The following is a 57,671-nucleotide window of genomic DNA, read 5'->3' on the forward strand; positions in this document are numbered from 1 at the left end:
CTGAGGCTTCTGGGCCTGATGAGGATGCTCCGAACCTTCATATACAAACAATTTTTTGAAAGTGGCACGACCCAATTTGTTCTTGGGCAACATACCTTTGATCGCATTCTCTAGCACACGGCGAGGACGCTTGGCCAACAACTCTGCAGCTGTAGCCGACTTCTGACCACCAGGGTAACCAGAGTAAGTCAAATATACTTTCTTTTGCAATTTGCGACCAGTCAAGTTGATTTTCTCAGCATTGATGATGATCACATAGTCTCCTGTATCTACATGAGGAGTAAAGCATGCTTTGTGCTTGCCTCTTAGTACTTTGGCAATTTCAGAAGCAAGACGACCTAGGGTTTTACCCTCTGCATCCACAACCCACCAGTTGCGCTCTACGGTCTCTTTTTTTGCAGACTGTGTTCTGTAACTCAGCGTATCCACAATTCCTATAATTTTATATTAGTAATCAATTTATTAGCGGCTTTTGAGCACAAAAACAATCTACTTTAGCCCAAAGCGCTTGCAAATGTACAATTCCTATTCTGTATTCGGAAGCTTTTTTATGGGTTTTTTCAACTACCCTTTTCTAAACCACTGAAAATCAACCCAAAAATCGCACAAAAATTTTAAAACCGCTCTTTTTCAAGGGGTTTTGGGGCCCGCGGCCGGCTAGGCCTTTCGGCCTAGGTCGGCCGCCGCTATGCTGCGGGGCTCGCAAGGCTGCTCGGCCCTGCGGCGGCTCCGCCGCCTGGGTCTGGCGCTGCGCGCCACCCGCTCCGCAGCGCTGGGCCAATATAGGCCTGGCCGCATTCCTCTTCTCTTGAGCAATTAATAGCCCCCTCTTGAGTAGATTCGTTAATGCTTTGTTAAATCAGGGACTAAACGAACTTTGTTGATGAGCCTAATAACGATAGCTTAATGGTCATTGATGATGCTCTAGGCATCATTGACCATAGCCCAGCTGTCATTGATGATGCTTCAGACATCATTGACCATAGCCCTACTGTCATTGATGATACTCCAGACATCATTGACCATAGCCCTACTATCATTGATAATGCTCCAGACATCATTGACCATAGCCCCACTGTCATTGATGACGCTCCAGACATCATTGACCATAGCCCAGCTGTCATTGATGATGCTCCAGACATCATTAGTCTGTCATTCATCATTATTTTTTTTAAAAAAAGGGGGCCGACTGGGTAACAATAGCAGCAATATTGGCATAAATAGCATATACATAAAGTTCTAACTAGAAAAAATCACAAAAAACAGATCGACATGGCCAATTTGAATTTCAATCGGATTTCCAAAGTATTGACAGATCAAGAGATGCAAGATGTAGAGCAGCAACTTGACAACTGTTTACAGACCTTATCTTTTTTAACGGAATTAGATAAAAAGGAAAAGCAATCCTTAAGACTTATAAATGTCAAGCTGCATCATTTTATCCAAGAGACCTTGAGCGTCATGAATTATGTAGAGCTTCCTTTGCCGCCTCATGTTGGGGCCGATGAAATTGCAAAAGACTTGGCCCTATACGAGCAGTTACAGCAGCTCATTATTAAGGTAGAGCAGTTGTTGAAGCGCTTAAAAGATAGTGCGGCCTTGGCAGGCAGTGAGGCCTATAGCCAAAGTAGTTTGGTCTATCATTTACTGGGCGCCTTGGCCGATAGTAGTCTGCCTGGCTATGCTAGCGCCCATGAGCGGCTAAAAGCTTGTTTTAAAACCTATGGCCGCAGTAGCCATGGAGCAGAAGAATAGAAAAAGGGTCAATCATCGCCTAGGGACAAGCCCCTAGGCTAAGCCAATGGAGTCAGCCCTGACAAGGGCCTCAACTGTTGATATACAAGGCCTTGCTCAGTTGTTATGGCAAAGAAAAAACTCATCCAAAGGCCCTCTTTAGAGGGCTGTCTGAAAAAGCTAGCCTAGGGGCTTGTCCCTAGGCAGCATAAAGGAGAAACACAAAATTTTAAACAGACTCTGAGCCCAAAAACAGCCCAGTCTAGCAAAGGCATTAACTTTAAATTGTTTTTTTTTCAAAAAGGATTACATTTGCCATTATCTTAAACTTCTAAATACAATTCTAATGAGGTATTTATTACTTTTCATTTCTCTTTTCATGTTTTTCAATGTCACAAAAGCCCAGCAAGCAGATACGGCTGCTTGGTGCCCTCCTGGGGCGACTTGGGTCTATTCGGTCTCGGCTTGGGGGCCAGATAGCTATCTAAAATATACTTATGAGAAAGATACTGTGCTTCTAAACCAAGCGGTTAAGAAAATAGCCCTTAGCCGTGTCAATTATATAGGGCCAACTGTCGGTCAGGGCAGATCGGAGAGCCAGATAGGCTATGAGTATGAATATATGTCTAATGACAGTCTTTATTTTTATGATCCTACTAGCAATAGCTTTATCCTCAAGTTTGATTTTAATGCCGTGCAGGGCGATTCTTTGGTTGTTCGCAATCCGCGTTCAACTTGTGATAGCCTCCCTAACTTTCCGGACCAAGATACGCTCTATATAGACAGCCTCTCTCAGGATACTTTTAACCAGCTTATCTTTGATCGTTACCACCTAAGTTCTGGCAGCTTTGAGTCTTTCCGATTCGATCCAGTCATCAAATACATAGGTAGTTTTGAGAGTTTTCATCCCGAGGTCTCTGAAACGACCTGTCCTCTGCCCATTGACGGCTATGTCCATAAACAGCTATTTTTCTATCAAGACAGTCTTCGTGGCCGACTAGTTTTTAGCGAAACCTATAATGATACCCTTGTTGATAACATCATCAGCAATATTTTCAGAACGGAGTCGGGTATTTCAGCAGCAAAAGAAGTGCGGGTATTTCCGAATCCTGCGCAGGATGAGCTTTGGCTAGATATAGCGCTAAATGGCGCATTGAATCTTAGCATTTATAATTTGGCGGGGCAGGAAGTTCGTCATTTTCAGCTGCATCAAAACCACTTTTCTGTTCGAGACTTGCCCAAGGGCATGTACATCTTATATTTGCGAACAGATGATCAACAGTTTTATCAAACTAAATTTGTGAAGCAATAGCTTGGCTGCAGATTGTCAAAAGCCCAGCAGATTAGTTATCTGCTGGGCTTTTTTATGCGGTCCTAGAGGCGGCGAAGCCGCCGCAGGCCGAAGGCCAAAAGGCCTAGCGATGTGCAGGGGTGGCCGAAGGCCAGACCAAAGCCGCCGAAGGCGGCTGCAGGGCCGAGCGAACAGCGAGCCCCGAAACGTAGCGCCGCAAGGCGAAGCCGCAGCGGAGGCCCCAAAATAACAGCGAGCCCCGCAACGACAACAAGGACTTTAGTCCGCAGTTCGACGACCGAAGGGAGTAACCGCCGCAAGGCGAAGCCGCAGCGGAGGCCCCAAAACCTCATTATCGTCCGGCACGCATAGCTTCTACGGCTTCCATTTTAGAGGCAGAATAGGCGGGAATAATGCCTGCGATCACGCCAGAAAAGGCGGCAATACTGAGGCCGAGAATAGCATTATAGCTAGATAAAAAGATGGGGAAATCGGCAAAATGGGTAACGGCTAGGGCTGCCAGGTAGACAAAGAGGAGGCCGATAGCCCCACCAAAGAGGCAGAGTAAAATAGACTCGATCAGGAACTCCATGAGGATCATATAGCGCTTGGCGCCTAGGGCTTTTTTCACGCCGATCAGGTTGGTGCGTTCTTTTACGGAAACGAACATGATATTGGCCACCGAAAAGACGCCCACGATAATGGCAAAGCCGCCAATAAAGAGGCCTGCTAGATTAATGACGCCAAAAATGCTGCTGAGAAAATTGGAGAGAATAGAGAGCGTATTGAGGGCAAAATTGTCCTCTTCTTTTGGGGGCAGACGGCGGCTAGCGCGGAGCACCCCCACCAATTCAGTTTTGAGGGCTTCTACATCTACCTCTGTTTCGGCTTTTACGGAAATAGAGCTACGGCCGCGGTTCATGGCCGAGCGGCCTAGGTTAATATACTTGCGGGCCGTATTGTAGGGGATGATGGCAACATTATCGAAATTAATGGGATTAATGAGGTCCTTTCCTTCTTTTTTGAGCACCCCCACCACCTTAAGTTTTTGTCCTTTAGACTTAATCCAGCGGCCCAGAGCGGACTCCCCTTCACGGAAAAGCGCCTTATAGACCTCATAGCCGATCACCACCTCATTTTGGCCTCTAAAAAAGCTATTTGGGGTAAAGTATCGGCCTTGTTCGAACTCTAGGCCAAAGATATCTTTATAATCGGGGGTCACGCCCATATAGAACACCCCAGCGGCCTGTCCCAGCTTAGACTCCGTATTGCTGCCGCCAATAAAGACACTAAAAGAAGTTTTTCCAGCGGTTTGACAATTGGCTTGAATGGCTTCAAAATCTCGGTAAGAGGGTTCGGGGCGGCGCATATACTTCCAGTAATTCTCTCTGGGGTCTTCGCCCCAGGGCATCGTATTGACGTAGACCACATCATCGCCTAGCTGCTCAAAGCTTTTGCGGATACTATACTCTAGGGAATCGACTGCGGAGAAGACCATAATCACGCACCAGATACCGATCGTAATGCCGAGCAGGGAAAGCAGGGTACGGAGTTTATTGCCAAAAAGCTGTTGGAGAGCTAGAAAGCAGGCCTCGAAAAAGAGGCGAAAAAAGAGGAGGACGGCAGCCATAGAAAAATCGGGTTGAAGCCAAAAAATGGGGAGACTCATCTAAGATAAGTCTCCCGATCAAGAGTTTACTAACTTTTAGAGTAAAATAAGGTTTAGCTAGACCAACTAGGCGGCTTTCTCTTTGCTTCGGTTCTTTCTTTTTTGGCGGAGCAAAAAAGCGCCTCCGGCGGAGAGCATAATTCCGCCAATGGCAAAGGGCAAAAAGGGGTTGGAGGGGGGCAGATTTAGTTTTTTATCATTGCCCATAAGGATAAAGGGCGACCAAAAAGCGGGATGAGCCATAGGGCCTTTATTGGCGGCCAGATAATTGAGTTTTGCTTGTCGGAGCGCCTCGCTTTTGCTCAGGCCAGCATCCAATTGCTGATAAAAGTCCTGCATAATCATGGAAGTTGCGGCATCATCTACCTGCCAGAGGCTGACCAGAAGAGCGGGCACCCCTGCATTGATAAAAGCCGTAGCCAAAGAGGCGGTTCCATTGCCTGCTTGAAACTCGCCGTAGGCGGTTTCGCAGGCTGAAAGGACCACTAAATCGGCTTTGAGGTCTAGATTTAAAATTTCTATCGCCTGCAAAAAGCCATCTTCTAGGCTATCGCTATCGGGGGTAAAAGCTAGGCCCGAAAGGCTGGGTTGTTCTCTATTCATCAGGCCGTGCATAGCGAGATGAATAAAGCGGTACTTTTTGGCCTCCTTAATAAATCGTTCTTCTTGGGCATCTTGGCCAAAGAGGAAGCGGCCCTCAAAGAGCGTAGCCAGTTTTTTGACCTCTTCTTCGGCTAGTTTTAGGGGCGTTAATTGGCTGCGTTTATTATTCAGGCTAATGGTATCGCCTTCTTGGTAGTTAGCGGCCATGGCTAGCATTTGGCCATTATTCTCTTGGAAAGAGGTATTTTGGTTATGTTGCCAAAGCTCTAGCGAGAAAGAGTAGCTAATCGCATATCGTTTAATCAGATAGGCCAAGCTATTATAATTATCTGTTTCCTTAGCGGGCAGCATCAGCAAGCTTTCAAAGGGGATATAGGCCAATTCTTTATCGGGAATAATCAGTAATTGTTTAACTGTTCTCTTTGGGTTTTGGAGAACGGGCGCTAGCAGCAATTGGTAGAGCTGATGGGCTTTTTGGCTATAATTCAGAAAAACCTCCTCATTGCCAGAAAGGACCTGTTTGTAGGAAAGCAGCATTCTTTGCAAATCCATGAGCTGCTGGGCCAATTCCTTAGCATTGATTTTTTGCTCTACATATCGGAGCTCTTGATGATCGAGGTAAAAAACAAAGCAGCTGCTATCTGTTAGGAAATACTCGATAGCGGCTCGTTTGGGACCTAAATCTTTTTGGAGCTGCTTTAGCTGCAAGCGTTTATGCCCAAACTTATAATCGACATAATCGGGATATTGCTTAAACAGATGCCGTTTGTGTTCCTCCATTTCCCAGATTTGGTCATTGAGCAAAACGAGTAGGCTATCTTTCTTTGCTTTTTCTTCGGTAGACCGATAAGCCTTTAGGATTTGACGATATTGTTTTTTGATGCCCTTTTGCTTTTCCTGTTCATTTTTGGGCAGTAATTTTTTACTATAAGCGATGCGTTCATTTTGGCTTTCGAGGAGGAGCGTAGATTTATCTTTTTCTGAAATAGCGAGCAGCTGCTCTGCGGCCTGTTGGTCCAGATGCGCCCATTTCATTAGCCGTTGGTAAGTGGCCGAGCTCACCTTTAGCGAGCGTAGGCGATCTTGCTCTAATTGGGCCATTTCTCTTTCTTTGGCTAGGGTTTCGGCATGAAGGCTATCTATGATTAGCAGGCGCTTGAGGCTAGCGGGCGCTTTGCTTTCTTGGTAGCGTTTGATTTCTAAATCTTTAGCGATAAAGAGAATTCTAGACAGTTCGCCTAGGTCGAGAAAATAATTTATATCTAGGCCGGCCAGTTGGTCTAAATCAAAGTGTTTTTCTTGGGTACTGTTTAATTCCAAATGTTGAAGGATAGCCGCTTCTGCAGCATCAAAATCTCCTTTGGCAACTCCTAGGCGGGCTACATATTTTAGGCTTTGGATGTATTTGACTGTTTTTGGGGCAAAAACGGCAGCAACTTCGGCTCTATATTGTTCTAGATAATTCTCGGCCTGTTGATAATCTTCTTGTACAATATATAGCTTAAGCAAGCTAGATAAAACAGTCTGCCTCATCATTCCCTTGGGCTGTCCCAAAGCCGCTTTATAATAAGTTTCAGCAGCCAGATAATCCTGCTCGGCCATACAAGCCTTACCTAAATTGAAAGTGATAGAAGGGATAAGCTGATCATATTGTTTACGCTTGGCTAGGGCCAAAGCGGTTAAATAAACTTCTTTTGCTTTAGCAAAGGCTTCTTTTCTTTCTAACACCCCTCCCTTTGCTATCATGATTTTTAGATAAAATTCATTTTCTCGCCCTACTTCCTCCATAATTTTCAAGATGAGGTTGGCCGTTTGTTCAGCTTTTGTATACTGCCCAGCCTTTTCCTCTATAGCCATTACATTATACAAAGACCGAGCATAAGGTTCTCCTTTAGCATCATTGTGTTTACGTTCTAGGGCAATACTTTGTCTAAAAAAATCAGCAGCCAAATCATACTTTGCTTGTTTTAGGTAAACCACGGCTATATTGTTAATCAGCGTAATATATTGAGGAGTAGCTTCCAGCTTCAGCTGCTCAAAAATAGCTTTGGCTTCGAGTTGTTTAGCCGTTGCCTGTTCAAAGTTGTCTTCGGCCAAATAGAGCTTGGCCCTCAGTCCTAGCCATTCGGCCAAATGCACCCCCTTTTTACCCTGATCTAAGCGCTCTACCTGGCTTTTAGCCGTCATTAATGTCTTCTGAACTGCCTTGTATTGGCCTAAGTTATATTGCAACACCATCTTACTGCCCGTAAAACTCCAACTCAAACTATCTTTCCAGCCTTGCCGTCCCGGCTCTGTCTCCAAAGCAAGCAAAGCCGAATCTATAATGGCTATAGATTGGGCATACTGGCTTTGTCTATAGGCCTCCATATAACGGGCCTCAAAAGCTTTATATTTGGCTGCATCTTGCCCCAATACTAAAATGGGTGTCAATAAAAAGAGGTAGATGTAGTGTATGGGTCTCATTCTTTGCGATTCTAAATAAAGTAGATAAACTCAATTAATGCTCCTGCAAATTTAACATTTTAGAAAGAGTCAACCTATTTTTTTTTCTTTTCCTATTTTTTGGGGCTGCCCCAGCCTTCGGCTGGGTCGGGCTATGTCGCAGCTCGCAGGTCTGCTCGGCCCTGCGTTTTTTTCGCTGCGCTCAAAAAACTAGGTCTGGCCTACGGCCACTGCTTTCTATCCCTCAGCCGTTTTGGCCTAAAGGCCAAAGGCGGCCCAAGGGCCGCCTCTCTCCTACTTCTTATGCACAATTTCTAGCTGTACAAAATAGTCATCTCTTCTTTTGTAGTGGTATAAATTCACCTCTACATCTTCTAGACTACAAGCCTCATAATGTAGCTCATAGTATTCCTTGAGCAAAGAGTAAGGGGCCTTAGTCGTTTCCGTTCCTCCTCTCAAGCAGTTTGTTCCTAACGCTCTTTTTACCTGCTTGGCCGCCTGATCTCTGGCCTGAGCGGCTAGGTCTTGTTTTTCGCCCTCATATAAATTGCAACGATAGACGTAGCCCTTGGGCGTAATCTCCATAGTCCCCTCTTTGCCCTGAAACAAATAGGTCGTTTCATATCGGCTGCCCTTAATATCCTTATCAATAAAATCTCCCTGAATGGGAATAAATAAGGTTTCTGAAATAGCCAATAAAAACTCTAGTTGCTCGCCAAAGTCCTGGGCATCTCGATATTTGGCCCAGTCCTTTTTGGCCAAAATGAGCAGTAGCTCAGGGGTCACCAAATAGTCCTTTTTGTCTAGGGCCGTAAAGCGCCAAAAATAATCTCCCGCTTCTTTAATCGTATAAGTCGACTTAAAGCGAAATTTATCGCCCTTCTGTTCGGGCTGTATTTTCATAATTTCTTCACTTTCAGAAGAAAAACTCCCCTCAAAAGGCATCGTCTGGTCTTGCATCAAAAAGGTAATATGATCGCCCCGATCCAAAAAAATGGCCTCTTCTACATATTCACAGCCCTTTTTAACGCCCACCTCGGTCCAAAAATCCCCCTTGCCATTACTCAACACTTGTATGTTCTCCCGTATGGCTTTTACCCGATCACTTTCGGTATGCTTAATATAACTCTGCCCCCACAAACCTATGGGCATAATAATACTGAGTACTAAACTGTAGTAATATGATTTCATCTCTTTTATATTGTAGTGCAAAAAAACAAAAGTAAGCAAAAGCTACTGCTCTAGTAGTCATACCCAACTGCTATACCAATTAAGGGACTCGCCCCCAATTTTGGATGATACTGCAGCCCTAAGTAGGCATGAAAAAAAACCGCCTTCGGAATTTGATAGCGATACCCCAAAGAAGGTAAGGCCACTGGCACAAGGTTTCCCCCATCGGCTAAGGAGTAGCCCAGATTTAAGTTGGCTCCCAAACCCGCCTCTATAAAGTGCCCCTGCCGGCCATAAGCATATAATAGGCGCAAGGGAACAGACATCGCTACCATTTTTCCATAGTTGTTACGCATAAAACCCAACCCCATCCCCGTTTGTAAGTTGAGTTGCTGTAAAGGTCGCTGCCAAAGGCTATATTGAGTATTAAAGTACATAAAGCTGCTCTGAGAAGGCCCCACATTAAAGGTACTCACCAACTCTACACTAAACACCCGCCGCGGATGATAATTCAGCCGCGAATGTTCGGGCGGCTCATACTGTGCCTGAAGCGAACAAGCCCAAAAAATTAAGAGTAAACTGTATAAAATTCGCATCTCCTGAGTATTTTAAATTCCTTGCAGCCATCTTCTTAGCCGCTCTATTAAAAAATAGCACTTTCTTTGTAGATCTCTAGCAAAGCCCAAGGACTTCATTCTGCCAAAACAAAACTTTATAAGAACATGCGCACTATTTTCATCCTCTTTAGCTTCTTTCTTGGCCTAAATGGCCTCTATGCCCAAAATGATAGTTGGGCCATTTCTATGAGTCCGAGCAGATCGCTGCAAGCCTACGAAAAGAGCAGCGAATTCCCTACCGACTTTGTCAAAAAGCATTGGAACCAAGGAAAATTTATGAGCAATATCGCCTTTGATGGCGAGGCTTGGTGGGTCGTTATGACGCAGAAAAATTATAAACAACAAACTTTCTACCGAAGTACCGACTTCCCCAATGACTGGATCGACCGTAAATGGAGCGAAGGCTTCGATATTACCGATATCGAGTTTGCCGATGAACAATGGATCGTAGTCATGAGCCGTGGCGCTGGCTTTGAACAAGAAGGCTGGGCCAAAAAAAATAGCTTCGACGAAATTAAAACCTATATCGAACAACAATGGAAGGCCGGTAAGTATATCATTGATCTAGCCTACGGCCAAGGCCAATGGGTGGGCGTTCTCTCTAAAGGCGCTCAGTTCCGCCAACAAACTTTCCGCTGGTCAGCCAGCTACCCCGCCGAATGGATTCAAGAAAATTATGGCAAGGGCTTCAATATTACAGGCATCACCTATGGCGATGGCCAATGGCTGGTCGTCATGTCTAAACTCAAAAAGGCCCAGAATGAAGTTAGTATGGCCCAAACCACCTTTCCCGCCAATTATATCAAAACGAACTGGGATAAAAATTACCGCATTAGCCAACTGCACTTTAATTATGAACCCCAAAATCGTAAGGATTATTTCCAAGACCATTATACTGCCGGAAATAAAGCCCTCAATGCAAAAAATTACGATCTAGCTATCCGCCACTATACCGAGGCCCTCAAGCTCCACCCCAATAACGCGAATTGCTATAATAACCGCGCCTGGGCCAAATATCTCCTCGGCCAATGCCAAACCGCCCTCAATGATGTCAATTCAGCCATCCAACTAGAAGCCGATGAACATAGCTACCACAGCCGAGCCGCAATCTACCTCTGCCTCGGCCGATGCAATAAAGCCCTAGACGATTTTAATACGGCCGAACGTATGGCCAAAACTAAGGACGCTTTCTATTATGGCGACCGCGCTATGGCCCAAGAATGCCTAGGCAATTTTGAAGCCGCCGCCAAGGATTACCAAAAAGCACTAAACATTAACCCCCAAGAACCCGTCTACAAAAAAGGCCTGGCCCAAGCTAAAGCCCAAATGAAGGAAACTTCGCCCCCCTCGGTTAGCTGGGATTACCCCTATAAAGCCTATACCGCTAGTACAGACCCCGTCTATGAGGTGAAGGCTTGTATCAACTCCGAATTGAAGATCACTTCGGTAAAACTTCTGCTCAACGGAAAAAGCTTTAGCGCTAGAGGATTTGGCCTAGAAGATGACTGCGACCGCAGCCTCTCCGAAACGGTCCGCCTCCAAGAAGGACGCAACGAACTCGTTATTCAGGTCCAAACCAATAAACACGAAATGCGCTCCGAAAAACGCATTATCGAATATAAAGCCTCTAGTAGCGGAAATTATCACGCCCTCATTATCGCCGTAGAAAATTATGACGATTTTGCCATCTCTGATCTCGAAAAACCCATCGATGACGCTACCGAACTCCAAAAGGTCCTTACGCAAACCTATACTTTTGAACCCGGCGATGTCCATTTTCTCAAAAATCCCACAAAGGAGGAAATTCTCAATAAATTGGTCTACCTACAAGACCGCCTAACCGATGACGACAACCTTTTGGTCTACTATTCTGGCCACGGTATCGTGAAAAATGAGGTGGGCTACTGGCTCCCCAAAGATTCTAAAAAGAATAGCCGCAGCAATTGGCTCTCTAATGCCGAACTCCGCGATTATATGAATGCCATGAAGGCCAAACACACCCTGGTGGTCGCCGATGCCTGCTTTAGTGGATCCATTTTTACCGGCGGCTTCCGCAATATGGAGGAGTTCGCCTGCGAGGAAATGGCCAAGCTCAAAAGCCGCCGCGCCATCACTAGCGGAGCCAATACGGTAGTGCCCGATAACAGCATTTTCTTCAAGTATTTTATCAAAATGCTGGGCCAAAATGATGCTAGCTGCTTCACCGCCGAAAATCTCTACTCCAAAATTAAACCCGCCGTTATCTACAATAGCCCCAATAATCACGTCCCGCAGTTTGGCGTGCTCCCCCAAACTGGCGATGAAGGCGGAAATTTCGTCTTCAGAAAACGCTAGTTACTGCTGTTTTTTTGGGGCTGCCCCTCGCCTATCGGCTCGGGTCGGGCTATGTCGCAGCTCGCTGCTCGCTCGGCCCTGCGCCGCCTTCGGCGGCTGGGTCTGGCCCTCCGGGCCACTGCTGTCTATCCCTCAGCCGTTCGGCCTTCGGCCGCTAAGGAGGCCCTATTTTCCACTTCTAACCAAATCCTATGTATAAGTTATTCTTTGCCTGCCTCAGTTTTTTGGCCCTGTCCTGCAGCCTTTTGGCCCAACCCTATACCACGGGCATCCCCCTAGAACCCGATCCCGATTATGACGATATTCCCGTCAAAGCCGAACAAACAAAATCACTCTACCGCTCGGTAGGCTCTAGCGCTTCTTTGGCCAAATGGGCCCCCACTCCCGGTAGCCAAGGAAATTATGGAACCTGCGCAGCCTGGGCCACGGCCTATACCGCCCGCTCTATCCTAGAAGCAAAGGCCAATGGCTGGACCGATACCAAAACTATCGACGATAATATCTTTTCTTATGGCTTTCTCTATCGCCTAAGCTCTTCTAGCAAAAATTGCTGGGGCGCTTACCTTTCTCGCTGTGCCGAAAATATGAAGGTTTATGGCGTACCCAAATATAAAGACTTTAAGGCCCATTGCTATAATGGCAATAAACTCCCCCAACAAGCCTATGATGCCGCCAAAAATTTTAAGATTAAGGATTATGTCCGCCTTTGGGACAAAAATGACGGCACCACAGACAAACAAAAGGTGGCCAAGGCCAAAAAAAGCCTGTCCGAAGGCTACCCTATTGCCGTTTCTATGATTTGCCCCAATTCTTTTATGTATGCCAAATCAGATCTATGGAAACCCACCGAATCTGCTGAAGAGTCGCCAAGCAACCCGCATGGCCGCCATGCCGTTTGCCTCATTGGCTATGATGATGATAAATATGGGGGAGCCTTTTTGGTCCAAAATTCTTGGGGTACTTCCTGGGGCGGCAATGGCCGAATTTGGGTAAAGTATAAAGATTTTCCCGCCTTCTTTTATCAGGCTATCGAAATTGTAGGCGAGCCTGCCAAAGCTCCCGCAAAAAGAGAGCTAGCCGGCAGCCTCCGCCTAGAAGGCTATGAGGGCCAAGCGATGCAGGCTCGCATCCAAGCCGATAAAAGTAGCTTTCGCCTAAAGTCTTCTTATCGCTCAGGGACCCGCTTCAGAATGTATATTGGCAACCAAGCCCCAGCCTATGTCTATGCCATTGGCGATGATTTGCGGCATAAGCCTTTTGTGGTTTTCCCCCATAAGCCCAATGTAAGTCCCTTACTCAATTACCAAAAGAATGAGGTGCCCCTACCCAATGAAGAAAAACACCTTCGCCTAAATGGGCAGGTGGGTACTGATTTTTTGTGCATCATTTATTCGCAAGAGCCCTTGGATATTGATCAAGTTTGCCGACAGCTCAAGCAGCAAAGCAGCAAACTGAGTTTCAAGAGCCGCCTCAAGGCGGTCCTTGGTCCAAAACTAGCCGATGATTCGGCCCTAAAGTATAGTTTGGGCAGCAATGGCCAAATGAAATTTAGCGGCAAAGGCAGTTGCGCCGCCCTACTGGTCGAAATTCCACATATTGATTAAAATAGAGCCCCGCCGCAAAATTGCGGCGGGGCTTTTTTCTGCGCCCTACAGGCCCAAAGGGCCGCAGGCAATAGCCAAATTTAACCGCACTCACTTTTATAGTTTGCAGCAATTTAGCGCTAGTCGGCCCTATTTTTCTCGACCATAGCGAAGGCTATGCCCTCAAAAAATAGCTGGACTAGCACAAAATTCATAACAAACTATGGCCAAAGCAGCGCGATTAAATCTGGCTGAGGGATGGATAGTGGTGGCCGAAGGCCAGCCCCAGCTTTTGAGCGCAGCGAAAAAGCGCAGGGCCGAGCAGACCTGCGAGCCACGACACAGCCCGACCCGACCGATCATTCATGAGGGTTTCAACCCTCATTTTGTATCGCTTCGCAAAGCGATGCCGCTTTGCGCTGGGTTTTAACCTAGCGGAAGGGGCAGCCCCAAAAAAATAATCCTCAAAACACCAAAATTTAAAAACTAAACATCTAGATAGATAGCCCCTAACCCATTGAGCAAATGGGTATTTACCTCAAAATCGTTGTCTTATGAAAAAGCCAATCTTATTATTTGCAGCCAGTTTGTTTTCGCTGGCCAGCTGGGCGCAGCTTCCCCGCTTAGAAGCGCCTGATTTTATTGAATATGAAAGCCAGCAAGAGGCTGATTTTTTGCTGCCCATAGCAGAGGAAAACAGTGATTTTAGCTATGCTGGTTTGCAGGCCGCCCGCAACCTCAAGGAGGTCAATATGGAGGGCAGCACCGATGCTTACCCTTGGTTATCTCGGGATGGTTTGCGTTTATTTTGGACCCAAACTTTTGAGGGGCAGGATAAAATTGTGCAAGCCGAGCGGCCCAATTTAGAAACGCCTTTTGGTCCAGCCAAAGTCATGGGCCTAAATATGGAAGGGCTAGATAATATGTCTATTTGGCTATCTGAAGATGAGTTGACTGCGGTGCATACAGTAAGAGAAGAAGGTAAAATTGACCTTTATTTCTCTCAGCGGAAAAATAAAAAAGAAGAATTTTCGACGGCTGCGGCTATCCTTAGCTTGGAAGGTGTTGCCGATCTAGAATTCATTTCGGCTCCTAGCTTAACTCAAGATTTAGGAGAACTTTATGTTTATCACTCTGGAAGCAACGGCCAACAAATTTTGCGCTTCAAGTTGGGGGCTTTTCCAGGCCACTACCAATTTGAGGATGTGCTGATAGAAGGGGCTGATATAGAGCCCGGGCATCTATCGCATGATGGATTGCGTTTTGTTTGCAATAATGCGCAGCGCGAATTGCTCATTTTTGAGCGCAGCAGTTTATCGGAAGAATGGGTAGCGCAAGAATCTATTCCCTTGCCCAGCGATTTTAGTCAAATTGCCTTTTCGGAGCAAGAAATGGTCATGGTCTATTCTCATGACCGCTTTTGGGAGTCTAACCAATTGCATTTGGCCAAAAGTCTATTTGCCTCTAAAAGCCAGCGCCTAGCGGCAGAAAGTCCCGAAAAGCTGCAGCTACAACTCTATCCGCATCCTGTACAGCAGCGTTTTACGGTAGCGCCAATTTTGCCCAAGGGGGCCAGTTTGGAGCGGGCAGAGCTCTATGGTTTGGCCGGACAGAAGCTGAGAGAATTTCCTTTAGAGGGGCAAGCAGCCCAATATGAATTTGACCTAGGCAATTTGCCTTCTGGCAGTTATATTTTGCGTTTATCGGGCCAAGGATTTTTGCCTGTTTCGCAGTTGGTAGTCAAGCAATAAAACAAAAAAAGAGACGGGCTGAGGCTCGTCTCTTTTTATAATAGGGAAACTGTTGCAGAGGATGCGACCAGATCTCGGGCGAGATGCTGCCTCTATACAGTAAAAGATAGGATCAATAGGAGGAAGTACTGGGGTCGCTAATTTTGGTTTTAATACTTTGCACCAAGGCCGAGGAGACGTTTCTCCGGCCCACTTTTTTGCGTAAAAATTCTCTAAAGGATTTCTCCTGTTCCAATTTGGCGAGTTGTTCGGGAGATTCCATAATGGCATCTAAAAAATTGCGGCTTTCTTCTGGAGCGAGGGCCCCATCTAGGTACATGACCAGACGGCGGTTGAACTCCTTCTCAGTTAGTCCATTCATAACTGTACTGTTTTAGTAAATTGAGAATAGTTTGCATCTATTTCAAATAGCGCCCCTTCTTTTAAGAGGCGCCTGATAATTTGAAGTTTCTTGCTAACGGCTTAAAGCGCCTAAATAGTTCGTTTTCGGTTTGTTAAAAGCGAATTATTTATTTTTTTGGCCTCTATAATCCTTATACCCTAACTTTTCGGCATAGCTACGCAGCTGCTCTTTGAGCATATTACGAGCGCGGTGCAGACGCGAGCGCACCGTACCGATAGGAACATCAATAATTTTGGCAATTTCCTCATAGGTAAAGCCTTCAATATCGCAGAGCAAAATGACGGTGCGAAAATCTACAGCTAGAGAATTGATTGCGGTGGTTACCTCATCGCCAATCATGCCTTGAAAGATTTCTTGGCGGAGGTCCATGAAATCTACATAACTAGCATCTTCGGTGTCATGATAGCTCACAATGTCCTCATAATCCACCTTTTGCGGACGTTTACTCTTTTTGCGATACTGATTAATGAAGGCATTTTTCAGAATCTTAAAGAGCCAAGCTTTGGCATTGGTTCCGGGCTGATATCGATGTATAAACCGATAGGCCTTGAGATAAGTTTCTTGTACCAGGTCATTTGCATCATCTTCATTGTAAGTCAGGTGATAGGCAAAGTTGTACAAGGCATTAATTTGAGGCATAAGTTCCTCATTAAAGACCTGCAGTTCTTCTGCAGTGACTTCTCGTTCTTCTTTTTGAGGTTCCTGTTCTTGGTTTTCCTCATCGGGTAGAGAGTGCTCTTCCATGGGTATTGAGATACTGGAGTTGTTGGAATATTCTGCTATTTTTTTTGGGGCTGCCCCGGCCTTTGGCCGGGTCGGGCTGTGTCGTGGCTCGCAAGTCTGCTCGGCCCTGCAGTTTTTTTCGCTTCGCTTCAAAAAACTTGGGTCTGGCCCTTCGGGCCACCACTATCCATCCCTCAGCCAGATTTAATCGCGCTGCTTTGGCCATCTTTGTTATGAATTTTGTGCTAGTCCAGCTATTTTTTGAGGGCATAGCCTTCGCTATGGTCGAGAAAAATAGGGCCGACTAGCGCTAAATTGCTGCAAACTATAAAAGTGAGTGCGGTTAAATTTGGCTATTGCCTGCGGGCCTTCGGCCCTGTCTCCGCTAAAAAGGCCAGCCTTCAACTTTTGAGGGGTTGAAGGCCAACAAATTTAGTATCTTTTTGGGAAGAATCCAGTAAATGGTCCAAAAAGGAGAATTTGCAGTTTAGCGTCTGCCAGCTTGGCGGTACAAGCGCTGCAAAATATCGGCAAATTTAGCGTCAGTTTTGAGGCGACTGTGGTCAGCTTCGGGCATGTAATAGCTCAATTTTTTTAGAAAGAGCCCCTTAAAAGCCTCATAATTTTCATGGTTGCGAGTAGGAATATATTGAGCAGAACGGTTGGCTACATCGACCAATTCTGCAGTAGCCTGATAATCCTTGCGAAGAAGGTCTAGCAAATCGCTAATGGGGTTGGCGACTACAGTTGTGTTGGCAGCAGGTGCAGCAGCTGCTCTATCTTGGGCGCTAGCTTCTTGGCCAATAAATAAAAAGGCAAGAAGAGCAAAACTAAGTATCCACTTATACATGATGATTATTATTTTTCTGTGAAATTAACTTGAGACTTACGAATATACAAAGAACTCATTTAAAAACAACGGTCCTTGCTGAGGAATGCTAATTTTGCGCTCTTCTGCCTTATTTTTTTCTGCCATAGCCCTGCTATGCCATCTAAAAATGCGTTGAATAGCACCAAATTATTCATTATCAGCTATAAGGACGTCGCTCTTAAATGAGTTCAAGAACTCATTTAAAAACAGATCCGAAACTTAGGAGTGGATAATCTTAGCGCTTTGCTAAATTATTTTTTCCTATGCTGAGAAAATCCCATCTAAAAATGTGTTGAATACCACCAAATTATTCATGATCAGCTATAAGGACGTCGCTCTTTAAAACAACTCCAAAACTTAGGAGTGGATAATCTTAGCGCTTTGCTAAATTATTTTTTCCTATGCTGAGAAAATCCCATCTAAAAATGTGTTGAATACCACCAAATTATTCATGATCAGCTATAAGGACGTCGCTCTTTAAAACAACTCCAAAACTTAGGAGTAGATCATCTTAGCGCTTTGCTAAATTACTTTTTCCAAAGCCGATAGAACCTCGTCTAAAATTGCCTTGAATAGCACCAAATTATTCATGATCAGCTGTAAGGACGTCGCTCTTAAAAACAGATCCGAAACTTAGGAGTAGATAATCTTAGCACTTTGCTAAATTATTTTTTTCCAAAGCCGATAAAACCTCATCTAAAATTGCCTTAAATAGCAGCTAAGTATTCATTTTGCGGCAAGCAGGCGGCGCAGCCGCCGCAAAGGAGCGCAGCGACTTGGCCTACCGATGTGCAGCAGTGCGGCGAAGCCGCAGACCGAGGCCGTCAGGCCGAAGGGCCGAGCGAACAGCGAGCTGCGAAACGTAGGGCCGCAGCGCAGCTGCGGAGGCCCCTATAAAAAACTGTAATAAAATCGCCATACTTATATATAGAAGTTGTAAATTGCTTTTTTATGACCTAAAAAAATCAAGATTCATGGCGACTCGTCAAGAGAAAGATTCTATCGGATATGTAGAAGTGCCCGCCGACAAATATTGGGCCGCACAAACGCAACGTTCTAAGGAAAACTTCCAGATTGGAGGGCAGCGCATGCCTTTGGAGATTACGCATGCTTTTGCCATTTTGAAGAAAGCGGCAGCTTTGACCAACAACAAATTGGGGGTTTTGGCTGATGATAAGGCTGAAATCATTGCTAAAGTTTGCGATGAGGTGCTTACGGGCGCTTTAGATGATCAGTTTCCTTTGGTGGTTTGGCAGACAGGTTCTGGTACGCAATCGAATATGAACATGAACGAAGTGGTGGCCAATCGTGCGCATGTACTTTTGGGCGGTAGTTTGGAGGATAAGGTGAAAAAAATCCACCCCAACGATGACGTCAATAAATCGCAGTCTTCCAATGATACTTTTCCAACGGCCATGCATATTGCGGCCTATAAAATGTTGGTAGAGAACACGATTCCCGGTTTGGAGCAATTGCGCAATCGTTTGGATGAGAAAGCCAAAGCCTATGCGGAGGTAGTAAAAATTGGTCGCACACACTTTATGGATGCCACTCCTGTGACGGTGGGCCAAGAGCTTTCTGGTTTTGTGGCGCAATTGGATCATGGCATTCGCGCCATTAAGAATAGTCTCCCCCATTTGGCCGAACTGGCCTTGGGAGGAACCGCAGTAGGGACTGGATTGAACACCCCTGCGGGTTATGCCGAAGAGGTAGCGGCTCAGATTGCGGGCCTAACGGGCTTGCCTTTTGTGACTGCCCCCAATAAATTTGAAGCTTTGGCTGCACATGATGCCATTGTAGAATCTCATGGCGCGTTGAAAACTGTGGCCGTTTCTTTGATGAAAATTGGCAATGACATTCGGATGTTGGCTTCTGGTCCACGTTGTGGAATTGGAGAATACACCATTCCCGCCAATGAGCCCGGTTCTTCGATCATGCCTGGCAAGGTAAATCCCACACAGGCCGAGGCCCTTACTATGGCCATGGCACAGGTTGTTGGAAATGATGTAGCCATTAACGTAGGCGGCATGACGGGGCAATTTCAGCTCAACGTCTTCAAGCCCATGATGATTTTCAACTTTCTCATGTCGGCTCGTTTGATTGGAGATGCTTGTCGCTCTTTTGAGAGCAACTGCATTGCTGGGTTGGAGCCTCAATTGAACAATATTGCCAAAAACTTGGAGAACTCCTTGATGTTGGTGACGGCCCTCAACACGCATATTGGTTATGACAAAGCCTCTGAAATTGCGAAAAAGGCTTATAAAGAAAACAGCACCCTCAAAGAAGCTGGTTTGGCCCTAGGGTATTTGACCGCAGAAGAGTTTGATGCTTGGGTTCGCCCCGAAAACATGATTGGCAGTCTTTAGAGAATTGCCCTCTTCCTAGCAGAAAAAGCAGCTTGCGCAATGCGCAAGCTGCTTTTTTTTGGCCCAAAAAAAGCGCCAAGCCCGAAGGCAGAGCGCTCTAGATGGCTTTTCAATTGTCAGGATAAAAAAGCCTAATTCTTATTTTGTACGGCCCAAAGTATCGCCATAGCGATTATGGATCAGGGCTTTTAACTCTTTGCGGGCAAAGAAAATGCGGCTCTTAACGGTACCCAAAGGCAACTGCAACTGATCGGCAATTTCTTGGTACTTATAGCCATAGTAATGCATCATAAAGGGGATACGGATACTATCATCTAGAGAGGCAATCATTTTTTGGAGCTCCTGCATCAGGATACCCGACTCGGCCCCATTAGAAACCGTTTGCCCTCCAGTATTGAGATAATACTGATTATCGGTAGCATCGAAGATAGTATTGGCCTTCATCTTCTTGCGATAATTATTGATGAAAATATTGCGCATGATAGTAAACAACCAAGCCTTGAGGTTGGTCCCCGGGCGGAACTTATCTTTATTGGTGAGCGCTCTAAAGGCCGTTTCTTGATAAAGATCTTTAGAGTCTTCTGAGCTTTTAGTCAGTTTGTAGGCAAAGGCCTGAAGGATGCCCGCCATTTCATGGATTTGAACGCTAAATTCAGAGCTAGACATAAGGCATGCATTTTTTGTGATTCTTAAAAACTGTTGAACTTTCAACACTTCAAATATAAGGCAATCTTAAACAAAAAACAAAACTTTGTTCTAATTAAATGTAGCTACATCAATTAATTTAGCTTACTCTTAAGAGCCGCACAAAACATAATGCACTGATTTACAAACAATTAGAATAAATGGCCTTAAAATTATCTTAATGTAAGTTTTCAAAAAAAATTGAAAGTTGTATAGTCTTCAGGGCCGTTTTTCTGTTTGTTTAGCCCCTATTAGGGCAAATAAAAAGCGGGATAACTGGCAAAAACCAGCAGTTATCCCACTAATAAACAATGACTTAACCCAATAGACAAAATCTATTAGCTATTTATTAAACAGCTACTAATTGCCTGCTCCAATTTGTTTAATGGGCCCGAAAGAGAGAAATAGGCATTGGCGCCAGCTGCTGCACAAAGCGCAATTAGGCTTGGGCTCTCATGCTGATCAACCACAAAAATAGGCGCATCTGGATAAGCATCTCTTAAGGTTTTGAGGCATTCTACTCCTTTCTGGTAGGCGTCATCGGTATTGATAATAAAAATATTGGTTTGGCTCAACTGCTCTTTTTGCTCATTGAGAAAACAAGCGGCACAAGCCGGCAAAGCTAGATAAGCTAGCGCAAGACTACTCTGCTCGGCCAAGAGCTCGGCCAAGGTTTCAGATACCAACTTATTTTGTCCTAAAATCAATAATTGCATGCCAGCCATTTCGAATGGGTTCATTAAACATTCAATTATATAAAGTCGGACGCTTTTCTACATCAAAGAAGTTCTTAATCCTATAATTTAGGCGTTTTACCTAATCTACAGGCATTTATGGACCAATTTTTGATAATTCAAAATAGAACATTTACTCACCCCTCATTTCTAAAAAATATATGCTACTAGTTATTACCCTTTATATTCTCATTTTCTCACAACTCCTCCGCTCTATCTGGGAAGAAGGCAGCCTGGTCTACAAAGACCCCAAGTTTTGGCTACAGCTCTTCTCTATTTTTATAGTAGCCTACGTCTATATTGGGATCTAGTAAAAGAGCCGCTGAAGGAGTATTCCTTCAGCGGCTTTTCTGTTGAATCTAGCTTTTTTTCAAGCTGAGGTCCAAACTCTGAAAAGAGTGGGTTAATGCCCCTACCGAAATAAAATCGACGCCCGTTTCGGCATAAGCCCTAAGGTTTTCTAAGGTGATGCCTCCCGAGGCCTCGGTCTCAAATTCTCCTTTAATTTTGGCCAAGGCGGTTTTGATTTCTGCCGGACTAAAATTGTCCAACATAATCCGATCCACCTGCCCCATTTCCAAAACGGCTTCTAGCTCGGCCATATCCCGTACCTCTACCGTAATGGCCAAATCCTTATTTTCGGCCACCAAATAAAATAACACTTGCTGAATGGCCGTCTGCACATCCCCACAAAAATCAATATGATTATCCTTAATCATAATTCGGTCATATAAACCCGTTCTGTAGTTGTTGCCGCCGCCAATGCGTACTGCCCATTTTTCTAAAAAACGTAGCGTAGGCGTTGTTTTTCGCGTATCTAATAACTGCACCTTCAAACCCGCTACTTCTTCTACATAACGAGCCGTCAAACTGGCAATTCCACTCATCCGCTGCATGCAGTTCAAAATTAAGCGCTCTACCTTCAAAATGCTTTGACTAGGCCCCGATAAACGAAAGGCAATATCGCCTACCGCCACCTTGGCCCCATCTTCCAAAAATACCTCTATGCTCAATTCGGGCGTGAGCTGGGCCAAAATAGCCTTGGCCAACTCTACTCCAGCCAAAACTCCCGCATCTTTAACCAATAAATTGGCCGTCCCTTGGGCCGCCTCATCTATGCAGGCCAAAGAAGTATGATCCCCATCTCCTAGGTCTTCTTTGATCGCTCTATTGATAAAATCTTCTAATTCAACAGCATCAATTCCCTCAATTCTCATGTTTATACATTTATTTTATTGATAATCAAATTTTTAATTATTCTTTTCTTGCTAAAACGAACAATAACTGTGATAACAGTCACCTTGCCAAGCTGCCAAAAATACTTATATTTGTCATACACAAGCAAAGCGCTTGAGCTCTTTTTTTTATCCATCATCCTGACGAGCTCAAGCCCAATACATCATCATCTGTGCCCTCTCATCAAGGACACTACAAATTGCAAATAATTATGGCTAAAAGAGGAAAAATCGCTGCCATTTTGCTCAACAAATGTCCCCGCTGCCATGAAGGCGATATGTTCAAAACTGGCATTACTGGCGGAATTTATAATATGCACGAAACTTGCCCCTACTGCGACCAACGCTTCGAAACAGAGCCCGGTTTTTTCTGGGGCGCTATGTATATCGGCTACGGCCTTAGCGGTGGCTACATGCTCAGCTCTGTAACCCTACTTATGTTTGTTGCCGGACTTAGCGTGAATATGGCCTTTCTAGTCGCTATTCTAGGCGCTATCGTGATCCTGCCTATCAATGCTCGCCTGGCCCGCTCTATCTGGATCCATATTTATGTGGGCTACGATAAAGAACTGGTCGATGAGATCGAAGAACAAAAACAACATGCCGTAGATGCCTAATTAAGGCCCCTACTCAAGATACTCTTGCGCACTTCCCTTTTTAGTTTCGGCTATGGGGGAAGTTTTTTATTTTATGGCCCTAATACTAGATAATATGATGAAGTATTTTTCTTTTGGGGCCTCCGCTGCGGCCTTTGGCCTTGCGGCGCTACGTTTCGGGGCTCGCAAGTCTGCTCGGCCCTTCGCCGCCAAGGCGGCTCGGTCTGGCCCAATGGGCCACCCCTCCACATCGCTAGGCCGCTCCACAAAAGGGCTCCGCTTTTGGCTGCTCGGCTTCGGCCTGCTTTTTTTATGCGCCCATAGCTCGGCCCAATTATCGCCCAAAGATAGCCTAGAACAAAAATATTGGCGCTACCGCTTTCGCTTTCTCAAAGAGTATATCCGCCTGGGCCAAGGCCCCGGCCAATCTATCCCAATGGGGGCCAAAATGCCAACGGCCAACTGCCAAACCAACTGGCATATGCTCCGAGACAAATGTAGCACCCAAAAGGGCCAAGGACTAGTAGAATGGGGCGATGCCACCATCCACTTAGGCCTCTATATGGCTACCCTCGCCCTAGAAGCCAAACTGCTCGAGCAAAAAGGCCAAGACCGCTCGGCCTGCCTCAAAGAACTTTGGCTGGCCCTAGAAGCCTATGACCGCCTAGACAAACAAGCCGAAACCTTTTTGGGCCTCCCTCCTAGCCTCAATGGCTTTTTCATCCGAGATGATGTCCCCCCCGATTTTTATCTAGAATTTGATAGCGCCAATTGCTGCCGCGCCTCGGCTGCCTGCCAAGCCCCTAGCGCCAAAGATGGCTACTTCATTAGCCAAGACCAAGTCTTTTACCTCTATGTCGGTTGGCTGCTTACGGCCCAATTGCTAGAAGGCCAAAAGTACCAAGATAGCCTGCCTAGCTTTGATGAAAAAGTAGCGGGCCAAGTGCATCGGCTCTCAAGCTACTTTTTGCAAGAAAACTGGACCCTCAAAGCCCCAAATGGCGAAAAAATCCCCAACCAATGGGGAGGCGATCTGCGCATGCTCAATTATGCCCTAGCTGAAGGCGGCAACCGCCTAGCCGGCCCCTATACGGGCCAAAACTACCAAGGCGAAGGCAGCCAAGGCTGGGGCCTAGCCGCCTTTACCTTTTTGGGCTGGCGGCTGCCCATGCCCAAACACAATAGAGGCATGATTGTACAATCCGCCATCTTGGTCAATGCTTGGTCGGCCAAAAAGATGGCCCGCTACTGCCAACGCCACGACTTTATTGCCTGGGCCTTTGTAGACGCCATTGTCAACCGCAGAAAATTACATCGGTCCATAAAAATGAAAGAGATAGAACAACTCTTGCAAAGCGCCCCCTGGGATGGCCCCTGCTTTGGCACCCCAGGCTGCCAAGAAGTGCCCGGCTGGATGGGCTTTGACCGCTGGGTGCACCCCGAACTAAAAAATGGCAACCCCTGGGGCCGACATTTTGAATACAATGGTCTGGATTATATGCTGATGTATAACCTTTACCAATATTACCAAAGTCTAGATTAGGCGGCAGACAGGCGGCGAAGCCGCCGCAAAGGCGCGCAGCGCCTCGGCTGAGGGGCTGGAGCAGGGCCGCCGAAGGCGGCAGACCCAAGGCTTTTGAAGCAAAGCGAAAAAGCCTGCAGGGCCGAGCAGACCTGCGAGCTGCGCAATGGCCCGACCCGCCCGCAGGGCGGGGCAGCCCCAAAAACAAAAAACAGAAGAAAAAGCCTTAGTGAGATTAGCTAAAAATGCCTATCTTAGGAAAGCTAAAATGGATTAACTATGAATTTGACCGACGATAAAGACGACTTTGACTGGAAGGAAGACGATTTTGATGAAGAGGATGACTTTTCTTGGGAGGAAGATGACTTTGAGGAAGAAGATGAGGAGTTTTCTTGGGAAGAAGATGATTTTGCCCAAACAGAAGAGGAAGATTTTGATTGGAGCTTTGTAGAAGAGGAGGAAAAAGAGGGGGAAGAAACAGCGCCTTTGGCCGAGCAAGATGCTCAGGGCGACGACCTCCTTTCTAGTCTTTTTGGGGGACAAAAAGAGACCAAAGAAGAGGCAGAACCCGCCCAAGAAGTGGGTTATTTGCCCATGCCTCAGGACAATAAAAAGGCCCGTTTAGATATTACCAAAAACTCGAAAGAGGACCATAGAACGCCTATGCGCTTTACCAAAAAAGAGGTAGAAGCGCAGTTAAAAAAGGACCTCAAATACTTTAAGGACCGCTGTAAATCTAAATTGGTCGTTAAGCCCTTTTTTGTGATGGAAGCCTATCCCTACAAGAAAAAGAGTAGTGATTCGGACATTATGGACAGCAAAAATGTGGATGAAGACTACATTTTAGTCATTGGTCGCTTGCCCAAGCTTCGGGGAACCGAGGAATTTAAGGGCAAGGCCTATGTAAAGGGCCGGCTCACCTATTTGCCAGAGGGCCAATATGACCAAGGCTACCTAAAGCGGCATATGGGGCTATTGATTGATAAAAAATACAAGCGGATCAAGAAAAGTACGATTCGCAAACTGCTGGACCCCATCAAGAACCAGATGCGGAATGGCTGGCCCTTTGAGATCTATAAGGAACTTCCTCAGAAAGAGGAATTGAGTTAGATCTGGGGACAAAAAAAGCCGAGGCATTCGCCTCGGCTTTTTTTGTTTAGGGCCAAGAATTAGTTCTTGCGCCAGCTACAAACGGGGCCATCTTCTGCGGTATATTGGAAAGACTTTCCATCGGCGGCAAAGAGGATAAAATAGCTAGGGTTATCGGCTCTTTCGAAGCGTTGGTTGCCTCTATGAATATAGGTATAGCTGCGGTTATTAACCAACTGCGTCAATTCGATATTATTGAGCGTATCTCGGTTGAAGTTCAATTGGAAGCTAAAATTACCACAGTCGGCCGTCCAGTTTCCATTGATAAACTCTGGCTGCATAAAATCGATATCAAAATTGGAGAGCGGACCAACTTGCTTATAGATTTCGGCCGTCATTTCGGGAGTTCTGCCCTTCACCACCGAGCTCTTAATCTCTTTGCTAATTGGGCTATGTGGGCGAATTTCATAGATTGTTCCGCCTGATTTAGTTTTATAATTTGTCTTTTCGCCTACGGTCCAGCTTCCTCGGTTGGCAAAAAGGCCCTTCGTATTATGGATACGGACCACCGCTAGGCCCTCTTCCTCCATATCGAGCAAATCGCCAGCGGGCACCTCATAATACAAACTTTCATTGGTTACATTTTCTAATTTGCTTCGGATGAGGTACTGGTCCTTTTTCTTCTTTTTCTCTAGCATTTTATACTGATAGCTATACTGAATACCATCTTTTTGGATAGAGAGCTCATCTGATTGCTGAGCCTGCAAACTGCCCATAAAAAGTCCGAGAAAGGCGAGTAACAAATAGTTTTTCATAATTTAAAAGTTGCTTGTTAAGAAAATCCAAAGGGGCTTTGCAAAGGCTGGGCCAAAGAAAAAGGCGAGCCGTATTGGCTCGCCTTTCTATAAAGACTAAAACTTAATCCTCCAACTAATCTAGTGTTGGCAGTTCTGTTGTTTCTTTTTGAATTTTGATTGCGGGACGATCTTGTTGTTGATTTTGCAGTTCCTTACCTTTAGGGAGTTGAATTGTTGAAGATTGCTTCTTAACAGTATGGCTCTTAAAGATTGCCTTATCGGGAGAAGCATTATAAAGTTCTGGGCGAATGTATTTGCCTTTATTATTTTCTTTTTTCTCTACCTCAACCTGTCCTGCTTCTGGATGAGCTCTCATATAGGCATCATTTCGTTCTGCGTATAGTGTCCAAGATACTTTTGTACCAGGTTTGCCTGCCACTACAAACTTATTATTATTTACCTCCTCCATTACATAGGGTTGTTCAGGGGTACCTATAGCAGTTAGTTGATAGCTAAAATTTGTGTTGATATCATCAAAATAGCTAGGCAACTCAATCGTAGCTTGGCCATTTGCATCCAATTGAGCTATTCCTCTGTAAAGGTTAAGCACCTCATTAGATTCAATAGCAAAATGCTTGAGCATTTTATTCTCAGGATCTTCAGGGTGGTCAATCGTAAAGGCCTTTGTTCCAAAAGCAGTGAGGTCTCCAGTAGCAATCATATCTCCTATACTCACAACACCATAGTAATTTCCTGTACCCTGTACACCAATACCATAGCCTGCAGCTGGAGTAGAAGAACCTTCCACCCCAATATGGTCATCTAGATCGGCACCTGTGTAAGAAAAGTTGGCGGCTGTGATTGTTCCTGCCAAAACATCGGACTGTTGTTGACCAACAAAAACAGGTCCTTGTCCCAAGTTGGTGGCAAAAACGGTTTCATCAGCATTTGTAGCGCCGTTAATGTTAAACTCGGCATTACGGCCTTGGCTACCAGTATGGTTAATTAGCATACCATGGCTAACGCCGCCTTGGGTAGCAGCAAAAGCAGCCCCTGCAATTGTTCCTGCCGCAACGGGACTAGCCGTATAGACATTGGCAAAGAAGCCATATACATCACCACCAGCAGTAGCAGGAGTTGTTGAGTTCCCATTATCGGCATCTACGATATAGCCAATACCATCCTGAACATCAAGGCTAATTGAGGCACCAGTACCCCCAGCGGTGGTATGATCACCCAAGAAACCCGTTTGATCGGCACGGATAATATTGACAAAACCAGTTCCATTGGTCACATCATTGTATATCCCGTTTCCTGTCGCATTTTGATAAACCATCATGCCATAGCCAGAACCAGAGTGATCGACCAACAAACCAGGGCGAGTATTACCCGCAGCTTGAATGAAGTAGCCCCCAAAACCAGCTCCTGCATTATTGACTAAAAAACTGGCAATACCAGAAGGGCTAGCCGCATCCATATCTATTTCGACACCATTCCCCTGCCCTAACTGCAAAAAGCGAGCGATAGAAGAAGTTGTTGTTGTTGATAAGTTTTGTGCATGTAGTGCGCGGTTTGTTCCAGAATTGCGCAAAAAGATAGCCGAGCTACCATTGGTCGTAATTGTATGGTTTACTTCAAGCGAGCTTCCTGCTGTTTCTGTTTGCAAGATATCTAATTTGCTACTGGGGGCGGGCTCTCCAATACCCACATTTTGGGCCTGAAGCTGCATGCCCATCATGGCTGCGCAAACTAGTGTTAGTGTAGTTTTAATGTTCATCTAGATACAAATTTGTTAAATGTTCTGAATATCATTTAGCGGCTAGCTACTTAAGGCTAAACCCAAAATAAGCTAGTTGTTAGTTGAGCGCTATAGGGCAAAGAACAAACCAATATTTTTGCCTCCTTTCTTATAGAGCATAGCAAAATAAGGCCAAAAATACACTCCTGCAATTAAATCCGCTGATTTTTAACAGTTTAGCCTAATTAGCTTTTTTGCATAAGTTCAGCTATTAAAACGAATTAAATAACAAATCTGTTGCCTTCTCCCTTATTCTAAGCCGCTACAAAGCCCTTAAAAGAATAAAAGTTCGCTCCTTTTTATAAGGTACGAACTTTTATTCAACTTGGTTCTATCTCTGGGCCACTATCGAGCCAAAAGCTCTTTTGCATTAGCTTTTGCATAGGCAGAAGGCGGATTCCCGCTCAGCATTTTGGCCAATTCCTCTACCCGTTCTTCTTCTTTTTCCAGTTCTTTTATGGCTGTCACAGTTCTATCTTTTATGACCTCTTTGTGCACAAAGTAGTGTTTACGGGCCTTGGCGGCTATTTGCGGCGAATGCGTAATGCTCACTACCTGATGCGCTGCCGATAGCTGCTGCAAGATTTGCCCCATCTGCAAAGCCACCTCTCCAGAAACCCCCGTATCAATTTCATCAAAAATGAGGGTGGGCAAGGTAATCGCTCCCGCCATCATAGATTTTATACATAGGGCCAAACGCGAAAGCTCTCCCCCAGAGGCAATGCCCCGAATTTCTTCTAAGCGGCCTCCTTTATTGGCCGAAAACAAAAACCGCAGTTGGTCAATGCCCTTAGGGCCCAAATCCTTGGCCTCGGCAAGGTCTACCTTGAGACGAGCATATTTCATAGACAACTGCTGCAACAACTCTCTAAGCTGCCCCTCAAATGGACCAATAGCCTTTTCTCGCTTGGCCGACAAGGCCTTGCCCTGCTGCCAAAGCTGCTTTTCCTTCTTAATAATACTGCTCTTGAGCTGCTCTATTTGCTCCTCCAAACCCTCAAAACCATCCAATTGCTGCTGCAATTCTTCCTGCAACTCCAATAGTTCTTCCTCCGAAGCCAAATGATGCTTTTTCTGCAAGCGGAAAAGTAAATCCAAACGCTCATTGACCTCCTCCAAACGCTCATCATCATATTCCGTATCCTCCGCAATGCGATTCAAGCCATTGCTCAATTCCTCCAACTCAAAACGCAGGCCCTCCAAACGCTCCGCCAATTCTGGCAAATCTTTCTGATAATCCGATACCGTATACAATTGATTGCTCATCACAGTCAATTGCTCACTCAAAGAAGGCTCCTCCTCCGTTAGGCCCATCACCAAGCCCGAAAGCACCCGCTTGATGTCCTCCGCATGGCTCAATTGCTTTTGCTCCTGCTCCAATTCTTCTTGCTCGCCCGCATAAAGCTCAGCCTCTAGCAATTCCTTGAGCTGAAAAGCAATAAATTCCTGCTCCTTTAAGGCCGAACGCTGCTTGCGCTCCAAAGCCCGCAATTGGCTCTTCTCCCCCTCATATTGACCATACAATAATTCATATTTAGCCAAATCATCCAGATTGCCCGCCAAAGCATCCATAATATGCAACTGATAATCGGGCTCCTGTATATCTAAGGTGTCAAACTGCTGATGCACATCCAATAAACGATCGGCAAGCGCCTTGAGCTGCTCCAATTTTACAGGACTATCATTGACAAAGGCTCGGGTTTTTCCCGATGGCCGAATCTCTCTCCGAATAATCGTCTGCTCCTGAAAATCTAAATCTAAGGCCTCAAATAAGGCCGAAAAACGACTGGCCGAAAGCGAAAACTCCGCCTCTACATAAGCCTTTTTATTCAAGTCATACAAGACCTTTGTATCGGCCCGCTTGCCCCGAATAAGGCCCAAAGCCCCCAATATAATAGACTTTCCCGCACCAGTTTCTCCCGTAATAATGGTCAGGGCCTGATGAAAATCGAGCCGTACAAACTCGATAATCGCATAGTTTTCTATCTGTAAAGATTTTAGCATTATTGTCTGTCGCTTCTTGGGCTATGCCCGCTCTCAAAAAGGGTGTTTCACATTTATAACAAAGCTAAGGCTAAAGCTTGAATCTTAAAACAGATTGGCGCAAAAAAATGCAACTTTTTGTTTTTTATTTTCCTTTCTGCGACTTTCTGTTTGCTTTGGGGCTGCCCACTCGCTTCGCTCGGGTCGGGCCATTGCGCAGCTCGCTGCTCGCTCGGCCCATCGGCGCAAGCGCCTCGGTCTGCCGCCTGCGGCGGCCCTGCTACAGCCCCTCAGCCGAGGCGCTGCGCGCCTGCAAAACCGCAAAATAAACCTACAACTTGCCCAATTGCTTGATCTTTTGCTCCCAGTCTTTTATCGTGGCCAATAACTGCCGCCCCTCTGCCCGCCCCTGCAAAAGCGATTTGTTGGCCTTATACATCTTTTTCATCTGACGCAATTCCTGCTGCATCTGCTTGATTAACTTCTTGCTTTTCATAATAATTAAGGTGACTACATTAAGTAATATACTAAATATAGGCAGACTTAAAGAGATACGCAAGTTTCAACCCCTATTTTTCGTATTTAAGTAAGTTTGAGCAAAGGAGGGCCATTTGGCCCAGCGCTGCGGAGCGGGTGCGGCGCAGCCGCAGACCGAGCTGCCGAAGGCAGCGAAGGGCCGAGCGAAGAGCGAGCCCCGCAGCATAGCGGCGGCCGAGCTAGGCGCAGCCTAGCCGGCCGCGGGCCCCAAAAAAAACAGAATTAGATGATATTCTCCGCAAACCGCTGTATATTTCCAAAAAGCAACAAATGAAAGCAACAGAAGAAATACAGGCCTTAATGGAGCTGCTAGAAGAAGAAAAGCAGGAAGAAATTAAGCAATATCGTTATTTGCTCGAGCAATTGCCCCTTAAAGAGCGCATAGAAAAGGGCGTTTGTTGGCATCCTGTTCGGCAAGAGCGGACCGGTTGGAGCTTGGGCGAGCACCCTTATGTGACCATCAGTCGGATGTATAGCAAGGATCAGGCGCATAAGTTTCGGTCAGGGACCGTAGTGGGGATTTTCCCCAGTAGTAATTTTGAGCGCAAGAAGTCGATTTTTGAGTATGGGGTGGTGCAGTACATCAAGAAAGACGAGATGAAGATTATTCTTTATGGCAAAGAATTGCCTTCTTGGGTGATGCATGAGCAAATTGGGGTACAGCTTGCTTTTGATGAGCGTTCTTATTTGGAAATGGGCAAGGCGCTTAAGTATGTGGCCGAGGCGCAAGACAATCGTTTGTCTGAATTGCGAGAGATTTTGTTGGGTAAAATGCCTGCTCGTTTTCAGGACCACCGTCGCCCTGGCGATTTGGGCCAACTGAATAATTCTCAGGCAGAAGCCGTACAGCAGATTTTGGCTGCCGAAGATGTGGCCGTAGTACATGGCCCTCCTGGCACCGGAAAAACCACTACCCTAGTGGCCGCTATCAAAGAATTGGTCAAAAGAGAGAGCCCAGTTTTGGTTTGTGCCCCCTCCAATCCCGCCAGTGATTTGCTCACAGAACGCCTAGCCGATCAAGGCCTCAATGTGGTGCGGGTGGGGAATGTCTCTCGTTTAGACGAAAAAGTTTTGCAGCATAGCATTGAGGGCATTTTGCAAGAGCGGGCCGAAATGAAGGAGGTCAAGAAAATGAAAAAAGAGGCCGCCGAGCTCTTCCGCAAAGCTGGAAAATTTAAGCGGAAATTTGGCCCCAACGAGCGCAATGAGCGTCGAGAAACCTATCAAGAGGCCAAAAACCTGATTCGTCATGCCCGCATGATGGAGGATTATGTGATTGAAAAGGTCCTATCAGAAGCCGATGCCATCTGTTGTACTTTGGTAAGCTCCATGAACCGCTATATCGAAAACCGCCGCTTTCATACGGTCGTCATTGATGAAGCCGCCCAAGCTTTGGAGCCCGCCTGTTGGATTGCCATCGCCAAGGCCGATAAGGTAATTTTGGCGGGCGACCCTTTTCAGCTTCCTCCCACCGTAAAAAGTAGAAAGGCGGCCCAAAAGGGACTTTCCATTACCCTATTAGAAAAGGCCGTAGAGCGTTTGGACCGAGTGCAATTGCTCAAAACGCAATACCGTATGCATGAGCAAATCATGCAGTTCTCTAACCAATACTTTTATGAGGGCCAACTGCAGGCTGCCGACTTTGTAAAGAATTGGACCTTGGCCATGCGGCCCGGTGGTGATACCACCCCCGTAGAGTTTATTGATACCGCAGGCTGTAGCTTTGATGAAAAAATCAACCCCGAAACCCTTAGCTCCTACAACCCTGAAGAATATTATATCTTAAGGCAGCATTTGGACCATCTGCTTAGCTTTGCCGACAAGCAAGTTCGGCCCAGCATTGCTGTTATTTCGCCCTATCGGGAGCAGGTTCGTTTTATGCAAGAACAGATGGAAACAGATTTTGACCATTTTCCTGATGACGATATTACCATTGACACCATTGACGCCTTTCAGGGCCAAGAGCGAGATGTGGTCTATATTAGCCTGGTCCGTTCTAATGAAAGAGGAGAAATTGGCTTCCTCAAGGATACCCGCCGCCTCAATGTGGCCATGACCAGAGCCCGAAAAAAGCTCATCATCATTGGAGATAGTGCCACCTTGGGCCAACATCCATTTTATCAATCATTTATGGACTACTGCGAGAAGCATGGCAAATACGCCAGCGCTTGGGAGTGGATGTAGACAAAAACAGACAAAACAAAACTAGATATGGGATTACAACTAGAACGCCCCTTGGTCTTCTTTGACCTAGAGACCACAGGAACCAGCATTGTAAATGATCGAATTGTACAAATTGGCGCCATCAAATTATTTCCAGATGGCCGCACCGAAGTCAAAAACCGCTTGGTCAACCCCCAAATGCCTATCCCAGAAGGCGCCTCCGCCGTGCATGGCATTTATGATAAGGATGTAGTCAATGAACCTAAGTTTCGCCAACTAGCCAAGGCCTTTTATGGCTGGCTCAAGGATAGCGACCTAGCGGGCTACAACTCCGATAACTTTGATATTCCCATGCTAGCCGAGGAGTTTGCTCGTGCAGGCATAGAATACCCTACGCCCGACACCCATTTTGTAGATGTCATCAAGCTAGAGCGCTATGTGAATAGCCATAAGTTGGGCGATACCTATCAGCGCTATACTGGCGAGGAACTATTAGATGCCCATGATGCTATTGCCGATATTGAGGCCACTAAAACGATCCTCGAAAAGCAATTGGAAAAACATGATGAGCTGCCCATTACGGTCAAGGAACTAGAAGCCCTATTTGTAGAAGAAGGTAAAGAGCGTGTGGATTTTGCCGGCAAGATTTACCGCCATGAAGGCGAGCTCTACTGGAACTTTGGCAAACTAAGGGACCAGCCCATCCGCGCCGATAAAGGCTATGCTGATTGGGTCCTTAGAGGAGAGTTCTCCGAAAATACCAAGAAGTTTGTACGAGCCGTTTTTGAGGGTTAGGATACCCCCTAACCAAAAAAGCCCAGCGCATAGCGCTGGGCTTTTTTCATTTTCCTCTCTCCCCTACTCTATTCTTTCAACTTCATGTTGAGGACCAATTCTTTTTTGCCTCTTTTTACCTTGACTCGGACGGTGTCGCCAGGGTCACGACTGCCCACTTTCTCTTGCAGTTCATTAACCGAGCGAACGTTTTGTCCATCAATGCCCACAATGACATCTCCCTTTTTGATGCCAGCATCCTTGGCCGCGCCCCCATCAATCAATTCCGAAACAAAAACGCCCTGACTCACAAACAGGCCCTCTTGCTTGGCAAAATCACTATCCACATCCATAATCATTACCCCCAAATAGGCGCGGTGCACCTCTCCATACTCCATCAAGTCGCCCACTACTTTTTTTACTAGGTTAATGGGCACGGCAAATGAATAGCCCGCATAGGTCCCCGTAGGCGTAGCAATGGCCGTATTGATGCCCACCAGTTTCCCTTCGGCATTGACCAAAGCGCCACCGCTATTTCCAGGATTTACCGCCGCATCGGTCTGAATAAATGACTCGATGCTCGCTTTGCGATTGCCCAAAATGTTGATATTTCTGCCCTTGGCCGAAACAATACCCGCCGTTACCGTAAAATTCAAATCAAAGGGATTGCCCACAGCCAATACCCACTCCCCAATTTTGGTCTCATCAGAGTTAGAGAGCTCTACGCTAGGCAAATTGGGCGCCTTGATTTTTAGGACAGCCAGATCGGTAGAAGGATCGGTCCCCACTAATTCCGCCTTATATTTTCGCTTATCATAAAGGGTCACTTCAATTTCTGTGGCCCCCTCAATCACATGATTATTCGTAACAATATAGCCCTGCTTACCAATAATTACCCCCGAACCCGTCGATTGGTTGTCTCGAGGACGGCCAAAAAGCTCCATATAGACCTCCTCTCTCCGAGAACGAGGCTTAAATCGACTAATAGAAGTAACATTGACCACCGCTGGCATGACTTTTTCGGCTGCCGCAGAAAAATCAATAGGCGCCCGAGCCCCTCCCATATTATGGGCTAATTGACCCAGCTCTTCTTGAGCCTTCGGAAGCTGTTCTTTGGGGCTTTCTTTGGGCAATTGGGCCACTGTTTCGGTCTTAATTTCTACGGCCTGAACCGAGGATTTGGCCGGTAAGAGATAACTGGCGCCAAGGACCAATAGTCCGCCCGCCAAACCAGAAAATAAATGCGAAAGATTGGGCTTCATAGCTAGTTGTTTTTCTCGTTTTTCAATTTTTTTCATCGCCCTATTAAACGGTCCTGTTTTTTTAGGGGTTGCTCTTTCCTCCCAACTTAACGTCTTTTTAAAATTTTTAGGGTTTTATTTTGGGGCCCGCGGGCAAACTAGGCTTTGCCTAGTTTGCCCGCCGCTATGCTACGGGGCTCACAAGTCTGTTCGGCCCTGCGCTGCCTTCGGCAGCTGGGTCTGCGGCTGCGCCGCACCCACTCCGCAGCGCTGGGCCAAGGACCGCCCGGGCCAAGGAGCTTGGACCAAAGAAATAAGAGAGAAAATAAGGCATTTGGCTTATTTCTCTGCTGAGGAGAGCTAAGCAAATTGCTGTAGGGGGATAGTCCATAAAGCAGAACAGCTCTTTTAGAGCGCCCCCAGCGCATTCGCTGGAAAAAAAATGCTCTTTTAGACTCCCTCAGACCGTTCGCTGGAAAAATATATAGGCATTGCAACTGCATGGGAGCATTCGCTGGAAAAGAAATGCTCTTTTAGACTCCCTCAGACCGTTCGCTGGAAAAATATATAAGCATTGCAACTGCATGGGAGCATTCGCTGGAAAAAAAACGCTCTTTTAGACTCCCTCAGACCGTTCGCTGGAAAAATATATAAGCATTGCAACTGCATGGGAGCATTCGCTGGAAAAGAAATGCTCTTTTAGACTCCCTCAGACCGTTCGCTGGAAAAATATATAAGCATTGCAACTGCATGGGAGCATTCGCTGGAAAAATATATAGGCATTGCAGCCCTTTGAGCTTATTGCTTGTTTTCGGAAGCGGGCAAAGGGAGTGTTTTGCTGCTATTTTTGAGGAGGGAGGGCAGCAAAAAGGCCCAAGCAGCCCAGGGATTCCCTAAGGAATCCCGTAAAGGGGTGGGTGGGCGGGGATCTATTAACGCATGAGGAGCGAAGCGACGAATACCGCTTTATGGGTTTTGCAGGCGGCAAAGCCGCCGCAGGCTGAGGGATGGATAGTAGTGGCCCGAAGGGCCAGACCAAGGCGCTTGCGCCGATGGGCCGAGCAGACCTGCGAGCTACGGCACAGCCCGACCCGCCCGCAGGGCGGGGCAGCCCCATAAAAAAAGCAAGCCATAACTAGCTTGCTTTAAAATCTTCTATTTGTAGTTGTTTTTGACAGAGCAGCAGATCCTCCTCTACATTAGAGGCAATAATACAAAGTCTATTGGGAAGGCCATAGCGTTCGAGCAGGTCTTGAAACCAGGCCACGGCTTTTCGGTCTAGGGTAATACTAGGTTCATCGAGTAAGAGCAGCGGGCTTTCGCTCAGGAGGGCCAGACTTAGCTTAAGGCGTTGTTTCATCCCCGAAGAAAAGAACTGAATCGGTTTATTTTTGGCCGACTTAGGCAAGCCAGAGAGCTCAAAAAGATCTTTTGGGGAAATGCCTGGCAGGAGCGGCTTAAACTGTCGATGAAAATCTACCGCCTCCATCAGGCTCAGCTCCTCGATCAGTTGCACATAAGGGCCGAGATAATTGCAATATTGAAAAACGTTCTCTCTATCTAGCGGTTGGCCATTATAAGTATAGACCAATTGGCCGGCAGAGGGAGACAGAAAGCCCGAAAGGCATTGGAGCAGGGTCGATTTTCCGGCCCCATTATGTCCACGAATAGCATAAGCCGTATTGGCCTCAAAGGTATAATTGAGGCCCTTAAAAATCCATTCGTAGCGGTAGCGCTTACCCAAATTTTGGAGATCAATAGAAAGCATAGACTAGGCATTTGAGCGCAGGCCCTTAACGATGCCTATTTCGGAATCTTCTATAAACTGTAAGATTTGTTCTTTTTCCTTAGAGTGATCTAAAGCATCAATATTTGCTAGTGCATCTGCACGGCCCTGTTTGGCCACAAAAAGCTGATGGTAAATATCTTGGATCGCCTCGATAGTTTCTACTGAAAACCCTCTGCGTTTCAGGCCAATCACATTCACGCCAATATAGGAAGCGGGATAATGAGCCACACGGATAAAAGGAGGGACATCTTTATTGAGCAGCACCCCACCGCCCAGCATAGCATGAGCGCCAATTCGGGTAAACTGATGCACGGCCGACATCCCGCCAAGGATCACATAATCTTCAAGCTCTACATGTCCGGCCAAAGTACTATTATTGGCCAGCACACAATGATTACCCACAATACAATCGTGGGCAATATGTACATAAGCCATGAGCAAGCAATTGCTGCCCACCACTGTTTTCTCGTTAGCTGCCGTACCACGGTTGAGCGTACAATACTCTCGGATAATGGTATTATCGCCTACTTCTAGGGTAGAATATTCGCCTTTAAACTTAAGGTCTTGAGGGGCGGCGCCAATGATTGCGCCAGGAAAGATCTGGCAATTTTGGCCAATTCGGCTACCAGACATAATCACGGCATTAGGGCCAATTTGGCTGCCATCACCAATAACGACATCCTCTTCGATGGTAACGAAAGGACTAATTTTTACATTTTTGCCAATTTTGGCCTTAGGACTGACAACAGCTAGCGGATGATGATTCACGATTACTTACGCTTGATAATTTGAGCTAATAATTCGGCTTCGGCCACTAGTTTATCACCAACATAGGCCTTAGCTTGCATTTCGACCAAGCCCCTTCTAATTGGGCGCATTAGGTCTAGACGGAAGATGAGCGTATCTCCGGGGACTACAGGCCTGCGGAAGCGGGCCTTATCAATTTTGAGAAAATAAGTGTCGTAAGAGAGCGGATCATCGATAGCCTCCATGACTAAAATCCCGCCAGTTTGGGCCATGGCTTCAATTTGAAGCACACCGGGCATAATGGGGTGACCAGGGAAATGTCCAACAAAAAAGGGCTCATTAAAGGTCACGTTCTTTACCGCCACCACATGTTGGGGCGAAAGGTCGATGATTTTGTCAATGAGCAAGAAGGGATAGCGATGTTGCAGTTTCCCAAAAATATCTTCAATATTATATACGGCTTCCTGTTTAGGGTCGTAGACAGGAATATTCTTCGTTTTGCGTTCTTTGATGGCCAATTGCCGGAGTGCTAGGGCCATTTTGTTATTGACGCCATGTCCGGGTTTATGGGCCACAATTCGTCCCACAATATCAAAACCCAAAAGCGCCAAATCACCCATAAGATCGAGCAATTTGTGGCGGGCGGCCTCATTGCTAAAGCGGAGACTTTGACCGGGCAGCAAGCCAGTGCTTTGCACATCAATAGTTTGCTGATATTGTTTTTCTAGGGCCGCCTTTTGTTCGGCTGTAGGTAGTTGTTCTACAAAAACGAGGGCCGAATCGGGCTGTCCGCCCTTGGCCAAGCCATGCTGCAAAAGTGCAGAGAGCTCATGCAAAAAGACAAAAGTACGGGCGGGTGCAATGGCTTCTTCAAAGCTTTCTTGGCTAGCTTTAAAGCGGCTAAACTGAGCGGGTAAAACGGCAGACTGAAAATCTACGGTCACCATCACTTCTAGTTCCTCGGCGGGGTAAATACTAATTTCGCTTTCGCCTAGCTGCACCGAAATAGGTTCCTTAATTTTAAGCGAAGGCTTTTCGGCAGCCTGTTCCTCTAGGCCAACGGCCTTAAAAGCCTCAATAAAAGGCTGGGCACTACCGTCCAAAATGGGCAATTCGGCAGCGTTAATTTCAACCAAAGCATTATCAATACCCAAAGCATAAAAAGCGGCCATCAGATGCTCTACAGTAGCCACATAAGCGGTTTCATCGCCAATTACGGTATGTCGATCGGTTTTGAAAACATTGGCGGCATCAGCCTTAATGACAGGGGCTTCAGGCAAATCCATCCGTTGAAACTGAATACCATGGCCAGCCTCGGCTGCCAAGATTTTAAGTTCAACATCAATCCCTGAATGTAAGCCTTTTCCAACTATTGTTACCGCCTGCTTTAGGCACTGTTGTTTTCTCATGCTTTGCGAAGTTGCTAGTCTCTTAAATACCGCTGCATTTGCGGTTGCTTTTCAACCCACAAAGATACATTTATTTATTGGCCTTCCTAATTCTGTCTAAAAATCTTGAAGCCGAGTACTGATGCCAAAATGATGTACGGTTCCAGCTAAATGATAGTTAGCCAGCCCATAATCAAAGCGAAACTTATAGAGCTTAAAGCCAACACCTGCCGAGAAGCCAGCAAGGGAACGCAGGTTTTCTATACTCATCTCTCTTTGGCGCAAATGGTCGTAGCCTAGGCGCAGGCGAAGGCTAGGCCCCAGCAAAAACTCTAGGTTGAAATTCAAATGTCGGAAAAAATTATCTACGCCCTCTCCAAAATCGTTGTTCTGCGGTTCTTCCGTGCCCAATAAGCTATTTTCCTGGACCAGTGCGGGGTCGTCATAGCGAATATCCCAACGGTCCAAATGATGCGCCACTACAGAAATCCGCAAAGGCAGATACTTCAATTGCTGGCTAAGCCCCAACTGCATATCAAAGGGTAGGGCATATTTTTGCTGATCTGGATGGTAGCTTTTGAGCTGTTGGCCAATGTTTTTTAGGACCAAGCCCATGCTAAAACGCTTGGCCGTATCTTGGTAGATCATGCCCAAATTAGAAGCCCAACCTCTAGACGAATAGGCCTCATATCTAGAGAAAACCCCCTTAAGCTGTAGCCCAAAGCTCCATTTGTCGCTAGCCTGATAGCTGGCCCCTAGGCCCAAGGCCAACTCCGAGGCCGAAAAACTGCCCGTGGCCTGCCCCACTTCATCATAACCCTCAAACTGACCATAGCTCACATGCTCTATACTGCCCATTAGGCTCAGTTTTTTGGGCGCAATATGATAGGCATAAGCTACGGTTCCATGCGTAATGCCCGAAATATGAGCATTCTGTTGTAAGGATACATTATTGTGATTTTCGGCATTCAAAGCAGCCGGATTGAGGAAGGACAAACTCAGATCCTTATCTCGTACAGAGGGCAAACGCCCGCCCAAAGCCGTTGCCCTAGCCGATGGCGACAACTCTAAAAACTCATAGACATAGCGTCCGCCTTCTACCTGAGCTTGCAAGCTCGAAAAGGCCAAACATAGGCCCAAAAAAACCAATACCTTATTCTTCATCTTTTGCTGTTTTACGCTCCCAAATGGTTTCACAACTGCCCGCCGAACAAGATTGTTTGCGCAGCAGCTGCCCCTCGGCATCATATTGCTTAATGAGGCCGTCCATATTGGGCCCTTTCAAGAAATGCCCCTCTTCCTTTATTTTTCCATTTTGATAGTATAAGGTATAGGCCCCATTTTCTACACTACCACTAAACTCAACGATTTCCTTTAACTTTCCGTTGGGATAATAGCTCTTCAGCGGCCCTTCTATATCGCCATTGATGTATTGGCCCTCTTGCTTGAGCTGCCCATTGCTATACCAGTACTGAAACTTCCCCTCATAACGGTCTTTTTCTGTATAGGCCAAACTTTCTAGCTGCCCATTGGGGTAATAGGTCTTTACAGGCCCATCCAATTTCCCCTTTTTGTAGTGCATAATTAGAGCAATCCCCCCCGACTCATGAAAGCCTTTGTAGCGCCCTTCTATTTCTCCTGTTTTCTTATGCTTCCGATAACGGCTAATTTTTCTTCCCTCTGCATCTCGCTCTACCACTTTTTTCAATTGACAGCTACCCAAAGAAACGAGTAGCAATAGCATCCAAATCCATTTCATAAAACTGTTTTCCTATAAAAGTACGCTTTATTCTTTCCGCTACAGGTTTTCCCGCTTTTTTTCTTCTAAAGGCTATTTTTTGGGGCTGCCCCGCCCTACGGGCGGGTCGGGCTGTCTCGCAGCTCGCAGGTCTGCTCGGCCCTGCGCGGCTTTTAGCCGCTAGGTCTGCCGCCTTTGGCGGCCCTGCTGCCCATCCCTCAGCCAGTCGCTGCGCTCCTCGGCGGGCGCTGCGCGCCCTTCCTCATTGGACCAAAACAAAAAAGCCCAACCTGATTAGAGGTTGAGCTTTAACGTATAGACACAAAAAAAGCAGCTCCTAAAAAGAAGCTGCTCGATTGTGAGAATCCTGAGCAGAAGACGAGATTCGAACTCGCGACCCTAACCTTGGCAAGGTTATGCTCTACCAGCTGAGCTACTTCTGCTTGTTGTGTGGACACAAATATAAGGTGCTTTTTTAAAACTCCAAATTTTTTTGTCCTTTTTTTTGGTGCCCGGAGCGGGGCTCGAACCCGCACTGACATTACTGTCAACAGGATTTTCTTACCAGCTACAGCTTTCACTGCCTTTTATTGGGATAAAAGTTTGTGGTCTGGACTTTCTCTCAACCCTATTCATTATCTTAATAATAAACTTAGGCCACTCCCGTAAAGTCTCTGCACTTTTTGCAAAACAAAGTTTGCAACTTAGCTCAGGATTGTCATCAGCATTACCTGTTAAGATTTCCCTGAATTTGAGAGTGTATGCAAAAATCAATTTCTCGATTAGCGCTCAGAATCCTACTTTTTATATGAAACCTCTTTAAGAAGTTGTGCAATCAATAAACTGGAGTTTACTCCCAAAACTGCACTTTTAATCATTAAAAACATAAAAAAGTAGACTAAGTCCTGCGTGTCTACCGATTTCACCATCCGGGCAAAAGAACTTCTTGTTCATCCAAAAAAAAAGAAGCTCTTGCGAACTTCTCTTGGAGCAGAAGACGAGATTCGAACTCGCGACCCTAACCTTGGCAAGGTTATGCTCTACCAGCTGAGCTACTTCTGCTTATCAAATACTTAACAGCTCTCTTCCGAACTGCTTTGCAAATATAGGGCAGCTTTTTGGTTTTTGCAAACTTTTTTGGCAAAAAAACAAACAAAAAAATGGCCTCCTTTGCTAAGCTTTTGTTTTTCAATGGCTTTTAAGCATAAAAAATGCTCCAATTTGCGTTTTGCAGGGCCAAAGGCCCGCAGGCCACAACAAGCCCTTTAGGGCGCAGTTCGACGACCGAAGGGAGTAACCGATGCGGCGGGCAGGGCCGAAGGCCCGCAGGCCTAGCGATGCGGCGGGGTGGCCGAAGGCCAGACCGAGCTTTTTTGAGCAAAGCGAAAAAAGCGAAGGGCCGAGCAGACCTGCGAGCCCCAAAGCGTAGCGCCTGCCGTAGGCAGGAGGCCCCAAAACAGCAGCGAGCTGCGACAACAAGCCCTTTAGGGCGCAGTTCGACGACCAAAGGGAGTAAACGTAGCGCCTGCCGTAGGCAGACAACAAGGCTGCAAGCCGCAGTTCGACGACTGAAAGGAGTAACGCCCCAAAAGAAAAAAGGCCTCCTCCCCTATTTTGGGAAGAAGACCTTTTGCTATTAAATCATTGCGCTAAGCCTATTGCTTGATAAAGCTTTGGCTGCTAGATTGTCCGTTGCGGATGATATTGAGGTGGTAAACACCGGCCTCTAGTTGGCTCAAGTTGAGTTCTTGGCGGTTGCCTTGCAAGTTGTCTAGGCGGATCACCAACTGGCCCAAATTGTTGTATACTTGAATAGCATCAACGGCCTCGGCCTCTACGAATAGACGGTCTTGAGCGGGATTGGGATAGATGCGAACAGGAGCTTGAGCGCTCAAGTTTAGGCTAGAAATAGGTGTAATGCTAGAGTTGCAAGGCACCAACTGATAGCCCTCATCATGAGGAATGCTGGGGTCGTACTGTCCACCAAATCCATACACCTTAAAGGCGCCAGTAGGAGCAGGTTGTGTATAAAGATCTACATCATTATCGATATAGAGACTAAAAGTATCGGTACCGTTAGTTGCGTCAACAGCAAAGCCAGAACCAGTACCTGTCCATTGTGAAGGATCTATCAAAGTCAAGTTATTGATTTCGATCAATTTGTTTTCGGTAGCTTCAGAAAGAGCAGTGACCTCTAGTGGGCTCAAAGTGGCGTTGCCAGCACTTACAAAGTCGATGCTATCGGCCAATACCTGCAACAAACCGTTGTAGTTATTGATGCGGCCAAATACGCGGATAGAGTCGCCAGCATTTACTGTGTAACTGCTAATATCTACAGGCGCATAAACGCGGATACCGTTAGTAGAAGCCGTTTCGATTAGGGCAAAGTCTAGGCCGTTGCCAGAGCGGAAATCATCGCAGTATACTAGGCCACGAAGCTCAACGCTATCGCCTTCAAAGGCGGGAACATTACCAGGAAGAAGAAGGCCATCAATTTGGTCAATAGTAGAGTAAACATAAACACCAGGGCTAGCGCAGGCTGTATTGGCAGCGCCGGGAGTAGCATAAAGAATATCGCCTAGGCCAGTAGTACCGGCATTGTTGGTGGCGTGGCACCAGTTGGCGGCATCGTTATTATCTGCATTTACATCAGAAAGTTGGATAGCGACATTATCATCGCGTAGGGGCCAGGGAGCATTATCGTTATAGTTAACAATATCAACGGTATCGCCAGCAATGGTATAGAAAACGATATCTTCACCTACATTGCTCAATGCGCCAGAGGTCCATTGGTTAGCAGTTACGCCAGTTACGGCCTGTAGGGCCACAGAATCCAAAGTGATCACCCAATAAGCACCAGCAGCAAGAGTAGTTCCGTTAGGCACAGTATAAGCAACGCCATCAAAGTAGAAGCCACTCAAGTCGGCAGTAGCAGTACCATTATTATACAACTCGATAAACTCGATCGTATCTGTTCCTACTTGGTCGTACAAGATTTCTGTAATCACTACATCAGGAACAGGAACGGCAGCAATATCATTTGCATTGATGTTCACTGTATAGCTATTGTTTGTACCAATGACAGCGCCGTTAGTTGCATTGCCCAACTCAAAAATGATGGTTTCCAAAACTTCTTGGTCGGCATCATCTACGATATCAATCGTAAAGCTTTGGTTAGTTGTGCTATTGGCAGGAAAAGTAACGGTAGTAGGGCTGCTAAAGTTGGTATAATCAGCAGCAATAGCCGTAGAAGAAGCGCCAATGCTCACCTCTACTGTAGTAGCTGTAGCATTGGGGTTCTGAATAGCCAAATCAATTGTTACTGTACCTACGTTTTCGTCTACATAAGTTTGTGTTCCAGCAAACTCTACAGTTAAGGTAGTATTCACTACACAGTTGGTGGTATTTGCAGCACCGGGGCTAGCCAAAAGAGCCGTTCCGCCTACGGTAATCCCCGTATTAGTAGAATCGGTGGTCCAGTTTGCAGGATCAGTATTATCTGTAGTGGCATCGCAAAGAGCCAAAGAGTTCCCCGAACCATCAGCGGCATTGGGCCAGCTACCGGCATCATTATAAGTAACAGAATCCATAACAACGCCAGCACCATCGACCAAAACGATAGCTTCACCGCCATTGCTCAAACCACCAGAAGCCCATTCGCGGTCGGCAGCTTGGCCATAAGTATTTTGAAAAGCGGCCGCGTTTACGGTCCAAACAAAGTAGCCTCCAGCGGGAATCACGGTAGAAACATCTACAGAGTCTGCTACACCGGCAGTAAAATGCCAGCCCTGAATATCTACAGCAGCTGTGCCCGCATTATAGAGCTCAATAAATTCTGTGGTGTCGGTCCCACCTTCTGGGGGATTGTACATAATCTCATTGATGACAATCTGCGCCTGCGCGGCGGCTACTGTCAAAAAGACTGCAAGAATAGCTAGGGATAGTTTTTTCATGCCCGTTTTTTGTTTTGTGGATAAATATTTAACTCAATATAGGGCTTTCACTTTCTTTGAAAAATGCCTACAAACAAGGGCCTAGTAGTCAGTAAAAGAGTTGTGCAAAAGAAGCCTAAAAACACAAATATTAAACTACAAAAATATATTGCGACCAAATTTCATTTGGATTAATTTTATGTAAACTAGGTTAATATTTTATGTACTTCTATTTTTTGGGGCTGCCCCTTCCGCCGGCTTGAAAGCCAGCGCAAAGCGGTATCGCTTTGCGAAGCAATACAAAATGAGGGTGGAAACCCTCATGAATTATTGGGCGGGTCGGGCCATTGCGCAGCTCGCAGGTCTGCTCGGCCCTGCGCCGCCTTTGGCGGCTGGGTCTGGCCCTTCGGGCCACTGCTGCCCATCCCTCAGCCGAGGCGCTGCGCGCCTAGATGGACCAAAAACAAAAGCCTTCCCGCAAAGGAAGGCTTTCAACTACTTACTGAAACTACTAAATTACACAATTAAATATCTTATATATCGTCCTTTAGCTTGCAGAAGGCAAAACTAAATCTGCTTTAATATATCGGCGGAGGCGGCGCAGGGCTCGCTGTTTAATTTGGCGTACTCTTTCTCTGGTCAGGCCACAATCTTCTCCAATAGCTTCTAAAGTCATTGGACAGTGATTATAGAGACCATAATAAGAAACAATAATTTGACGCTCCAAATCAGACAGGCGGTCCAATTGTCCTTTTAGCTCTAAACGAGAAGACTCTTCCATCAAAGCCTGATCCCCTTCTTCGGTTACTGAACAAGCCAGAGTATCTAGCATACTCACATCTGAATCTCGTTCGCCAGCGCCCAAAGGCGCATCTACAGAAATGTGTTTTTGAATCATGCGCTCCAAAGCCACAATATCCTTTTCTCTCAGGTCCAACATTTCGGCCAATTCGGCTACCGAGGGCTCTCGCTCATGCGCTTGCATAAACTGTTGCCTGGCTCGAAGCAAACGGCCATGTCCACCCAATTTATTAGAAGGTAAGCGCACCATTCGCCCATGCTCCATCAAGGACTGTAAAATCGATTGGCGGATCCACCATACGGCATAAGAAATAAATTTAAATCCCTTACTTTCATCAAAACGATGGGCCGCCTTAATCAAGCCCAAATTTCCCTCATTGATCAAATCACTTAGGGCCATGCCCTGATGCTGATATTGCTTGGCCACCGAAATGACAAAACGCAGATTGGCCGTCGTTAGACGATGCAATGCCTGCTGATCGCCAGCTCTTACTTTTTTGGCCAAAACCACCTCCTCTTCGGCCGAAACCATAGAAATTTTACTTACATCTTTTAAGTAGTTCTCTAATGCTGAGCTTTCGCGTTGGGTAATCTTCTGGGTAATTTTTAACTGTCGCATAGGCTATTTTGATAAAGTTTTCTAGGTATACGCCCTGAGGCGGGCAAAGTTTCACTTTTTTGCTAAAAAAAGCAAATTATTAAAGCAAAAAAATTACAGAAAAAGGGCGACTCTATATCTTTGTTACCTATCTATGACCAAAACAGCAAAATTGTTACCGTTACAACACTTATTTTTTTAAAATTTTTTCAAAATTTGATTTCAATCGCTTAGCTTCTTGGGCCACAAAGGCCGCATCTACGGGACCTTCAGCCTGTTCTACTCGGCCCAAACAAGTTAACTCACTATAATTCAAGATGAATTTTTCTGTCGATGGGGTCGATGGACCATTAAACAAGAGGTAAATTTCTGTCAACCCTCTAGCTTTTAGGGCTTCTATGCTCAAGATTGTATGGTTAATGCTGCCCAAATAGTTTTGAGAAACCAAAATAACGGGCAGTTTTTGCCTTGCGGCCCAATCTATATATAGCTCTTCCTCATTTAGTGGGACCATCAGGCCGCCCGCTCCTTCTATCAGCAAATTGTTGTCAGTTTTGGGAATAACCAGCTGGTCTAGCGCTATTTTTTTGCCCTCAGCCGCAGCAGAATAATGCGGAGAGGCCGGTATCTCTAAACGATAGCGCTCCGGATGGGTCTTTAGGCCCTCCCATTGGACCAAGTCCCGAACTTTATCGGTATCTGTATATTCTAGTTCTCCTGACTGTACGGGTTTCCAATAGTCCATTTTTAGGGCCTTAACCAAAATTGCAGAGACCAAGGTTTTTCCAATTTCTGTCCCTATTCCCGTAAGAAAAAATGCGTTACTTGACATCTGTTGTTTTTTATGTGTTCAATAATATCACTGCCTAAAAAACAAAAAATGCCCATCCTGTTTTAGGATAGACATTTTAATTTATTCATAAAGCAGTTTGGCCCAGCGCTGCGGAGGGGGGGCCGAAGGCCAGACCGAGCTTTTGAGCGCAGCGAAAAAGCGAAGGGCCGAACAGGCCTGTGAGCCCCGCAGCATAGCGGCGGCCGACCTAGGCGAAGCCTAGCCGGCCGCGGGCCCCAAATTCTAATCTAAATGACTGCCCCACCAGCTCATAAAGGCTTCATCTTTTTCCATATCGGGCTCTAGTTCAAACAACAAATGTTTGCTCCAAGCTTTTGTAGAAAGGGCCATAATGAGTTGCTCGCTAGCGGCCTGTTTTTGGCCCAATTGCCAGAGCAAAAGCACCGCAACCCAATCATATACATCGGAGCTGCTCTCTAACTGCGCCGATTGCAAGGCCAACCAAGCCTGCTCATAATCGCCCTCATCAATTAGGAATTCTAGGTAGCTGCGCCAAACCAAGGGCGAATGCGGCGCTAGTTCTGCCGCCTGCTGAAAGCAGTTTCTGGCCGCCTCTTCTTGGTTCAACTGATTGTGGGTTTCGGCCATGGCCAATAAAAAGCGCTCTTCATAATCCGCCAATTTAAAAGCCTGCTCAAAGGCATCTAGGGCGGCCAGCCATTTGCCCTGAGCCGCATAACTCACGCCCAATAAATAGAAGGTATTGGGCGCTTTTTCTTCTTCTAGCAAACTTAAAAACTGCTGTTGCGCCTGAGCATATTGTCCCTGCAGTTGCAGTAACTGGCCTTTCCACATGCCCAAATCTTGGGGATATTGCGGAAAGTTCGCCTCAAAATCAGCTAAAACCCCAGCCAAACGGTCCAATTGCTTGAGATGCATCAATAATGGAATATAATCCCGATAGGCAAACTCCATTTTTTCGGCAATGACAATGGCATAATCATAGGCCTCCAACGCTTTTTCATAAAGGCCCATTTTCTTGTAGGCATGGCCCAAATTGTACCAAGCCCAAGGCGCATAGGGATCCAAATCGGTCAGTTCCTGATGCAGCTCGGCTCCTTCCGTGTAGAGTTCGCCTAGTTCCATGGCCAGCCAAATGCGGTTATAGGCCAGCTCATGATGGGGGTCTTCTCGAAGCAATTCTGCCAAGAGCTCAAAGGATTTATCATAGCGCTCTTGCTGCTCATGAATAACCGCCTGCATCAAAAGGGCTTCTAGGCGATCGGCCCCCTTGGCCTCGGTCATAATCTGCTCCAATAATCTGTAAGCCTGCTTGTAATGTCCTCTTTGCTGCAAGATTTCCACCTCAAAAAAGCGGACTTCCATGCTGCTGGGCTCATAGAGTTTGGCCTGTTCCAGATAGCGCTCGGCCTCCCAAAGGCGGTCCACCTCCAAGCTGAGCTGCACCCCAAAGAGATACAATTGGCCAGAAAAAGCGTGCTGTCGCAAAGCATGCTCTAAGGTCAAAAAAGCCTGCTCCCATTTGCCCTGCGCCTCATAATGCTCTAGTAGGCGCAAAAAGCTTTCTAGGTCCAAAAATTGAAGCTCGCCCTTGGCTAGCATTCCCTCGTATCGGCGCAAAATCATGCGAAAATCTTGGCCCTCTCCCTCATTATAATCAAATGCTTGCATGCCTATTTTTTATGTGATACTTTCTATAACGCAAAAGGTAGCGACTTCGCCCTATTTCCGCAAGAGATTAACGGCTTCCTAAGGTTTTTTTAGACTTTGGAAAGCAAACCGCTGTAGGCTTTGTCCCAGTCTTTCCAGACGGCCTCATAGCCTTGTGCTTCTATCATTTCTACGATTTCGGCTGGGCTGCGTTCGTCTGAAATTTCAAATTGCTCTAATGATTGTGGTTCAACGACATATCCGCCAGGGTTGGTCTTTGAGCCTGCACTCAAGGAGGTAATGCCCAATTTGATGACGTGATTCCGAAAGTGCTCGGACTCTCTGGTCGATAAGGATAATTCTACTTCTTCATTATATATACGGTAGGCACAGATGAGTTGGACCAGTTCTCGGTCGTTCATTGGTACTTTGGGGTCCAATCCCCCAGAAAAAGGCCGTAATCTCGGAAAAGAAATGGAGTATTTGCTTTTCCAGTATTTGCGCTCTAAATAATCTAGGTGCAAGGCCGTAAAAAAGCTATCGGTCCGCCAATCTTCCAAACCGATCAATACCCCTAGGCCCATTTTATGCACTCCAGCCCGGCCCAAACGATCGGGTGTATCGAGCCGATAAGTAAAATTGGATTTTCGGCCCTTGGGGTGGTGCTTTTTATAATCTTCTTTGTGATAGGTTTCCTGATAAACCAAAACCGCATGCAGGCCCAAAGGCAACAAACGCTCATATTCCTCCTGTTTGAGCGGCTGCACTTCCATAGACAACTGCGCAAAATGCGGCTGCAAAGCCTTAAACGCCCGCTCAAAATAATCTATGCCCACCGTCTTATTGGCCTCTCCAGTAACCAGCAAAATATGCTCATAGCCCATTTCTTTGAGGGCCGTGGCCTCCATCAAAATTTCGCTTCCGCTAAGGGTGCGGCGGCGCATGGGGTTATCCAGACTAAAGCCGCAATAAGTACAAATATTTTGACATTCATTAGAGAGATAAAGGGGGGCATAAAGCTGTAGGGTTCGCCCAAACCGCTTGAGCGTCAGGGCTTGGCTTTTTTGGGCCATTTGCTCTAAATAGGGGGCGGCCGCAGGCGAAATCAGGGCCTTAAAATCTTCTAAATTGGGTTTTTCGCTGGCCAAGGCCCGCTCTACATCGGCCGCCGTTTTGGCGTAAATGCTGGCCTTAGTGGCCGCCCAATCATATTGTTCAAACAGCTCGCTAAAGCGTTCGGCTTGTGGTGCTCGCATCATGTTTTTCTATTTCTAATTCTGCACAAAGATAAGGCTTGTTTACTGATATTCTATGATTTTTTGGGGCCTCCGCAGCAAAGCTGCGGCGCTACGTTTCGCAGCTCGCAGGTCTGCTCGGCCCTGCGCCAGCAAGCTGGCTAGGTCTGGCCTGACGGCCACTGCTGCACATCGCTAGGCCAAATGAAAGGCCAGCCCTACGGGCCTGCAAAAGAGGAAAAAAAGGGCGGGCCAACAAAAAGCAAGCGCCTAAGTCCTATCTTTTGCCTAAAATGACTAGTTTTGTTCTTTTAGAACAACGCCCTTGGGCGAATGTTCTTCTCTGCGTTTTGCAGGGCGCGAAGCGCCCGCAGGCCTAGGGATGGAAAAGGGGGCGGCGCAGCCGCAGACCCAGGCGCTGCAAGCGCCGCAGGGCCGAGCAGAGCTGCGAGCCCTGACACAGCCCGGCCGCCAAAGGCGGCAGGCCCCAAAAGAAACTGAACATTTTAGAATAAAAGAGCATGTCTAAAGTAGAAGAAAACGACAAACCAAAAGAGTCGCTCAATTTTATTGAGCAAATTATTGTAGAACATAATGAGAATGGCCGTTTTGGGGGCCAGGTGCATACCCGTTTTCCCCCAGAGCCCAATGGCTATTTGCATATTGGTCATGCCAAGGCCATTTGTGTCAATTTTGGCATTGCCGAAAAATTTGGCGGCAAAACCAATCTGCGCTTCGATGATACCAATCCCGCCACCGAAAGCAGCGAATATGTGGAAAGCATCAAGAAAGATGTGCGCTGGTTGGGCTTTGATTGGGAAGAAAGAGAATATTACGCCTCTGACTACTTTCAGACGCTTTATGAATATGCCGTTACGCTGATCCAAAAAGGCCTGGCTTATGTCGATTTTACTTCTGCCGAAGAAATGGACCGCCAAAAAAGAGCCGAGGAAGCCAGCGAATACCGCAGCCGCTCTATAGAAGAAAACCTAGCCGAATTTGAGAAGATGAAGGCTGGCGAATATGAAGAAGGTATCTGCGTTTTGCGGGCCAAAATTGATATGAGCCACCCCAACCGCCTCATGCGCGACCCCATTATTTATCGGGTAAAAAATATGGCCCACCATCGCACTGGCGATGCTTGGAACATTTACCCCATGTACGATATGGCCCATGGTCAATCGGACTCTATTGAAGGGATCACGCATTCGCTTTGCTCGCTAGAGTTTTTGCCCCACCGCGATCTCTATGAGTGGTTGACCAAAAATCTGGGAATTCACGAGCCACAGCAGCTAGAGTTTTCTCGCCTCAACCTCAATTATACCATTACCTCTAAGCGCAAGCTCAAGCAATTGGTAGAAGAAGGCCATGTTAGTGGCTGGGACGACCCACGGATGCCCACCCTTTCGGGGATGCGCCGCCGCGGTTATCCTCCCATGGCTATCCGCAACTTTATTGAGAAAGTAGGGGTATCTAAGCGCGAGCAATTCATTGACCTCTCGCTTTTGGAGTTTTGTGTACGAGAAGAGCTCAATAAAGTAGCTACTCGTGCCCTTTGTGTGCTCGATCCTCTCAAAGTGGTCATCGAGAACTTGCCCGAGGGCCATTGTGAAGACATGCAGGTAGTCAATAATCCCGAACTTGAGGATTCGCCTATGCATAGCATGCCCTTTACCAAAGAAATCTATATTGAGCGGGGCGACTTTATGATTGATCCCCCCAAGAAATTTTTCCGTCTCGGTCCGGGCCGCTGCGTACGCCTCAAAGGCGCTTATATCATTGAGTGCACAGGCTATGAAACCGATGCGCAGGGCGAAGTAACAGAAGTGCGTTGCCGTTTTATTGAAAACAGTAAGAGTGGCGAAGATACTAGTGGTGTAAAGGCCAAAGGAACCTTGCATTGGGTATCTATTGAGCATGCGGTTCCCGTAGAAGTTCGCAAATATGATCGTCTTTTTGCTACGGAAGCACCAGGTAAAGCATCGGGCAACTTCTTGGATGATATCAACCCCAAATCTTTGGAAATCATTGAGACCGCCTATGCAGAGCCCTTCTTGAAAGAGGCCAAGCAAGGAGAAGCTTTTCAGTTTATGCGCATTGGCTACTTTACCCTAGATGCCGATAGTACAGCCGAAAAGCCCTGCTTTAACCAAACCTCTCCCCTAAGAGATAATTGGGGCAAGAAGAAACCCAAAGGGGGCGGCCAACAAAAGAAAAAAGGCGGCCAACAGAAAAATAAAAAGAAGCAAAACTAATTGCTTGACCCCATAAAAGGGAGCGCCCCAACAGCCTAGGCTGTTGGGGCGCTTTTTTTGGGCCAACTAAAAGCGTTTGGCCAGCTCCTTTCCAAAGCGGGGAACATCTAAAAAGTAGAGCAACTTCACAGAAAACTGATTGAGGGGATTATCCTCTAGCATCTGCTGAAAGTTTCGGCCATAGTTTTCTTCTACATATTGGCCCTCGCTGAGGATAGCATTCTTCCAGACTGCATTAAACTCGCTACCGGGGGCAAAGCGCCAGCGGAAAATCAGGTCAATATTAAAAGCATTATAATTTTGGTCATGCAAAGCATCATAAGAGCTATCGAGTAGGTCGCCAGTTTGGTCCAAAACATAAAAATCTGAATAAGCCACCGAAGCCCAAAAGTGTCGAGCTCTAAAGCTTAGCGAAATTAGGGGACTAAAGAGGTAGTTAAAAGTCAATTGCGACTCCATAGTCTGATAACTCCTCTGCCCAAAAATAATGCTCTCATCGGCCAAGCGATTGACATAGCCCAAGTTCTTGTTCCGCAGGGTTAGGTTTTGAGACAAGACCAAATTGGCCCGATCATTAAAGCGGTAGCGGGGGCTCAGCTCCATCTCAAAGGTATAGGCATTCTTCCAAATGGGATTGGCCGACAAAAAGGGCCGATAAGAAATATCGCCATCCAAGGCAAAAGGCTTGCGATAATCTGAAGAAAAATAGCCCCGAATACGGCCCCAAATGGGTTTGTTCCAAGCTCGGCCGGCCTCTCTGGCCTCAAAGAAATCGACATAGCCCAAAGGCTGAAAAGCCAAATTGAAAAAGCTATACAAGAAGTTTTTATCGGTGGCCGATACCTGCGCATTCATTTCTATTCGGCTAAAATTATAGGGTTTATACAACTGCTCCATATAAGTAGAGAAATTGTAGTGCATATAATTGTAGCGGCCAAAAGGCTTGAAAATATAGTAATCTAGATTGGCGGTGGTCCGCAGATAATTGGGCCGACCAATATAGCCTAAGTCGTTAATATTATACTGATCGCTATAAACGGTTTGATTGAGCGACCAGCGCCATTGGCCCTGAATCTTTCCTACATTTAAATAGGCTTTAAAGCCATCTTCGATCTCTTCTTTATACAGCTCTTGGTCCAAATAACGGCGACTATAAGCCCCCGAGCCCGACAATACATAGCGGTTCTTTTTATCCGTCAAGCGAAATTCAGTTCCCCAAGCCATAGCATCCGTAAAGCCGCCCGATCGCAAAACAGAGCTTTGCACAAAACTAATGTAGGAGTTGTTCCGCAGCTGCTGGTCAATGACTAATAGATTGTAGTTGCTCAGGCTTTCGGTTTTAATGCTGCGCTCCTCCCCTTTTTCGCTTTCTATTTTGGCGTAGGCGGGGGCCGTTACAGCATTAAATACCCCAACACCAAGGCCTTTTTGGGTTCGGCCCGATAACTTCAGGGCGTTAATCAATTGACTGCGCTCTGGGTTACTCACTAAGGTTTCTGTACTATCCATTTGGCTGCTGGCCCAACTGGCTCGACTCGGGCGGCTACCGACTCTACGAGAGTAAAATAAATCGGCTCGCCCAAATAATTCGGTCCCTTCCGTAAAAAAGGGGCGGCGCTCGGTATAATAGATTTCAAAAGGGCTGAGGTTAAATTGTAGGTTGTCCGATTGCACATCGCCAAAGTCTGGAATTAGGGCCACATCTAAGGTAAAACTCTCATTGATGCCGTATTTTAGGTCTGCCCCCGCAGAAGCCCGAAAGCTAGGCGCCTGCCCATTTTCTAAGGTCAAATAACTGGCCGCATAGGGGGTTAAGGACAAGCGCAAGGGCGGATTGATGCCCTCCAAACCATACAATAAGCCAAATTGCTGTACCTCCCCATCTATTTCGGGGTCGAGGGCCGACCAGTACGCACTTTCTCTGTATCTCCGAATATAACGCTCGAAGTTGATGCCCCAAAGCTGCTGCTCCTGAGGTGCAAAACGCAATTGAGAGTAAGGAATCTCTATTTCTACGCTCCAACCATCTTCCAATATCTGATGTCCAGAGCGCCAAGCCGCATCCCAAAGCTGATCCCCATCACTGGCATCTTCTCGCACGCCCGAAGCACTGACCGTAAAATGAAAGGCGTTTTGCTGCCTAAACATCCCATCAATGTAAACGGTAAAATAATCGGCATTAGAGCCCGACACCTCATCTCGAACCGCCAATTGCTGCAAAATGCTGTCTGGCGCAGGATCATACATATAGGCCCCAATATAAATGGCCGAAGGTCCATAAATTACCCGCACTTCGGTCCGAAAAGAGCCCGGCGTATTCGGCGCAGGCTCATATTCCGTAAATCCCTCGGCAATGGGGGCCTCCTGCCAAGCCGCCTCATTCAATAGACCGTCAATTTTTAATTTTCCCTCGCCCAATTGCATGGCCCGCAAGCCCTTTTTGTTGGGGTAGGCCGCCATGCCCACCGGCTGAGCCGCTAAGCCCAAAATAGCCGATAAGTAAAAGAATATCAGTAGATAAAACTGCTGCATAATTGTTAGTTGTGGAGGTTTGTAATTGTTGGCTGCAAATTTAGGCGCTAAAGAAATAGCCGTCAAACTTTTACTATTAGCCTTCTGCAAATTTCGACTAAGTTGTTTTTGGGGCCTCCGCTGCGGCTTCGCCTTGCGGCGCTACGCTTCAGGGCTCGCAGGTCTGCTCGGCCCTGCGGCCTGACGGCCTTGGTCTGCGGCTTCGCCGCCCCCTTTCGCATCGCTAGGCCGCTCAGCTGTCTTTTTCCAGCTTAAGTTTCTTCTTCGGCAAGTCTGTTTAAAATTTTGTGTTTCTCCTTTTTGCTGCCTAGGGACAAGCCCCTAGGCTAGCTTTTTCAGACAGCCCTCTAAAGAGGGCCTTTGGATAAGCTACTTCTCTGCAACAACAACTGAACAAGGCCTTGTATATCAATAGTTGAGGCCCTTGTCAGGGCTGACTCCATTGGATTAGCCTAGGGGAGTCTGTTTAAAATTTTGTGTGCGGCCCTTTTCTGCGCCTAGGGACAAGCCCCTAGGCTAGCTTTTTCAGACAGCCCTCTAAAGAGGGCCTTTGGATAAGGTTCTTCTCTGCAACAACAACTGAACAAGGCCTTGTATATCAATAGTTGAGGCCCTTTAGGGCTGACTCCATTGGATTAGCCTAGGGGCTTGTCCCTAGGCGACTATTGGCATAACTAGTTTACTTCCAGACATAACTAGTTTACCGCCAGACCTAACTTTTGCCTTTTTTCATTTTGTTGCGTTTTTTCAGTTTTTAACAAAGCGCTAACAATTGGACATAAAAAAAGGCGCAAAACCTAGGTTTTGCGCCTTTTTCAGGGGCCGAAGCGGGAGGTCTAGCTTAGAAATAGCTGTTGAGCGGCCCAGCGATGTGCAGGGGTGGCCGAAGGCCAGACCAAAGGCGAAACGAAGTGAAGCCTGCAGGGCCGAGCGACCCGACCAACGGGAGCCGATGCAGCGAAGCAAGTAACAGCGAGCCCCGAAACGTAGCGGCGGCCAGCTTGCTGGCCGCGGGCCCCAAAACAAAAAAGGTAGTCAGCAAAAATGCTCACTACCTTTCTATAAAAATTATTCTTTAGAGGCTATTCGGAAACTGCTTTAAGCTGCATTTCCTCCTCTAAAAAGGCGATAGCCGCAGCCTGCACCTCCTCCCAAGCTTTGGAGGTCCAGGGGGAGCAGATGACATGTGCTCCTGCCTCTGGAAAAGCCTGTTTGCGTTTAGTTTTGCTGCCTAACTGCTCATACATTTCGAGCATTTTGGCCACAGAAACCGTGGGATCTTGTTCCTCTTCATTCTTATAATAATAGCCGAGGAAAAAGGGTTGCTTCACCTGTTCGAAGAGTTCGGGCTTCATGCAATTCTCTATTAACAATTGCAGTTGAATTAGGCCCTCGATGCGGTATTTGCTCGTCCAGTACTTGTCAATACTATCGTTTTCTGGAACCCAGCTTCGGTAATCGCCACCAAAGACCATGCGGGCCAATTCCATTCCCCAGGGGCCAGTCAATAATTTGGCGTTGGGGTCGGCCACTTGGATATTGGGCGAAAAGGCCAGATGTCCAGCAATAGCGGTATCTGCGGCAGAGAGGTAAAGGCCCAAACTACCACCCGTAGAACAGCTAATCAAGATCACTTTTTCGCCTAATTCTCGGCCAATGGCTAGGGCCTCTTTAGCCGATTGGATATAGCTTTCTACCGTCAAATCGGCAAAGGCGTCTACATCTTTTCGGCCATGTTGAGAGAGCCGAGGCAGATACAAATTGGCCCCATAGCGCTTGGCCAACTGCTCATGAATGGGCCAGCCCTCCATGGGCGAAGCCGAAAATCCATGCAAATAGACAAAGGCATAGGGCGTCTTTTGCTTGAGGCTATCATTGGCCCAAATCACTCGGCTTTGATTGCCCGTTTTCACATCGGTATCGCGAGCATCATAGGCCGCCACCTGCGCCTCCAAAGCGGCGGCAGAGGCGTAAGGCGTATGATAAATCGGTAAATTATCGGGAATATTTTCCGCCTTAGGGGTTGGCCCCAAGACATAAGTTACCGTTCCCACCGAAATCAATATAAATACAACAGCTACCACCCACTTTAGTATGCGCATAGTTCTAGAATAAGCTTTGAATAATCTGCTCGATCGTGATGCCTTCGGCCTCTGCCTTATAATTTCGGACCACCCGGTGGCGCAAAATATAGGGCGCTACGGCCTGCACATCAGATTTATCGGGAGAGTATTTGCCATTGATAGCCGCATGGCATTTGGCGCCGAGCACCAAAAACTGCGAGGCCCTTGGTCCAGCTCCCCAAGAGATATAACTATTGACTTTATCGGTGGCCATGGCCGTGCCTGGGCGGGTTTTATTGGTCAAGCCCACGGCATATTCCAGCACATTATCGGCAATATGGATTTTGCGAATCAGTTGTTGGAAAAAGACGATTTGCTCGGCAGAAACCACTCCTTTTAGCTCTGCTTTTTGGCCAGAGGTCGTATTTTTCACAATCTGCACCTCTTGCTCATAAGTGGGATAATCCAGCACAATATTAAACATAAAGCGGTCGAGCTGGGCCTCGGGCAAGGGGTAAGTTCCCTCCTGTTCAATGGGGTTTTGGGTAGCCAAAACCAAAAAGGGTTTGGGCAATTTATAGCTCACACCGCCCACCGTTACCGAACGTTCTTGCATAGCTTCCAGCAGAGCGGCCTGTGTTTTGGGCGGGGTTCGGTTAATCTCATCCGCCAGCAAAATATTGGTAAAAAGTGGCCCTTTAGAAAAGGTAAAATTGCGGTGTTCGTCCATAATTTCGGCCCCAGTAATATCTGTGGGCATCAAATCGGGCGTAAACTGAATGCGGTTAAACTGCAGGTCCAAAACCTTAGAAATGGTATTGACCAAAAGGGTTTTGGCTAGGCCGGGCACCCCAACCAGCAGGCTATGCCCATCACAAAAGAGCGAAATCAAGACTGATTTGACCACTTCATCTTGGCCCACAATCACTTTTCCAATTTCTTGGCGCAAATCTCGGTAAGCCTGGGCCAATGCGTCCAGCGCTTCTACATCATCCTTATAATTCATAGTTCTATTTTAGCGTTCTTTTTTTTTGTTTTGGGGCTGCCCCTCCCGCTAGCTTAAAAGCCAGCGCAAAGCGGTATCGCTTTGCGAAGCTAGACAAAATGAGGGTTAAAACCCTCATGAATTAGCGGTCGGGTCGGGCTGTGTCAGGGCTCGCAGGTCTGCTCGGCCCTGCGCAAAATTCGCTTTGCTCATTTTGCTGGGTCTGCGGCTTCGCCGCCCCCTTTTCCATCCCTCAGCCGGCTCGCTTCGCTCGCCTCTAGCGGTATAATTTGGACCATCAAGATACTAACTTCTTTGGCTAAGCCTTAAAATGCTTTTGTATTTTGCTTAAAAGGGTGCTTTGCAGTCCTTTTTGGCCGGCCAAAATTTCTCGCCCAAAAAGATAATCATTTTGGCCAGAAAAGTCGCAA

At 46.6% G+C, this 57,671-nt stretch carries 45 protein-coding genes and 2 tRNA genes (2 of these 47 cut by a window edge); 15 read left to right on the top strand and 32 right to left on the bottom strand.

The features are described 5' to 3' along the window. On the bottom strand, window positions 1-429 hold the 5' portion of the coding sequence (rplM, locus tag SGRA_RS07175) for a 50S ribosomal protein L13 (RefSeq protein WP_015691970.1). Its footprint begins 24 nt before the window's first position; the window shows 429 of its 453 coding nt (coding positions 1-429); it begins with the start codon at window positions 427-429; its stop codon lies off the left edge, out of view. Between the two features lie 477 nt (window positions 430-906). Between rplM and SGRA_RS07185 the strand changes: the two genes are divergently transcribed. The 3 genes from SGRA_RS07185 to SGRA_RS07195 all read left to right on the top strand — a co-directional run bounded on the left by SGRA_RS07185 (window position 907) and on the right by SGRA_RS07195 (window position 3,046). After that, a complete protein-coding gene (locus tag SGRA_RS07185) occupies window positions 907-1,197 on the top strand; it encodes a hypothetical protein (protein ID WP_041329542.1) in 291 nt (96 codons plus the stop codon). 75 nt (window positions 1,198-1,272) lie between these two features. Then, window positions 1,273-1,755, top strand: a complete 483-nt coding sequence (locus SGRA_RS07190) for a hypothetical protein (RefSeq protein ID WP_015691973.1) — start codon at window positions 1,273-1,275, stop codon at window positions 1,753-1,755. 325 nt (window positions 1,756-2,080) lie between these two features. Next, window positions 2,081-3,046 carry a T9SS type A sorting domain-containing protein gene (locus tag SGRA_RS07195; protein ID WP_015691974.1) on the top strand — a complete coding sequence of 322 codons (966 nt, stop codon included), beginning with the start codon at window positions 2,081-2,083 and terminating at the stop codon, window positions 3,044-3,046. Between the two features lie 331 nt (window positions 3,047-3,377). On the opposite strand, the gene SGRA_RS07205 is transcribed toward SGRA_RS07195, so the two are convergent. From SGRA_RS07205 to SGRA_RS07220, 4 genes are all read right to left on the bottom strand, one after another. Beyond that, entirely contained in the window at window positions 3,378-4,694 is a 1,317-nt protein-coding gene (locus SGRA_RS07205; protein WP_015691975.1) for an ABC transporter permease, read from the bottom strand. Window positions 4,695-4,760: 66 nt separating this feature from the next. Next, window positions 4,761-7,763 carry a CHAT domain-containing protein gene (locus SGRA_RS07210; protein ID WP_015691976.1) on the bottom strand — a complete coding sequence of 1,001 codons (3,003 nt, stop codon included), beginning with the start codon at window positions 7,761-7,763 and terminating at the stop codon, window positions 4,761-4,763. Window positions 7,764-8,036: 273 nt separating this feature from the next. Continuing rightward, complete coding sequence (locus SGRA_RS07215; RefSeq protein ID WP_015691977.1) at window positions 8,037-8,933, bottom strand: hypothetical protein; 897 nt, start codon at window positions 8,931-8,933, stop codon at window positions 8,037-8,039. 50 nt (window positions 8,934-8,983) lie between these two features. Further along, window positions 8,984-9,508, bottom strand: coding sequence for a hypothetical protein (locus SGRA_RS07220; RefSeq protein ID WP_015691978.1), 525 nt, complete (start codon window positions 9,506-9,508; stop codon window positions 8,984-8,986). A 126-nt stretch (window positions 9,509-9,634) separates the two neighbouring features. Here SGRA_RS07220 and SGRA_RS07225 point away from each other — a divergent pair, with 126 nt between their 5' ends. The 3 genes from SGRA_RS07225 (at window position 9,635) to SGRA_RS07240 (ending at window position 15,197) form a co-directional block, all read left to right on the top strand. Next, a complete protein-coding gene (locus SGRA_RS07225; protein ID WP_015691979.1) occupies window positions 9,635-11,863 on the top strand; it encodes a DUF7477 domain-containing protein in 2,229 nt (742 codons plus the stop codon). A gap of 191 nt (window positions 11,864-12,054) precedes the next feature. Further along, window positions 12,055-13,467 (top strand): C1 family peptidase, encoded by a 1,413-nt coding sequence (locus SGRA_RS07230; RefSeq protein ID WP_015691980.1) that lies wholly within the window; start codon window positions 12,055-12,057, stop codon window positions 13,465-13,467. Between the two features lie 533 nt (window positions 13,468-14,000). Beyond that, a complete protein-coding gene (locus SGRA_RS07240; protein WP_015691983.1) occupies window positions 14,001-15,197 on the top strand; it encodes a T9SS type A sorting domain-containing protein in 1,197 nt (398 codons plus the stop codon). A 112-nt stretch (window positions 15,198-15,309) separates the two neighbouring features. On the opposite strand, the gene SGRA_RS07245 is transcribed toward SGRA_RS07240, so the two are convergent. The 3 genes from SGRA_RS07245 to SGRA_RS07260 form a co-directional block, all read right to left on the bottom strand. After that, on the bottom strand, window positions 15,310-15,558 hold the full coding sequence (locus SGRA_RS07245; protein ID WP_015691984.1) for an anti-sigma factor: 249 nt from the start codon (window positions 15,556-15,558) through the stop codon (window positions 15,310-15,312). 144 nt (window positions 15,559-15,702) lie between these two features. Next, window positions 15,703-16,344, bottom strand: coding sequence for a sigma-70 family RNA polymerase sigma factor (locus tag SGRA_RS07250; RefSeq protein ID WP_015691985.1), 642 nt, complete (start codon window positions 16,342-16,344; stop codon window positions 15,703-15,705). A 466-nt stretch (window positions 16,345-16,810) separates the two neighbouring features. Beyond that, window positions 16,811-17,173, bottom strand: coding sequence for a hypothetical protein (locus SGRA_RS07260; protein WP_015691988.1), 363 nt, complete (start codon window positions 17,171-17,173; stop codon window positions 16,811-16,813). 995 nt (window positions 17,174-18,168) lie between these two features. Here SGRA_RS07260 and fumC point away from each other — a divergent pair. Then, window positions 18,169-19,560, top strand: coding sequence for a class II fumarate hydratase (fumC, locus tag SGRA_RS07265; RefSeq protein ID WP_015691989.1), 1,392 nt, complete (start codon window positions 18,169-18,171; stop codon window positions 19,558-19,560). A gap of 138 nt (window positions 19,561-19,698) precedes the next feature. On the opposite strand, the gene SGRA_RS07270 is transcribed toward fumC, so the two are convergent. Next, window positions 19,699-20,226, bottom strand: a complete 528-nt coding sequence (locus tag SGRA_RS07270; RefSeq protein ID WP_002659269.1) for an RNA polymerase sigma factor — start codon at window positions 20,224-20,226, stop codon at window positions 19,699-19,701. Window positions 20,227-20,582: 356 nt separating this feature from the next. After that, window positions 20,583-20,984, bottom strand: coding sequence for a transcriptional regulator (locus tag SGRA_RS07275; RefSeq protein ID WP_015691991.1), 402 nt, complete (start codon window positions 20,982-20,984; stop codon window positions 20,583-20,585). A gap of 155 nt (window positions 20,985-21,139) precedes the next feature. On the opposite strand from SGRA_RS07275, the gene SGRA_RS23785 reads away from it, so the two are divergent. Next, window positions 21,140-21,289, top strand: a complete 150-nt coding sequence (locus SGRA_RS23785; RefSeq protein WP_015691992.1) for a hypothetical protein — start codon at window positions 21,140-21,142, stop codon at window positions 21,287-21,289. Window positions 21,290-21,337: 48 nt separating this feature from the next. Here SGRA_RS23785 and nadC read toward each other — a convergent pair whose 3' ends face one another. Beyond that, a complete protein-coding gene (nadC, locus tag SGRA_RS07280) occupies window positions 21,338-22,195 on the bottom strand; it encodes a carboxylating nicotinate-nucleotide diphosphorylase (RefSeq protein ID WP_015691993.1) in 858 nt (285 codons plus the stop codon). Window positions 22,196-22,425: 230 nt separating this feature from the next. On the opposite strand from nadC, the gene SGRA_RS07285 reads away from it, so the two are divergent. The 3 genes from SGRA_RS07285 (at window position 22,426) to SGRA_RS07295 (ending at window position 25,441) form a co-directional block, all read left to right on the top strand. Then, entirely contained in the window at window positions 22,426-22,830 is a 405-nt protein-coding gene (locus SGRA_RS07285; protein WP_015691995.1) for a DUF983 domain-containing protein, read from the top strand. Between the two features lie 94 nt (window positions 22,831-22,924). Further along, window positions 22,925-24,352, top strand: coding sequence for a hypothetical protein (locus tag SGRA_RS07290; protein ID WP_187288187.1), 1,428 nt, complete (start codon window positions 22,925-22,927; stop codon window positions 24,350-24,352). Window positions 24,353-24,610: 258 nt separating this feature from the next. Next, complete coding sequence (locus tag SGRA_RS07295) at window positions 24,611-25,441, top strand: hypothetical protein (protein WP_015691997.1); 831 nt, start codon at window positions 24,611-24,613, stop codon at window positions 25,439-25,441. A gap of 59 nt (window positions 25,442-25,500) precedes the next feature. On the opposite strand, the gene SGRA_RS07300 is transcribed toward SGRA_RS07295, so the two are convergent. From SGRA_RS07300 to recN, 3 genes are all read right to left on the bottom strand, one after another. Then, window positions 25,501-26,235, bottom strand: coding sequence for a hypothetical protein (locus tag SGRA_RS07300; RefSeq protein ID WP_015691998.1), 735 nt, complete (start codon window positions 26,233-26,235; stop codon window positions 25,501-25,503). Window positions 26,236-26,350: 115 nt separating this feature from the next. Next, the gene (locus tag SGRA_RS07305; protein WP_015691999.1) at window positions 26,351-27,994 is read right to left on the bottom strand and encodes an autotransporter outer membrane beta-barrel domain-containing protein; all 1,644 of its coding nucleotides are present in this window, start codon (window positions 27,992-27,994) and stop codon (window positions 26,351-26,353) included. 366 nt (window positions 27,995-28,360) lie between these two features. After that, window positions 28,361-30,019 carry a DNA repair protein RecN gene (recN, locus tag SGRA_RS07310; RefSeq protein WP_015692000.1) on the bottom strand — a complete coding sequence of 553 codons (1,659 nt, stop codon included), beginning with the start codon at window positions 30,017-30,019 and terminating at the stop codon, window positions 28,361-28,363. 107 nt (window positions 30,020-30,126) lie between these two features. Between recN and SGRA_RS23790 the strand changes: the two genes are divergently transcribed. Then, window positions 30,127-30,327, top strand: coding sequence for a hypothetical protein (locus SGRA_RS23790; RefSeq protein WP_245538658.1), 201 nt, complete (start codon window positions 30,127-30,129; stop codon window positions 30,325-30,327). Window positions 30,328-30,329: 2 nt separating this feature from the next. Here the strand turns inward: SGRA_RS23790 and SGRA_RS07320 are convergent, their stop codons facing one another. Beyond that, window positions 30,330-30,557, bottom strand: coding sequence for a hypothetical protein (locus SGRA_RS07320; RefSeq protein WP_041329546.1), 228 nt, complete (start codon window positions 30,555-30,557; stop codon window positions 30,330-30,332). Window positions 30,558-30,805: 248 nt separating this feature from the next. Between SGRA_RS07320 and SGRA_RS07325 the strand changes: the two genes are divergently transcribed. Together SGRA_RS07325 and SGRA_RS07330 are read left to right on the top strand one after the other, a co-directional pair. Continuing rightward, complete coding sequence (locus tag SGRA_RS07325; RefSeq protein WP_015692003.1) at window positions 30,806-32,719, top strand: AAA domain-containing protein; 1,914 nt, start codon at window positions 30,806-30,808, stop codon at window positions 32,717-32,719. Between the two features lie 27 nt (window positions 32,720-32,746). Continuing rightward, complete coding sequence (locus SGRA_RS07330; RefSeq protein ID WP_015692004.1) at window positions 32,747-33,493, top strand: 3'-5' exonuclease; 747 nt, start codon at window positions 32,747-32,749, stop codon at window positions 33,491-33,493. Between the two features lie 68 nt (window positions 33,494-33,561). Here SGRA_RS07330 and SGRA_RS07335 read toward each other — a convergent pair whose 3' ends face one another. The 13 genes from SGRA_RS07335 to thiH all read right to left on the bottom strand — a co-directional run bounded on the left by SGRA_RS07335 (window position 33,562) and on the right by thiH (window position 49,426). Continuing rightward, window positions 33,562-34,734 carry a S1C family serine protease gene (locus SGRA_RS07335; protein ID WP_041329869.1) on the bottom strand — a complete coding sequence of 391 codons (1,173 nt, stop codon included), beginning with the start codon at window positions 34,732-34,734 and terminating at the stop codon, window positions 33,562-33,564. A gap of 1,114 nt (window positions 34,735-35,848) precedes the next feature. After that, window positions 35,849-36,481: an ABC transporter ATP-binding protein gene (locus SGRA_RS07350; RefSeq protein ID WP_015692008.1), complete on the bottom strand. Its 633-nt coding sequence runs from the start codon at window positions 36,479-36,481 to the stop codon at window positions 35,849-35,851. Between the two features lie 3 nt (window positions 36,482-36,484). After that, window positions 36,485-37,270, bottom strand: a complete 786-nt coding sequence (lpxA, locus tag SGRA_RS07355) for an acyl-ACP--UDP-N-acetylglucosamine O-acyltransferase (protein WP_015692009.1) — start codon at window positions 37,268-37,270, stop codon at window positions 36,485-36,487. Window positions 37,271-37,272: 2 nt separating this feature from the next. Beyond that, entirely contained in the window at window positions 37,273-38,658 is a 1,386-nt protein-coding gene (locus tag SGRA_RS07360) for a bifunctional UDP-3-O-[3-hydroxymyristoyl] N-acetylglucosamine deacetylase/3-hydroxyacyl-ACP dehydratase (RefSeq protein WP_015692010.1), read from the bottom strand. 96 nt (window positions 38,659-38,754) lie between these two features. Then, on the bottom strand, window positions 38,755-39,801 hold the full coding sequence (gene porQ / locus SGRA_RS07365; protein WP_015692011.1) for a type IX secretion system protein PorQ: 1,047 nt from the start codon (window positions 39,799-39,801) through the stop codon (window positions 38,755-38,757). Continuing rightward, a complete protein-coding gene (locus SGRA_RS07370) occupies window positions 39,791-40,396 on the bottom strand; it encodes a toxin-antitoxin system YwqK family antitoxin (protein ID WP_015692012.1) in 606 nt (201 codons plus the stop codon). The genes porQ and SGRA_RS07370 overlap by 11 nt, the downstream gene beginning before the upstream one ends. A gap of 349 nt (window positions 40,397-40,745) precedes the next feature. Further along, window positions 40,746-40,818 (bottom strand) — tRNA-Gly (locus SGRA_RS07375). Window positions 40,819-41,361: 543 nt separating this feature from the next. After that, window positions 41,362-41,437 (bottom strand) — tRNA-Gly (locus SGRA_RS07380). Window positions 41,438-42,030: 593 nt separating this feature from the next. Further along, the gene (locus tag SGRA_RS07390) at window positions 42,031-44,328 is read right to left on the bottom strand and encodes a lamin tail domain-containing protein (protein WP_015692015.1); all 2,298 of its coding nucleotides are present in this window, start codon (window positions 44,326-44,328) and stop codon (window positions 42,031-42,033) included. Window positions 44,329-44,854: 526 nt separating this feature from the next. Continuing rightward, window positions 44,855-45,727: a sigma-70 family RNA polymerase sigma factor gene (locus tag SGRA_RS07395; protein ID WP_015692016.1), complete on the bottom strand. Its 873-nt coding sequence runs from the start codon at window positions 45,725-45,727 to the stop codon at window positions 44,855-44,857. A 169-nt stretch (window positions 45,728-45,896) separates the two neighbouring features. Continuing rightward, complete coding sequence (gene bioD / locus SGRA_RS07400; RefSeq protein WP_015692017.1) at window positions 45,897-46,538, bottom strand: dethiobiotin synthase; 642 nt, start codon at window positions 46,536-46,538, stop codon at window positions 45,897-45,899. Window positions 46,539-46,781: 243 nt separating this feature from the next. Continuing rightward, a complete protein-coding gene (locus SGRA_RS07405) occupies window positions 46,782-48,191 on the bottom strand; it encodes a tetratricopeptide repeat protein (protein ID WP_015692019.1) in 1,410 nt (469 codons plus the stop codon). An 89-nt stretch (window positions 48,192-48,280) separates the two neighbouring features. Then, window positions 48,281-49,426: a 2-iminoacetate synthase ThiH gene (gene thiH / locus SGRA_RS07410; RefSeq protein ID WP_015692020.1), complete on the bottom strand. Its 1,146-nt coding sequence runs from the start codon at window positions 49,424-49,426 to the stop codon at window positions 48,281-48,283. 500 nt (window positions 49,427-49,926) lie between these two features. Between thiH and SGRA_RS07420 the strand changes: the two genes are divergently transcribed. After that, entirely contained in the window at window positions 49,927-51,660 is a 1,734-nt protein-coding gene (locus SGRA_RS07420) for a glutamine--tRNA ligase/YqeY domain fusion protein (RefSeq protein WP_015692022.1), read from the top strand. A gap of 66 nt (window positions 51,661-51,726) precedes the next feature. On the opposite strand, the gene SGRA_RS07425 is transcribed toward SGRA_RS07420, so the two are convergent. The 4 genes from SGRA_RS07425 to SGRA_RS07440 all read right to left on the bottom strand — a co-directional run. Further along, entirely contained in the window at window positions 51,727-54,192 is a 2,466-nt protein-coding gene (locus SGRA_RS07425; protein WP_245538660.1) for a DUF5916 domain-containing protein, read from the bottom strand. 1,082 nt (window positions 54,193-55,274) lie between these two features. Then, window positions 55,275-56,294: an alpha/beta hydrolase gene (locus SGRA_RS07430; protein ID WP_015692024.1), complete on the bottom strand. Its 1,020-nt coding sequence runs from the start codon at window positions 56,292-56,294 to the stop codon at window positions 55,275-55,277. Window positions 56,295-56,298: 4 nt separating this feature from the next. Next, the gene (locus SGRA_RS07435; RefSeq protein ID WP_015692025.1) at window positions 56,299-57,261 is read right to left on the bottom strand and encodes an AAA family ATPase; all 963 of its coding nucleotides are present in this window, start codon (window positions 57,259-57,261) and stop codon (window positions 56,299-56,301) included. Window positions 57,262-57,559: 298 nt separating this feature from the next. Further along, window positions 57,560-57,671: the 3' end of an inositol monophosphatase family protein gene (locus SGRA_RS07440; protein WP_015692026.1), read on the bottom strand. It continues 695 nt past the right edge of the window; the window shows 112 of its 807 coding nt (coding positions 696-807); the start codon falls outside the window, past its right edge; the stop codon is at window positions 57,560-57,562.

This window comes from Saprospira grandis str. Lewin, from assembly GCF_000250635.1.
GTDB lineage: Bacteria > Bacteroidota > Bacteroidia > Chitinophagales > Saprospiraceae > Saprospira > Saprospira grandis.

Excerpts from the sequence above, each read along its gene's own strand:
- SGRA_RS07395 (WP_015692016.1), bottom strand. The coding sequence starts at position 45,727 with ATGCGACAGTTAAAAATTACCCAGAAGATTACCCAACGCGAAAGCTCA.
- SGRA_RS07215 (WP_015691977.1), bottom strand. The coding sequence starts at position 8,933 with ATGAAATCATATTACTACAGTTTAGTACTCAGTATTATTATGCCCATA.
- SGRA_RS07285 (WP_015691995.1), top strand. The coding sequence starts at position 22,426 with ATGGCTAAAAGAGGAAAAATCGCTGCCATTTTGCTCAACAAATGTCCC.
- SGRA_RS07295 (WP_015691997.1), top strand. The coding sequence starts at position 24,611 with ATGAATTTGACCGACGATAAAGACGACTTTGACTGGAAGGAAGACGAT.
- SGRA_RS07245 (WP_015691984.1), bottom strand. The coding sequence starts at position 15,558 with ATGAATGGACTAACTGAGAAGGAGTTCAACCGCCGTCTGGTCATGTAC.
- SGRA_RS07205 (WP_015691975.1), bottom strand. The coding sequence starts at position 4,694 with ATGAGTCTCCCCATTTTTTGGCTTCAACCCGATTTTTCTATGGCTGCC.
- SGRA_RS07240 (WP_015691983.1), top strand. The coding sequence starts at position 14,001 with ATGAAAAAGCCAATCTTATTATTTGCAGCCAGTTTGTTTTCGCTGGCC.
- SGRA_RS07325 (WP_015692003.1), top strand. The coding sequence starts at position 30,806 with ATGAAAGCAACAGAAGAAATACAGGCCTTAATGGAGCTGCTAGAAGAA.
- porQ (WP_015692011.1), bottom strand. The coding sequence starts at position 39,801 with ATGAAGAATAAGGTATTGGTTTTTTTGGGCCTATGTTTGGCCTTTTCG.
- SGRA_RS07270 (WP_002659269.1), bottom strand. The coding sequence starts at position 20,226 with ATGTCTAGCTCTGAATTTAGCGTTCAAATCCATGAAATGGCGGGCATC.
- SGRA_RS23790 (WP_245538658.1), top strand. The coding sequence starts at position 30,127 with ATGCAACTTTTTGTTTTTTATTTTCCTTTCTGCGACTTTCTGTTTGCT.
- SGRA_RS07230 (WP_015691980.1), top strand. The coding sequence starts at position 12,055 with ATGTATAAGTTATTCTTTGCCTGCCTCAGTTTTTTGGCCCTGTCCTGC.
- SGRA_RS07360 (WP_015692010.1), bottom strand. The coding sequence starts at position 38,658 with ATGAGAAAACAACAGTGCCTAAAGCAGGCGGTAACAATAGTTGGAAAA.
- SGRA_RS07190 (WP_015691973.1), top strand. The coding sequence starts at position 1,273 with ATGGCCAATTTGAATTTCAATCGGATTTCCAAAGTATTGACAGATCAA.
- SGRA_RS07195 (WP_015691974.1), top strand. The coding sequence starts at position 2,081 with ATGAGGTATTTATTACTTTTCATTTCTCTTTTCATGTTTTTCAATGTC.
- fumC (WP_015691989.1), top strand. The coding sequence starts at position 18,169 with ATGGCGACTCGTCAAGAGAAAGATTCTATCGGATATGTAGAAGTGCCC.
- SGRA_RS07435 (WP_015692025.1), bottom strand. The coding sequence starts at position 57,261 with ATGAATTATAAGGATGATGTAGAAGCGCTGGACGCATTGGCCCAGGCT.
- SGRA_RS07260 (WP_015691988.1), bottom strand. The coding sequence starts at position 17,173 with ATGTATAAGTGGATACTTAGTTTTGCTCTTCTTGCCTTTTTATTTATT.
- SGRA_RS07300 (WP_015691998.1), bottom strand. The coding sequence starts at position 26,235 with ATGAAAAACTATTTGTTACTCGCCTTTCTCGGACTTTTTATGGGCAGT.
- SGRA_RS07330 (WP_015692004.1), top strand. The coding sequence starts at position 32,747 with ATGGGATTACAACTAGAACGCCCCTTGGTCTTCTTTGACCTAGAGACC.
- SGRA_RS07250 (WP_015691985.1), bottom strand. The coding sequence starts at position 16,344 with ATGGAAGAGCACTCTCTACCCGATGAGGAAAACCAAGAACAGGAACCT.
- SGRA_RS07275 (WP_015691991.1), bottom strand. The coding sequence starts at position 20,984 with ATGAACCCATTCGAAATGGCTGGCATGCAATTATTGATTTTAGGACAA.
- SGRA_RS07370 (WP_015692012.1), bottom strand. The coding sequence starts at position 40,396 with ATGAAATGGATTTGGATGCTATTGCTACTCGTTTCTTTGGGTAGCTGT.
- SGRA_RS07390 (WP_015692015.1), bottom strand. The coding sequence starts at position 44,328 with ATGAAAAAACTATCCCTAGCTATTCTTGCAGTCTTTTTGACAGTAGCC.
- SGRA_RS07290 (WP_187288187.1), top strand. The coding sequence starts at position 22,925 with ATGATGAAGTATTTTTCTTTTGGGGCCTCCGCTGCGGCCTTTGGCCTT.
- recN (WP_015692000.1), bottom strand. The coding sequence starts at position 30,019 with ATGCTAAAATCTTTACAGATAGAAAACTATGCGATTATCGAGTTTGTA.
- SGRA_RS07225 (WP_015691979.1), top strand. The coding sequence starts at position 9,635 with ATGCGCACTATTTTCATCCTCTTTAGCTTCTTTCTTGGCCTAAATGGC.
- thiH (WP_015692020.1), bottom strand. The coding sequence starts at position 49,426 with ATGCGAGCACCACAAGCCGAACGCTTTAGCGAGCTGTTTGAACAATAT.
- SGRA_RS07350 (WP_015692008.1), bottom strand. The coding sequence starts at position 36,481 with ATGCTTTCTATTGATCTCCAAAATTTGGGTAAGCGCTACCGCTACGAA.
- SGRA_RS07220 (WP_015691978.1), bottom strand. The coding sequence starts at position 9,508 with ATGCGAATTTTATACAGTTTACTCTTAATTTTTTGGGCTTGTTCGCTT.
- SGRA_RS07430 (WP_015692024.1), bottom strand. The coding sequence starts at position 56,294 with ATGCGCATACTAAAGTGGGTGGTAGCTGTTGTATTTATATTGATTTCG.
- SGRA_RS23785 (WP_015691992.1), top strand. The coding sequence starts at position 21,140 with ATGCTACTAGTTATTACCCTTTATATTCTCATTTTCTCACAACTCCTC.
- SGRA_RS07210 (WP_015691976.1), bottom strand. The coding sequence starts at position 7,763 with ATGAGACCCATACACTACATCTACCTCTTTTTATTGACACCCATTTTA.
- SGRA_RS07185 (WP_041329542.1), top strand. The coding sequence starts at position 907 with ATGGTCATTGATGATGCTCTAGGCATCATTGACCATAGCCCAGCTGTC.
- SGRA_RS07420 (WP_015692022.1), top strand. The coding sequence starts at position 49,927 with ATGTCTAAAGTAGAAGAAAACGACAAACCAAAAGAGTCGCTCAATTTT.
- SGRA_RS07425 (WP_245538660.1), bottom strand. The coding sequence starts at position 54,192 with ATGCAGCAGTTTTATCTACTGATATTCTTTTACTTATCGGCTATTTTG.
- SGRA_RS07335 (WP_041329869.1), bottom strand. The coding sequence starts at position 34,734 with ATGAAGCCCAATCTTTCGCATTTATTTTCTGGTTTGGCGGGCGGACTA.
- SGRA_RS07305 (WP_015691999.1), bottom strand. The coding sequence starts at position 27,994 with ATGAACATTAAAACTACACTAACACTAGTTTGCGCAGCCATGATGGGC.
- nadC (WP_015691993.1), bottom strand. The coding sequence starts at position 22,195 with ATGAGAATTGAGGGAATTGATGCTGTTGAATTAGAAGATTTTATCAAT.
- SGRA_RS07405 (WP_015692019.1), bottom strand. The coding sequence starts at position 48,191 with ATGCAAGCATTTGATTATAATGAGGGAGAGGGCCAAGATTTTCGCATG.
- bioD (WP_015692017.1), bottom strand. The coding sequence starts at position 46,538 with ATGTCAAGTAACGCATTTTTTCTTACGGGAATAGGGACAGAAATTGGA.